This window comes from Kitasatospora sp. NPDC047058 (assembly GCF_040643935.1).
Lineage (GTDB): Bacteria > Actinomycetota > Actinomycetes > Streptomycetales > Streptomycetaceae > Kitasatospora.
Genome location: NZ_JBEYVJ010000012.1, coordinates 1 through 53801, shown reverse-complemented (window position 1 = coordinate 53801; position 53801 = coordinate 1). Strand labels below are relative to the sequence as shown.

Here is a 53801-nt window from a genome sequence, read left to right as displayed (position 1 = left end):
GCCCCGCTGATCGCCACCACCCCGGGCCTGCGGCTGGACGCGGTGGTCACTGCCAACCCCGACCGCCGCGCCCAGCTGCTCCGGGAGCACCCCGGCACCCGCGCCGTCGACACCCCCCAGCAGCTGCTCGCCGACCCGGACGCGCTCGACCTGGTCGTCATCGCCTCCCCCAACAAGACGCACGTCCCGCTCGCCCGGGCCGCGCTGGACGCCGGGCTGGCGACCGTCGTCGACAAGCCGCTGGCCGCCACGGCCGCCGAGGCGCTGGAGCTCTGCAAGCTGGCCGAGTCCCGCGGCGTGCTGCTCTCCGTCTTCCAGAACCGCCGCTGGGACGGCGACTTCCTCACCGCCGCCCGGCTGGTCCGCGAGGGCGCGCTCGGCCGGGTGCACCGATTCGAGTCCCGGTTCGAGCGGTTCCGGCCCAAGCCCAAGGCCGGCTGGCGCGAGCTGGCGGACCCGGCCGAGGTCGGCGGCACGCTGTACGACCTGGGCAGCCACCTGGTCGACCAGGCGCTCGCCCTGTTCGGGCCGGTCGAGACGGTGTACGCGGAGATCGACGCCCGCCGCGACGGCGCGGTGGTCGACGACGACGCCTTCCTCGCCCTCACCCACGCCTCCGGCACCCGCTCGCACCTGTGGACCAGCGCCATCACCCCGCTGACCGGCCCCCGGCTCCGGGTGCTCGGCGACGCCGCGGGCTACGTGAAGACCGGCATGGACCCGCAGGAGGCCGACCTGCGGGCCGGCCACCGCCCGGGCGACGGACGGCCGTGGGGCGCCGACGAGCCCGGCCGCTACGGCACCCTCGGCACCGACGGGTCCACCGTCCCGGTCCCCACCGACCCGGGCGACTACCCCGCGTTCTACGCCGGCATCGCCGCCGCGCTGGCCACCCCGGGCACCCCGCCCCCGGTCGACCCGCAGGACGCCGTCGCCACCCTCGCCGTCCTGGAGGCCGCCCGCGCCTCCGCCGCCACGGGAACGACCGTCCGGCTCGACTGACGGCCCGTCGCGCGGCTCGCCTTCCCACCTCCACACCCCATTCGTACGATGACCCGATGAGTACCTGGGGGGAACGACGAGCCGCGCGCGAGGCGCAGCTGGAGCTGGAGCGGGAGCAGGCCGCGGAGCTGGCACGCCGCACCGAGGTCTTCGAGGCGGCGCTCGGCCGGAAGACGATGGCGCTCCAGCGCAAGGCCTGGGCACGCGGCGACGGCATCAAGCACGCCGACTCCGTCGAGGTCACCGGGCCGGACGGCGAACCGGTCCGGATCCGGGTGCAGTGGGGGCTGGGCACCGGGGAGCCCGAGCCCGGCACCGGCAAGGGCGGCGGGAAGCGCGGCGGCCGGGGCACCGGAGCGATCGGCGACCCCGTGGGCGTCATCGCCGCCGTGGTCGTCGCCGTGCTGGCCCTGCTCGGGCTGGGGCTGGCGGTGAAGTACGCCACCCGCTGGCTGTACCTCGAACTGACCGGCCGGCCGCACTACGCCGTCGTGGCCGAGGACGGAGCCCGGCGCACCGTGACCACGCGGTCACGCCGCCGCAGGGAGTCCCTGCTGGCCGCCGCGGCCCTCGCCGACGAGATCGAACGGACCGGGACGGCGGCCGTCAGAGCCCGATGACCTCCACCGCCGAGCCGAGCCCGCGGAAGTCCGCGACGTTGCGCGTGTAGAGCGGCAGCCCGTGCGCGGAGGCGACCGCGGCGATCATCAGGTCGATCCGCCGCGGCCGCGGCTGACGCCCGGCTGCGATGGTGAGCGTGACCAGCGTGCCGTACCGCGCCGCGGCGGCCGCGTCGAACGGCAGCGGGTCGAAGTCGGCCATCGCCGCGCCCAGCACCTCCAGCCGGGCCGCCCGGCTGGCCGGGTCCCGCGCCATCGAGACGCCCTGCTGCAGCTCGGCGAAGGTGATCGCGGTCAGCTCGGGCACGGCCGGCAGGTCGGCCGGGCTGAGCAGCGCCAGGTCGATGTAGACGCAGGTGTCCAGCACCCCGGCCGGCCGCCGCCGGGGCGCCCTGCGCCGCTCAGCCACGCCGCCGCTCGAACGGGTCGTCGCCCTCGTCGCCGACCAGCTCCTCCGGGCCGAAGTACTCCTCGGCCTCCTTGCGCATCTGCTGGTAGTCGACCCGCGGCAGCTTCACGTGCCGGGCCACCAGTTCCTCGGCCGTGAGCCGCCGCCGCGCCGCCACCGGCCGCAGCTCCGCGACCTCGACCCCGTTCCTGGTGATGTGGAAGGTCTCGCCCGCCTCCACCGCGTCCATCACCGCGGCGGAGTTGTTCCGGAACTCCCGCTGGGTAATCGTCTTCATGCCTTCCACGGTAGCCCCGCGTAGCACGCTTGGCTACGCCGCGGACACCGCCGTTCCCCTGCACCCGGAAGGATCGTGCGTCGGCGTCCGATCACCGGCCCGCGTCCGCGGCGAACGTCACCCGGCAACCCTGCCGCGTCCGGACCCCGGAGGCCGTACGATCGTCGTCAACGCCCGGGAGCCGGGTGTCCGAAAGTCGGGCGTCCGGGAGCCGGGTGTCCGGGAGCGGGAGAGGAGCTGCGGCATGGGAATCGTCGCGATGCTGCTCGCGCTGCTCCGGGTGCTGACCGGGGAGGTGCTCGCCGAGGGCGGGACGCTGACCTCGGTGGCGGCCGCCGCGGCCGTGGTGCTGCTCGCCGGCGCGGTGGCGGGGACGCTGGTCGTCGCCCGGCTGCGCGGGGCACGGGCACCGGCCGCCATACGGGACGGGACGCTGCGACGGCATGCGTTCCGGACGGCCTTCCTCCCGCAACGTGATCCGGACGCCAGGGGCAGGCGACGCCCCAGGGCGCCGGGTGCGGCCCCGGCGGCCGCGTAACCTCGCCCCTTCCCCTTTCCCCGTTCGAGAGCCTCTGCTCCGCTCGGGAGCCGTCGTACGCGGCCGCCCTCCGTCTGGAACCTCACACGTCCGAGACCCCGGAGGGCTCGCTCCACCATGTCGCTTTTCGCATTCCTCGACCCGGCCGTCGGCCTGGCCCACGACGTCGTCTCCGCCCTCGCCGAGGTGCTGCCCACGGCGCTGGCGATCGTTCTGTTCACCGTCTGCGTCCGGCTCGCCCTGCACCCGCTGGCCCGGGCCGCGGCGCGCGGCGAGAAGGCGCGGGCGCGGCTCGCGCCGAAGGTCGCGGAGCTGAACCGCAAGCACAAGGGCCGGCCGGAGAAGCTGCAGGCCGCGCTCGCGGAGCTGTACAAGGAGGAGAAGGCCTCGCCGTTCGCGGGCTGCCTGCCGATGCTGGTGCAGATCCCGTTCTTCTCGGTGATGTACCGGCTGTTCACCACCCCGAACGACCTGCTCGGCCACACCCTGTTCGGCGTCCCGCTCGGCCTGCACGTGGGCAGCGCGCAGGGCGCGGCGCAGTGGGTGGTGTTCGGGGTGCTGTACGCGGGTCTGGCCGCGGTGGGCTACGCCGGCTTCCGGCGGGCCCGCCGGGCGCAGGCCGCGCAGGCGGCCCAGCCCACTGCACAGCCCGGGCAGCCCGGGCTGGCGTTCCTGCCCTACCTGTCGTTCGGCACGGTGCTGTTCGCCGCGCTGGTGCCGCTGGCCGCCGGGGTCTACCTGCTGACCACCACCGCCTGGTCTGCCGCCGAGCGCGCCTGGCTGCACCGGGGCAGCGTGCCGGTGCCGGGCGTGGCCCTGGTCTGAGCCGGCGCCCGGCCCGCCCTTCCGCGGGCCCGAACCGTAGCCGGGACCCGGGCCCGGAGCACGGTCACGGCGGGTCGTAGCCTGTGCTGATCGTTTCGGAGTCCGGCAGGACAGGTGGAGGAATTCGTGATGGTGGCTGCTCCGGCCCTGGCCGAGTTGCGGGAGGTCTGCCAGCCGCAGGCCAAGCTGCAGAGCCGCAACGGCGAGCACTGGGCGGGCCGCCTGTACATGCGCCGGATCTCGCTGCGGACGACCCGGCAGCTGGTCCGGACGTCCGTCTCGCCGAACACCCTGACCTGGCTGATGGTGGTGTGCGGCGTGGGCGCCGGGGCGGCGCTGCTGATCCCCGGGCTGACGGGTGCCGTGCTCGCCGCCGTCCTGTTCCAGGGCTTCCTGCTGTTCGACTGCGTCGACGGCGAGGTGGCCCGGTGGAAGCGGCAGTTCAGCACGGCCGGCGTCTACGTGGACCGGCTCGGCGCGTACCTGGCCGACGCGGCGCTGATGATCGGGGCGGGTGTGCGGGCCGCCCACGGCGGGTCCGAGCTGTGGGTCTCGGTCGGGCTTGCGACGGCGCTCGGCGTGGTGCTGCTGAAGGCGTCGACCGACCTGGTGGACGTCGCCCGGGCCCGCAGCGGGCTGGCGCCGGCCGACGAGGAGTCCACCCAGCCGCGTTCGCAGGGCATCGCCACGGCGCGCCGGCTGGCCTCGGTGTTCAAGATCCACCGGGTCACCAACGGCATCGAGGCCTCGCTGGTCCTGCTCGCCACGGCGGTGGCGGACGCGGCGGTCGGCACCATCGCCCCGACCCGGTACGCCCTCGCGGCGATCGCGGTGATCACCTGGGGCATGGTCGTCGCGCACCTCGCGTCGATCCTGTCCTCGTCGCGCCTGCGCTGAGCCGGTCCGGCCTCCCGCTGCCCTCCGGAAGCACGCTTCCGGAGGGCAGAGTCGTTCCGGGGGTCAGACCTTCTTGAAGCACATCGTGTAGTCGACGCCCTTGCTGCGCGAGACCTTGATGCCGTAGTCGTACGCCGAGCCGCAGCTCTTGTCCGGGCCGTACAGCCGGTCGGCCATCTTGTACTGGGCCTCCGCGGACTTGCAGTCGACGATGGTCGGCACCGGCGCCCCCTGCGGGTCCTGGATCTTGACGCAGTCCCCGATGTTCGGGTCGTGCGACAGCCTGTCCCTGGCCTCCGCGGCCTGCGAGGCGTTGGCCTTGGCCTTGCCGCCGTTGGGGTCGGTGTTGTACTTCCACACGTACCAGCCGACGCCGCCGAAGACCGCCAGGACGACCACGATCGAGATGACCGACTGCAGCGGGTTCCTGCGCCGGGCCGGCTGCTGCGGCTGCGGCGCCGGCGGCTGCTGGGCGTAGGCGGGCTGCGGCTGGGCACCGTACGGGGGCTGGGCGTACGGCGGCTGCGGCTGCGGCTGCGCGTACGGGGGCTGCTGGCCGTACGGCGGCGGGGGCGGCGCGTAGCCGTACGGCTGCTGCGGCGGGTGGTTCTGGTAGGGCGGCGGCGGTGCGGACATGGTGGTGGCTGGTCCCCGTGGTAGGTGGCATGAACAGCTGTCAACGTGCCGTTGACCGGTGCAGGTTACCCGTCGGCCGATCGCCGATCACACCGGCCCCGATTGCGCACGGACGCACTGTCCGAGCAGGCCGCCGGCGGTAAGTTGTGCACGGCGAGGCGCTGTTGGCGGACGAGGGGGCGGGAATGCAGGCGGGCGATGTCCTGGACGACCGGTACGAGCTGATCGAGACGATCGGCGAAGGCGCGTTCGGCGTGGTCTGGAAGGCCCGCGACGCCCGGATCCAGCGCCACGTCGCGGTGAAGGTCATGCAGCAGGGCGGGAACACGGCCAAGGACGTGGCCCGCTTCGTCCGTGAGGTGGCGACCGCCGGGGCGCTCAACCACGCGCACATCGTCACGGTGCACGACTTCGGCGAGCACCGGAGCGCCGGCCGGCCGGTGTTCTACCTGGTCATGGAGCTGCTCGACGGCGTCCAGCTGAACGCGAGCCTGGCCGACGAGGTCCCGCCGCTGGCCCGTGCGCTCACCTGGGCCGCGCAGATCGCCGACGCGCTCGCCGTGGCCCACCGCGCCGGCGTCGTCCACCGGGACATCAAGCCCGCCAACGTGATGGTGCTGTCCTCCGGTTCGGTGAAGGTGGTGGACTTCGGCATCGCCCGGACCGAGACCGCCGACGACGGCGTGACCAGCACGCACGCCATCATCGGCACTCCGGCCTACATGGCGCCGGAGCGGTTCGAGGGCAAGGGGCTCGACGCCCGCTCCGACCTGTACGCCTTCGGCTGCCTGCTCTACGAGCTGTGCACCGGCCAACCCCCTTTCCGCGGTGGCGTCTTCCAGTTGATGCACCTGCACGGCACGGTCGTCCCGGAACCGCCGAGCACGGTCCGGACCGGGATCCCGCCGGAGGTCGACCGGCTCGTGCTGGACCTGCTGGCCAAGGACCCCGCGCAGCGGCCGCCGGGCGCGGACCAGGTCGCGGGCCGGCTGCGCGCCGCCACCTGGTCGCTGGAGAACCCGCCGCCCGCGTACACCCCGACCGTGCGCGACACCTCCGTCTCCGACGACGCGTACGCGCGGAGCCGGCGGGAGGAGGCGGACGCGCTGTTCGAGGAGACCCGTGCCAGGGCGGCGCAGGCCGCGACGGAGTTCGAACTCAACCTCGCCAAGCGGCGCGAGCAGACCGAGCGCGAGATCGCCGCCCTCCGGCTGCGGGCGGAGGAGGACGTCCGGACGGTCCTGCGGGAGGCCGAGGCGGCCAAGGCCCAGGCCAACCGGGACGCCCAGAGCAAGCGCGATGAAGCGGACGCCCTCTTCGAGGAGACGCGCTCCATGGCGGCCAACGCGGCGGCGGAGTTCGAGAGCATGCTCGGCCTGCGGCGTGAGCAGTCCGAGCGTGACCTGGCGGCCCGGCAGGCCAAGGCCGAGAACCGGCTGGCCGAGATCGAGAGCCGGTCCGAGCAACTGCGCCTGGAGGCTGAGAAGCTGGCCACGGACGCCGAGCGCCGCGCCCGCCGGACCGTCGAGACGGCCCAGCGCCAGGCCGAGGACATCGTGGCCGATGCCAACGCCAAGGCCGACCTCATCCGCAGCGAATCCGAACGCGAGCTGGCGGCACTGACGCTTCGCCGGGACAGCCTCACCGCCCAGCTGACCAACGTCCGCGAGATGCTGGCGACGCTGACCGGCTCGGCCGTGGCCGCTGCCTCGGAGGTCCCGCCGCAACAGCAGCGGTAGGCAGGGACCGGTCAGGCAGCGTTCGGCCGCTCGTCGGCTTCCGGGTCGGGCAGGTGCAGGGAATCGGTCCGGGCCTGGCAGACGCCGCCGACGACGGCGGACAGCAGGATGAGGATCAGGAGTCCGAGCGCGGCGCGGGAGGCGTTCACGCGGCGGCGTCCAGCTCGAACCAGACGGTCTTGCCGCGCTTCTGCGGTTCGGCGCCCCAGCGGTGGGTGAGGCCGGCGATCAGCTGGAGTCCGCGCCCGGACTCGGCGAGCGCGCAGGGGTCGCGCTGCTCGGGGAAGTCGGAGCTGTCGTCGCAGACGGAGACGCGGAGCGTGCCGTCGAGGATGAGGAAGAGGACGACGGGGGAGGTCGTCCGGCCGTGCCGCCAGGCGTTCACGATCAGTTCGGCGAGGGCGAGTTCGGCGTCCGCGATGGCGTCGGGGCGCCAGCCGCTGCGGGCCATGGCGTCCCGGAGGGCTCCGCGGGCGATGGTGAGGGAGGGGGAGTTGAGGTTGCGGTTACACACGGGGATTCTCCCTGCGGTGTAGGTGGGGTGCCGGAATGGATGTCGCCGTGAGCCAGCCCCGAGGGTGCTCTGCGGCGCCTGGGCAGCCGGTACCAACTACCAGCAGAACAGGCATTACTGACGCTCCATCCGGTTAGCGTTGCATCACTGACTGTAGGGCACGTGATGGCACATTTGCTAGCTGATCAATGGAAGATGTGCCAGTCCGTGGTTGAACTGCCACGGGCCGGAGGTGGATGCTTGGCGGATGCCACCTACCCCAACCGCACGCCGCAAGCGGGTCGGCGTCGAGCTGCGAAAGATGCGAGATGCCGCCGGCCACAAGGCAGGAGAGGCCGCTGCCGTTCTCGGAGTCGACCGGAGCAAGATCACACTGATCGAGCAGGGCGCCTACCCGATCAGCGCCGACCGTGTGATCGCTCTTGCCGGTGAGTACGAGGAGGGCGACGTCGCGTACGTCGACGCACTCGCCGCCATGGCCGCCGACAGAACCAAGGGATGGTGGGAGGAGCACAGAGGGCTCGTTCCAGCGGGCATCCTCGACATCTCCGAGGTCGAGCACTATGCCCACGGTCTCTCGACCTACCAGATCTGCCACGCCCCGGGCCTGATGCAGACCGAGGACACGGCCCGGGAGATATTCCGAGAGGTCTATCCGCCACTCCGGCCGCTGAACATCGAAGCGCGGGTCGAGAACCGGTTGCGCCGATCGCAAGTCCTCTCGCGGAGCAGCCCATTCGAGTACGAGGCGATCGTGCACGAGGCCGCGCTGCGAATGGAGTTCGGCGGGCCGAGCGTTGCCCGAGCGCAGCTGAAGCACATGCTCGCGCTGGCCGAACGGCCCAACATCACGCTACGGGTGATCGAGTTCCGGGCCGGTGGATTCAAGGGAGCAGGCCAGGCCGTCATGTATGCGCGCGGCCCGGTAGCCCGCTTGGATACCGTGCAGCTGGACTCCGTAGGATCACCCGCGTTTCTGACCGAGATGAACCAGCTTGAGAACTACCGGAACATCATCGGTTCGATGCGAGACCGCGCACTCGGCCCGTCGGAGTCCTGCGATCTCATCTCCCGCATCCTGAAGGACCTATGAGGACTCCATGGACAAGCTCGCATGGCACAGGCCCAGCATCTGTGGCGACGGCAACAACTGCCCGGAGGTAGCCATAACCGCCGATGCGGTGTTCCTCCGGAGCAGCCTCCAACCCGACGCTATCGCCCGGCTGACCAGGACCGAATGGCACGACCTCCTCGCCGGCATCCGGAACGGCGAGTTCGACGCCTGAAACCAGCACAGCCGGGGTACCCACACATCGTCGAGAGGTTCGCCAGAAAGGGGATCCAGGCATGGAAGCGCTTCAGTGGAAACGCCCAGAAGCCTGCGCCAACGCCAACAACTGCCCCGAGGTAGCCATAACCCCGGGTGCGGTGTTCCTCCGCAGCAGCCTCCAGCCCGACGCTATCGCCCGGCTGACCAAGACCGAATGGCACAACCTGCTCGCCGGCATCCGGAACGGCGAGTTCGACGCCTGAGACCAGCACACCTTGGGTAGCCCCACATCATCGAGCCGAGCAACCTCATCACGTTCGCCAGAAGGGTGACCGCACATGGAAGCGCTTGAGTGGAAACGCCCGGAGGCCTGCTCGGATGGTGCGAGCTGTCCTGAGGTAGCCATCACCGCCGATGTCGTCTACCTCCGCAGCAGCCTCCAGCCCGACGCTGTTGCCCGGTTGACCACTGCCGAATGGCGCGACCTCCTCGCCGGCATCCTCAACGGGGAGTTCGACGTCTGAGCACGCACAAGCTCCACCAGGGAAGGCAGCCAATGCGAGAAGCTCTCAACTGGCAGAAGTCGTCCTTCAGCGGCAACCAGGCCAACTGCGTCGAGCTCGCCCAGGACGGCGAGCTCATCCACATTCGCGAATCGGATGAGCCGTCCAAGGTTGTTACTACGACCAGGGTCAAGCTCGATGCCTGGATTCGCGGTGCGAAGGCCGGTGAGTTCGACCACCTGGTGCAGTGACTGCGCCGAACGTCGATGCCAGCAATGGCCGAAGGCCGGCACCCCTTCCGGGGTGCCGGCCTTCGGCCTTCCTCTTCTCCCCGCCTCATCCTCATGCGGCGAGCTGGGGCTCCTCCGTCTTCTCCTCCACCGCCTTCTTCTTGTCCCGCATCACCACGGCCGCCACCAGGGCCGCCGCAACCACACCCACCGCGCTCACCGTGACCGTCGTGCTCATCGCCGAGGTGAACGCCTCGCGGGCCGCGTGGACCAGGCCCGCATCACCGTTCGCCTCCGCCAGTGCCCCGACGATCGACTGCTTCGCCTGCTCCGACGCGCCCGCCGGCATCTCGTCCGCATACCCGCTCGCCAGCAGCGAGCCGAGGATCGCGATGCCGAGCGCCGTCCCCGCCTGCTGGATGGTGTCGTTGAGGGCCGAGCCGACGCCCGCCTTCTCCGGCGGGATCTCCCCCATCAGCGCGCCGACCGCGGCCGGCATCGCGAACCCGGCACCGAGGCCCAGCAGGCCGAGCGCCACCGCCGGGACGGCGAACCCGGTCTCCGCATCGACCGTGCTGAGCAGCGCGAACGCACCCGCCATCAGCGCCATCCCGACCAGCACCAGCGGCCGGTTGCCGATCTTCGCGGTCAGGCCGGCGCCGGCGCCGTTGCCGATCAGTGCGGCCACCGCCAGCGGCACGAAGGCCAGGCCCGCCTTGACCGGCGAGTAGTCCAGCACGAACTGCAGGTACTGGGTCAGGACCAGCAGCAGACCGCCGTTGCCGATCTGCACCAGGGTCAGCGAGAGCGAACCACCGCTGAAGTTGCGCTTCTTGAACAGGGCCAGCGGGACCATCGGCTCGGCCGTCACGTTCTCCCAGATCACGAACCCGCCGAGCGCGACGACCGCGACCGCGAGGGTGACCAGCGAGTCGCCCCCGAAGGCGCCGTGCTTCGGGATCTCGATGATCCACCAGATCAGGGCGGTCATCCCGACCACCGACAGCACCGCGCCCAGCGGGTCCGGCTTCTGCCACTGGCCCTTGGACTCCGGCATCAGGACCAACGCGGCGACGATCGCCAGCACCGCGACCGGCACGTTCAGATAGAAGATCGAGTGCCAGGAGAAGTGGTCGATCAGCACACCGCCGAGCACCGGGCTGCCGACCAGGCCGAGCATGGACACCGAGCCCCAGGCCGCCATCGCCTTTCCGCGCTCGTCCTCGTCGAAGACGACGATCAGGATCGACAGCGTGGAGGGCATGATCAGCGCGCCGCCGATCCCCATCGCGACCCGGGAGGCGATGACCTCGCCGGGGTTGGTGCAGTAGGTCGCGGCCAGTGACGCCGCCCCGAAGAGCAACAGACCGATGATCATGATCTTCCGGCGGCCGAACCGGTCACCGAGACTGCCCGAGGTCAGCAGCAGCCCGGCGAACACCAGGATGTAGGAGTCGAGGATCCACTGCGTGTCCTGCGCGGTCGCCTTCAGATCCGCCGTCATCGACGGCACCGCCACGGTCAGCGCCATGCTGTCGATCACCAGGACCATCGAGCTGAGGCACAGCACGATGAGGATCCACCAGCGGCGTGGGTTGCGGGCTTCCATGAGTCTTTCCCCTCCGACTTGCGAACGATGCTCCGTCGATGCGCACACTGTACGCAGCACGGAACAGTGTGCGCAAGAGTCGCGTTATGTACGCTGGGCGCGCACGGTGTACGCACCCCAAAATGATGGGTGATTCAGTCAGTGACCGAGGGAGTTCCGATGGCCAGCAAGGCGCACCCGATCCCGTCCGTCTGGGCCCGCCGCCAGCGCGAACCCGAGCAGCCCGCGCTCAGCCGCGAGGCGATCGTCCGCGAGGCGATCGCGATGCTCGACGCCGACGGCGTCGACGCGCTCTCCATGCGCAAGCTCGGCGCCCGCCTCAATGCCGGCGCCACTTCCCTCTACCGGCACGTGGCCACCAAGGACGAGCTGATGGAGCTCGCCGTGGACGAGGTCTTCGGCGAGATCGACCTCCCGGCCGCCGACAGCGCCGACTGGCGCGCCGCCACCACCCGGGCCGCGCAGTCCTTCCGCACCACCACGCTCAACCACCCGTGGCTGGCCTCGGTCCTCGGCACGGCGGGCCTCGCCTACCTCGGCCCCAACCTGATGTCCTTCTCGGAGCGGCTCGCCGCCCTCTTCACGTCCTTCGGCTTCCCCGAGCCGAGCCGGGCGATCGACACCGTGCTGACCTTCGTGATCGGCATTAGCACCAGCGAGGCGGCCTGGCTCACCACCGTCGCCCGCTCCGGCGAGACCGAAGCCGCCTTCATCGCCCGGCTGATGCCCGCCGCCCAGGAGGCCGCGGCCGGCCATGCCGTGCTGGCCGAGTCCTACGCCGCGGCGGCCGCCACGGCCGCGGCCACCGACCCCGCCGAGATCCGCGATTCCAAGTTCTTCTACGGCCTGGAGGTCGTCCTCGACGGCCTCGCACTGCGACTGCCGCACTGACCGGCCCACGAGGAGCTGGAGCCAGGCGGGCAACGGGCTGCTCACCGGGCCGCCCGCCCGCTCCGGGCAGGGGAGGCTCCGTCCTCGTCGGCCGCGTGCACGGTCAGCGACTCGGCCCGGACACCGGCGTTCTCCAGGACGTCCAGCACGATCTTGACCGTGATGACCGCACTGTCGCCGGGGATGGAGAGGGTGAGCGCTCCCTCGTCGGGGGTGGCGTAGGTGAAGAGACCGGCCGCTGCGGCGAGTTCGGCCGGGCCGGCGAAGTGCAGCCGGAGCTGCGCCTCGGGGGCCCGCCTGCCACCACCGGATCGCGGCGGCGGGCGGTCGGGTACGGCAAGCGGGTCCCGCCCGGCAGGACGCGGGGGCACCGCGCCCGGCTCCAGGGCGCCGGCCACCGCGCGGACCAGCCAGCCGTTGGCCGAGAGGCCCTCGTGCCCGGCGGCCTCCTCCACCCTCGTCTTGAGCTGGGCGGGGAGCCGGAAGTTGATCCGGGCGGTATTGCCGTCCTCGGAATCCGGCGCCACGACCGGCGCCACCCCTGGCACCATCGATGACACCACTAAGCCATCAGGCGGCCCCGAGGACGGCGCCGTCACCACGAACTCCGGATCGAGGCCGCGGAGCCGGACGTCCACCGAACCCGGCGCCAGCTCCCGGGTGACCTCGTCCATGGCGGCGGAGAGCGCATCGAGCAGGGCGAGCCGGGCGGCCGACTCCAGCGGGCGGGTCAGGCGCCCGGCCAGGGCGCGGGCTTCCTCTCCGCCCGCGCCCGCCGCCACCGCGAGCTCGTTCCGGAGGCTGTCGACGTACGGCGTGAGGTCCATGCCCTCAGCATGGCACACGCCATGGCGCCATGTGAAGCCAATTTGGCACCACCCTCCAGCGGGCTGGCGCCGCACACGACGCCGCCCCCGCCGGTCGGACCGGCGGGGCGGGTGGCCGGCACTCGTCCGGCGGGTGGAAGGCGCAGGTCAGCCGCGGTCCGCGTGCCATCCGGCGAGGTAGGAGTTGATCTCGCCGACGATCCGGGCCTTGCCGGCCGGGTCCAGGAAGGACGCCTCCACGGCGTTGCGGGCCAGCGCGGCGACGCCCGTCTCGTCGAGGCCGAGCAGCCGGGCCGCCACCGCGTACTCGGTGTTGAGGTCGGTGCCGAACATCGGCGGGTCGTCGCTGTTGACGGTGACCAGCAGCCCGGCGTCCACCATCTGCTTGATCGGGTGGTCCTCGATCCGCGCCACCGCCCGGGTGGCGATGTTCGAGGTCGGGCAGACCTCCAGCGCGATCCGGTGCTCGCCGAGGTGGTCCAGCAGGGCCGGGTCCTTCACCGCCTGGGTGCCGTGGCCGATCCGCTCGGCGCCGAGCACCCGCAGGGCGTCCCAGACCGTCTCCGGGCCGGTGGTCTCGCCGGCGTGCGGGACGCTGCGCAGGCCGACCGCGCGCGCCCGGTCGAAGTACGGCTTGAACTGCGGGCGCGGCACGCCGATCTCCGGACCGCCGAGGCCGAAGCTGACCAGGCCCTCGGGGGCCAGGTCGACGGCGAGCCGGGCGGTCTCCTCGGCGGCGGCCAGGCCGGCCTCGCCCGGGATGTCGAAGCACCAGCGGAGCACCACGCCAAGGTCCTTCTCGGCGCTCAGCCGGGCGTCCTCGATGGCCTCCATGAAGGCGACGTCGGGGATGCCCCGGCTGACCGAGGAGTACGGGGTGACGGTCAGCTCGGCGTAGCGGATGTTCTGCCGGGCCATGTCCTCGGCGACGCCGTAGGTGAGGGCGCGGACGTCCTCGGCGTCGCGGATCAGGTCGACGACGCTGAGGTAGACCTCGATGAAGTGGGCGAAGTCCGTGAAGGTGAAGTACTCGGCGAGGGCCGCCGGGTCGACCGGCACCTTGGACTTGCCGCGGTGGCGGGCGGCGAGCTCGGCGACCACGCGCGGCGAGGCCGATCCGACGTGGTGGACGTGCAGCTCGGCCTTGGGCATCCCGGCGATGAACGCCTCGATGCCACGGCCGGCGGCCTGGCTGCTGGGGTTTCCGATCCGACTTCCGTCCGGCTGGACCACGGTGGTGCCCTTCTTCTCTGTCTTCGCTCTTCGCCGCGCCGCGCTTCGCTGCGCAGCGCTCTAGCGCCGCCCGCTTCTACGCGCGTATCGAGCAGTCTCCGCCAGGATAAGCACACCCGGCTAACCTCCGAGTGCGACCGCCACGCTGTGGATCAGCAGGCCCGCCATGGCGCCGACGACGGTGCCGTTGATCCGGATGAACTGGAGGTCGCGGCCCACGTTGGCCTCGATCTTGCGGGAGGCGTCGTCGGCGTCCCAGCCGGCCACCGTCTCGGAGATCAGCGAGGTGATCTCCGCCCGGTAGGTGTCGACCAGGTACTGGGCGGCGTCCTGGAGCCAGCCGTCCACCTTGGCCTGCAGCTTCCGGTCGGTCGCCAGGCGCGTGCCGAAGTCCCGCACGCCCTCGCGGATGCGCCGGCGCAGCTCGCTGTCCTCGTCCTCGGCGGCGTTCAGCACCAGGGTGCGGACCGCGGCCCAGGTGGAGGCGATCAGGTCCTGCACCTCGTGCCGGGCGAGCAGCTCGACCTTGGCCCGCTCGACCCGGGCGATGGTCTCCGGATCGGTCTGCAGCTCGGTGGCGAAGTCGGCGAGGAAGTTGTCGACGGCGCCGCGGGCCGGGTGCTCGGGGTCGTCGCGGATGTCGGTGACGAACCGCATCAGCTCCTTGTAGACCCGCTCGCCGACCTGGTGGTCGATGAACTTGGGCGTCCAGCCGGGGGTCTTCTGGGTGACCTTCCGGACCACGTCCTCGTGGTTCTCGGCCAGCCAGTCGTGCGCCCGGACGGCGACCAGGTCGACCACGCCGTGGTGACCGCCGTCGGCGACCACCTTGCCGAGCATCCGGCCCATCGGCTCGGCCACCGAGGTGGCGGCGGCCCGCCGGGTCACCGCCTCGCCGACGACCGCCTGCACGTCGTCGTCGCGCAGCACGGCGAGGACTCCGCGCAGCGCGGCCGAGGCCTCCCTGGTGACCCGCTCGGCGCTGCCGGGGGCGGCCAGCCACTCGCCCAGCCGGCGGGCGATGCCGAGCGCGGCGAGCCGGCTGCGCACCACGTGGCCGGAGAGGAAGTTGTCGCCGACGAAGTCGCCGAGCGACCGGCCGAAGACGTCCTTCTTGGTCGGAATGATCGCGGTGTGCGGGATCGGCAGGCCGAACGGGCGCCGGAACAGCGCGGTCACCGCGAACCAGTCGGCGAGGGCGCCGACCATGCCCGCCTCCGCGGCGGCCGCCACGTAGCCCGCCCAGGCGCCGGCGCCGGCCGCCTTCGCCCAGGTGGCCAGGGCGAAGACCAGCGTCGCGAAGGCCAGCAGGCCGGTCGCGATGGTCTTCATCCGGCGGACGCCGCGTCGCTTCTCCTCGTCGGCCGCGGTGAACCGGACTCCGGGGCCGGTCCCGCTGAAGGCTTCGTCGCTCACTCCGCCAGTCTGCCCGTTGCCCGGCGCGAGCGGACGGCGCGCCCCTCAACACGCGCCGCCCGTCCGCCCTGCGCGCGCCTACCGGCGGGTGCCCGCCGCGCGCAACGCCCCGACCAACGGGGACAGCCGGCGGCGCGCCCGGGCGGGCACCGCGCCGCGCCACAGCCGCCGGACGCGGGCGGGCGGCGCGGCCGCCGGGGGCTCGGGTGCCTCGTCGAGCAGGAACAGGTCGTCGGCGAGGCCGAGGCCGGGGTCCCGGAAGGCCGGGTAGCGCGCGTAGCGGCGGCGGCCTTCCGCATGCACCGGCGGGCCGCCGTGCGCGGCCTCGTAGCGGATCAGGTCGCGCAGGGCGTCCGTCCGGCCGGTGGCGGCGAGTTCGAGCCGCAGCCGGTCGGGCACCGGCAGCCGGTGGTATACCTCGCGGGCGCCGAACCGCCCGACCAGGCCCGCCACCCCGGCGAGGAGCTCGTGCTGCAGCCTGGCGGGGCGGTGCAGGAAGTCGCGCCGGAGCAGCCGGGACACCTCCCGGCCGAAGTACCGGGCCCGGATGGCGTCCAGCCCGCCGCCCTCGGGGGCCAGTTCGGCGGCCACGGAGAGCGCCGCCGCGGCCCCGCGCAGCCGGTCCAGGGCGGCGGCCGGGCGGGCGGCGCCGTCGTCGTCCCCGCGCAGCACCAGGTGGTGGTCGTGGCCGGCGAGGACGGAGACCCGGCGCGCGTGCAGGCAGGCGGCCAGGGCGAACAGCTGGGCCGAGCAGGCCTGCAGCTCCTCGTCCCGCGCCAGCCCGTGCCGTCGGACGAGGTCGAGGCGGAACAGCTCGTGACCGGTGAGCGCTTCGGCCAGCGCGGAGTCCGCGAAGCCGGCCGCGGCGGCCGACGCGCCGAAGCCGCCGGACGGCACCGGCCGGCCGTTCACGTCGATCCGCCGGGGGACGAGGACGTCGGACCCCCAGTCGTCGGCCGCCGTGACCATCCGGGCGAGCGCGTCGGCGCCCAGCCAGTCGCGGGCGCCGAGGAAGAGCACGTACCGGCCCCGGGCGAGGGCCAGGCCCCGGTTGGCGGGGGCGGCCGCGCCGCCGGAGGCGGGCTGGTGCAGGACGGTGAACAGGCCCGGGTGCCGGGCGGCGTAGCCGTCGAGGACGACGCCCCCGCCGTCGACCGAGCCGTCGTCGACCGCGATCACCTCCGGGCGGACCGGCCCGGCGGCCTGCCGGACCAGCGAGTCCAGGCAGGCGATCAGGTAGGGCATGGCGTTGTGGACCGCGATCACCACGGTCACATCGGGTGCGGTCATCGGGCGCTGTCCCTCCGGTACGCGGTCCGCCGAACGTGCGCCGGGCGGGCGGGACCCGCCGGGCGACGCAGGGTCAACTCGGCGGCGCTCCGCGGGTTACGCCCGCCACCCGCGCGGACGGCGGCCAGGGGGCGTGCACGAGCGTCGCGCGCCCGTGCCCGCCCCCTGTCGCCGTGATCCGCGCCCCCTGCGGTCACCGCAGGGTCAGCCGATCGCGACCTCCGCGTACATCCGGGCGATCACGTCCTCGATCGCGGGCTCGCGTACCGAGAGGTCGACCATCGGGTACCGGTCGGCGACGGCGGCCACGATCGGGGCGGCGCTCTGCTGGGCCGGGAAGGCCAGCCACTGCCGCGGGCCCTCGACCTTCACCACCCGCGCACCGGCCACCTCGATCGGCGGCCGGGCCTCGGCGAGGTCCACCACCAGGGTCCGCTCGCTCTCCCCGGCCGCGTGCAGCCCGTCCAGCCCGCCGTCGTAGACGACCCGCCCGTGGTCGATCACCATGACCCGGTCGCAGAGCTGCTCGATGTCGGTGAGGTCGTGCGTGGTGAGCAGCACGGTGGTGCCCTGCTCGCGGTTGACCTCGCGCAGGAAGTCGCGCACCCGGCCCTTGCTCACCACGTCCAGCCCGATGGTGGGCTCGTCCAGGTAGAGCACCTGCGGGTCGTGCAGCAGCGCCGCGGCGAGGTCCCCGCGCATCCGCTGGCCGAGCGAGAGCTGCCGCACCGGCGTGTCCAGCAGGCCGCCGAGGTCCAGCAGTTCGACGCAGCGTGAGAGGTTCTCCCGATATCGCCGGTCGGGGATGCGGTACAGCCGGCGGGCGAGTTCGTAGGAGTCGCGCAGCGGGAGGTCCCACCAGAGGGTGGTGCGCTGGCCGAAGACGACGCCGATCCGGCGGGCCAGCGCGACGCGTTCCCGGGCCGGGTCGACGCCGGCGACGCGCAGCCGCCCGCCGGTGGGCACCAGGATTCCGGTGAGCATCTTGATGGTGGTGGACTTGCCGGCGCCGTTCGGGCCGATGTAGCCGACGCATTCGCCGGACGCCACCGTGAAGGTCAGGCCGTCGACCGCGCGCACCTCGCGCTTCTCGCGCTTGAACCGGCCGGCCTTGGCGCGGACGGTGAAGGTGCGGCGGACGTCGTCGAGTTCGATCAGTGCCATGGGGGTTTCCGTTTCCCGAGGGGGTGGGGGTCAGCTGCCGGTGCCGCGGTAGGCCCGCAGCCCGGCGCGCCAGGCGAGGCCGGCCGCGGCGCAGCAGAGCACGGCGGCGACGGGCGAGGCGTACTGGAAGGCGGTGGGCAGGCCGAGCGGGTCGGGCCGGCCGAGGATGTGCAGGGCGGGCAGCCAGTTGACGAAGGCCAGCGGGACGCCGAAGACGACGCCGGCCACGAGTTCCTTGGCGAAGATGGTCGGCGGGTACTGCAGCAGGGTGGCCCCGCCGTAGGTGAGCGCGTTCTGCAGCTCACCGGCCTCGCCCCACCAGAACTGCACGGTGGCGCCGCCGATGAAGGCCGCCGAGAAGATGACGACGCCGCAGACCAGCAGGACGGGCACCAGCAGCACCCGGTCCGCGGTCCAGTGCACGTCGACGGCGGTGAGCGACCACACCAGGACCGCGGCGCCCTGCAGCGGCCGCCCGAGCCGGCGCAGGGTGAAGCGCTCGGCGCACAGCTGGGCCAGCGCCGGGGCGGGCCGGATCAGCATGGTGTCCAGGCTTCCGGTGCGGATCCGCTCGCCGAGCGCGTCGGCGGTGCCGACCAGCAGGTTGGCGCTGCCCAGCGCGAACGCCGACGTCCCGTACAGGAAGCCGAGTTCGGGCAGGGTCCAGCCGCCGAGGGCCCGGGTGTGCCGGAACATCACCAGGATGACGACGAAGTCGAGGAAGGTGATGACGGTGCTGGCCAGGGCCATCATCGCGAAGGAGAGCCGGTAGGACATGGTGGACCGGTTCCACATCGCGGCCACCAGCCACCAGGACCGGACCGCCCACCACGCCCTCGCGGGCAGCGTCGCGGGGCGGACGGCGATGCCGGTGTCGGTGTCGGTGTCGGTGCGGACGCCGGCGGTGGCGGCGGCGGTCGTGGCGGTCGTGGTGCGGACGGTGTCAGCCACCCTGGACCACCACCTTGCGGGTCGCCAGCAGCTGGACGCCGCGCCCGGCCGCGAGCAGCAGGACCGCCCAGAGCACCTGGAGGCCGAGCACGCCGACCAGCCCCGCGCCGGTGCGCCGCTCCAGCAGCACGTCCGTGGGGATCTGGATCAGCGCGGCCCAGGGCAGCACCGGGGCGACCTCGCCGAGCCACCCCGGGAAGAGGCCGAGCGGCAGCAGCATCCCGGAGAGGAACATCGACACCACCACCATGACCGAGCGGATCCCCTCCGCGTCCTGCAGCCAGAAGCCGGTGAGCGAGACCAGGAAGCGCAGCCCGAAGCTGACCACCACGGCGAGCAGGGCCGAGAGCAGGAACGCGGCCCAGACGGACGGGTCGTGCGGCAGCCGGATGTCGAAGACGAGGCTGCCGGCCACCAGCGGCAGCACGCCGCGGGAGAGCAGTTGGAAGGCGGCCCGGCCGAGGTCGGTGGCCAGCCACCAGCCCTGGAAGTCGACCGGCCGGTAGAGGTCGACCACGATGTCGCCCTTGCGGAACCGCTCCTGGAGGTCGTCCTGGAAGCCGCCGCCGAAGACCGCGACGGCGACCAGCAGGCCCTGGCTGATCCAGATGTAGGTGACGGCCTGGGCGGTGTCGTAGCCGCCGAGGCCGGGCCTGGCCTGCCAGAGGGCGAGGAAGGTGTAGGCCAGGATGAAGCCGAACACGGTGTTGGTGAAGACGCCGGCCAGGGTGGCGGCCCGGTAGGTGGAGTACCGGCGGAACGCGCCGCGGGCGACCGCGAGGTAGAGGCGGGCGGCGCCGCCGGGATCCGGAGGGGGCCCGAGCTGCGGCTCGGCCTGGACAGTGATCGGCATATTGTCTCCTTGTCGACAAATACGAGCAGACAGGTGCGCACGGCAGCACACGCGCACGCCGGACCGGCTCCGACCGTCCCCACCCCGGGGGTACCGGGCCGGGCGGGCGGAGCTGCTCACCTGAGTGCGCTATGTGGTTTGCACCTTTCACCGTACCGCCGACGATCAGCAGCCGCACGCGGTTTTCCCACCACCTGATCGCGGATCAAATAGCACATAATCGCGGCATGACCTTGAGCGCAGACCACCGCACCCGACGCCAGGCCAAGCGGGCCGCCCGTCGCGAAGCGCGCCGCGCCAAGTCGTTCTGGCGCCGGCTGCTGCCCACCTGGCGGGTCACCCTCGGCGCACTCACCGCCGTCCTGCTCCTGGCCGTCGGCTCCTTCGCCGTGCTCTACCTCATCGTCCCGGTCCCCGACCCCAACGCCCACGCGGTCGCCCAGAACAACATCTACCTCTACGCCGACGGCACCACCGAGATCGCCCGCACCGGCGCCGTCAACCGCACCGACGTGACGATCACCCAGATCCCCCCGGACCTCCAGCACGCCGTCGTCTCCGCCGAGGACCGCACCTTCTACCAGAACCGCGGCATCGACCTGAAGGGCATGGTCCGGGCCGGCTGGAACACCCTCCTCGGCAAGGGCATGCAGGGCGGTTCCACCATCACCCAGCAGTACGTCAAGAACTACTACCTGACCCAGGACCAGACCATCGAGCGCAAGGGCCGCGAACTCTTCATCGCCCTCAAGGTCGACCAGCAGCGCGGCAAGGACGAGATCCTCTCCGGCTACCTCAACAGCAGCTACTTCGGCCGCGGCGCCTACGGCATCCAGAGCGCCGCCCACGCCTACTACGGCGTCGACGTCTCCCAGCTCACCCTCCCCCAGGGCGCCTACCTCGCCGCCCTGCTCCAGGCCCCCAGCCTCTACGACGTCAAGACCGCCACCCCCGCCAACCGCGAGAAGGCCGTCGCCCGCTGGAACTACGCCCTCGACGGCATGGTCCAGCTCGGCTTCCTCACCACCGCCGACCGCGCCGCCATCACCTTCCCCGAACCCGTCGACCCCCAGCCCGCCACCGGCCTCAGCGGCCAGGCCGGCTACCTGGTCGGCGTCGCCGACGACTACCTCGTCTCCTCCGGCATCATCGACACCCCCACCCTCAAGGCCGGCGGCTGGCGCATCACCACCACCTTCGACAAGGCCAAGCAGGACGCCTTCACCCGCGCCGTCCAGCAGGAACTCACCGAGGAACTCGACCCCGCCAAGCGCCCCGCCACCGACACCGACGTCCGCGTCGCCGGCGCCTCCGTCGAACCCGGCACCGGCCGCGTCGTCGCCGTCTACGGCGGCCCCGACTACGCCAAGCAGCCCTACAACGACGCCCTCCGCCAGGACAACCAGATCGGCTCCACCTTCAAGCCCATCGACCTCGCCGCCGGCCTCAACTCCGGCCGCAGCAGCGGCGACGGCCTGCCGATCACCACCGAGACCCGCTACGACGGCACCAGCGAACGCCCCGTCACCGGCGGCCCCACCCCCTACGCACCGCCCAACGAGGACGACACCGACTACGGCAACATCACCCTGCGCTACGCCATGACGAAGTCCGTCAACTCGGTGTACGCCCAGGAGGGCGTCGACGCCGGACTCGCCCACGTCCGCGAGACCGCCATCCGGCTCGGCATCCCCGACAACGTCAAGGGCATGGACCCGGCCAACACCTCGATGACCCTCGGCACCGCCACCCCGAGCGCGCTCAACCTCGCCGGAGCCTATGCCGCCTTCGCCAACCACGGCCAGGCGTACACCCCGTGGTCCGTCACCAAGCTCGAACGCGTCCACAGCGGCGGCGCCATCGACGTCCCCAAGATGCCCGACCACGTCCCCACCAGCGCCGTCGACCGCGGCACCGCCGACGCCGTCACCGACGTCCTGCGCGACGTCGTCAGCCCGCGCGGCACCGGCGCCGCCGCCCTCGAACTCGGCCGCCCCGCCGCCGGCAAGACCGGCACCACCGACTCCAACCTGTCCGCCTGGTTCGCCGGTTACACCCCCGAACTCACCACCACCGTCGGACTCTTCCGGGAGAACCCGAAGACCCACGCCAAGGAACCGCTCTCCGGCACCGCCGGCTACACCCGGATCAACGGCGGCGCCTTCCCCACCCAGATCTGGACCGCCTACATGGCCGACGTCCTGGAAGGCACCGACGTCCACCAGTTCGACCTCCAGCCCAGCCGCGGCAACACCCAGCCGAGCACCCCCACCACCACCGCCCCGGCCACGCCCGCCACCACACCGCCGACGACGGCCGGCACCCCCACCACGCGCCCCAGCGCCCCGGCCCCCGTCACCCCCGCACCGCAGCAGCCCGCCACCCCGAGCAGCCGGCCCACCGAGACCCAGCCGCCCGCCCCCAACCCGCAGCCGACCCTCCCGCCCCTGCCGACCCCCACCCCCGAACCGCCGGCCACCCCCACCAGCCGGCCCACCACCGCCCGGCCCACCGCACCGGCCGCCACGACGCCCCCGCCGCCCGTCGGCGACCAGGCCACCCCGCCCGCCCGCTGAGCGGGAGCGGGCGGCTCACCTGGACGGCTGGAACCGGCGGCTCAGGCCACCAACTCGCGCTCCAACGGCGTCCGGAACCGCGGCGTCACCCGCACCTCCCCCAACCAGCCCGACAACCGCGCCGCCTCCACCGCGACCGCCGCCTCCGCCTCCGCCTGAGCACCGACGTCCGCGAACAACCGCCAGACCACCTCACCGTCCGCCCGCTGCGCCCAGCCGCCCACCACCCGGCCGCACCACCACACCGTCGGCCCCGCGTTCCCCGCCCGGTCGAACAGCGCCGGAACGTCCTCCGGCCGCAGGTACCAGTCCCGCCCGCGCCAGCCCATCACCGTCGGATCCAACGCAGGCAGCAACGCCGCCCACGGCTCCGGCTCCGCCACCGGCTCCTCGTCCCCCGGCAGCACCAGACCCGCCGCACCCCCGGCCAGCACCACGTCCACCGCGCCCACGTCCGCCAGCGCCCTGCGGGTGTCCCCCAGCGTCCAGCCGGTCCACCACTTCACGTCCTCGACCGTGGCCGGCCCGTACGCCGCCAGCCAGCGCCGCACCACCTCCGCCTTGGCCTCCCGCACCGGCACGTCCGGCCACTGCGGCACCGGCGCCCACGGATAGCTGCTGCTCAGCCACGACCCGCGCGGCCGGCACCGGCGCACGTGCCCGTCCGAGGCCAGCAGCCGCAGCAGCCGGCTGCCCACGCTCTGCTTCGCCTCGTACGGCTTCCCCGCCGACATCAGCATCGTCTCGCGCAGGGCCGGCACGTCCGCACCGAGCTCGCTCGTCGTCGCCTCCCCGCGCCGCTCCAGCGCGGCCAGCACCGCCCGCTCCGTCTCGGCGAGCCGCGGCTCGTCCCACCCCTCGGCGAACTCGCGCAGGTGCTTCAGCAGCGTCGCCCGCTCCTTGACCGCGATCGCCCGCGCGGTGGACGCGCTCACGAACGGCGCGAACTCCTCCGTCACGGCGAAGATCGTCCGCCGCATCGACAGCAGCTTCACCAGCGAGACGTCCTCGTACAGCGCCCGCTCGACCTCCGCCGCCGACGGCCCGGCCAGCCGCGCACAGGCCGACAGGTAGACCGTCGCGGCATCCGTGGCGTGCAGCCCGGCCACCGCGTCCGCCACCTGCTCGACGCGCTCCGCCCGGGCCGACGGCGCCAGCAGGTGCCGCCGGCCGGCCCGGGCCCGCCGCTGTTCGTCACCGATCGAAGGCACACGGCTGCTCATGCCGGGACCATAACCCCCGCCACCGACAATCCGGGGCAGCAGACGGGTCAGAGGTACCCGGGTCAGAGGTACAGCCCGGTCGAGCCCTCCGTGTCGCCGAAGCGCATCGCCGCGACGGCGTGCAGGTCGCGCTCGCGAAGCAGCACGTAGCTGGCGCCGCGGACCTCGACCTCCAGCTTGTCCTCCGGGTCGTACAGCACGCGGTCGCCCGGCTCCACCGAGCGGACGCTCTGGCCCACCGCGACGGCCTCCGCCCAGGCGCAGCGCTTGGACAGCTCGGCGGTCGCCGGGATGAGGATGCCGCCGGTCGAGCGGCGCTCGCCCTCGCCGCCCTCGGTCTTCACCAGCACGCGGTCGTGCAGCATCTTGATCGGCAGCTTCTCGCCCAGCCGGTCGTGACGCGGCGAGTCGTGCTCGGTCGACAAGGTCTGCGGGGTCGGTTCGTCGTTCGTACTCACGACCCCGAAGGTACCGCCCCCGGGCCCGCGGCGTGACGCTGGCCCGGTCCGCGGCAGGCGGGGGCCGGGCGGCGGGGCGTCCGGGCCGACCGGGCGCGACGGGCGCGGGCACGAGAAGGGACCGCGCACGAGAACGGGCCGGACATGCGAAGGGGCCGGGCGCCCACCGGCGCCCGGCCCCACGGGAACCCGCCCGCTCAGTCCTTGCGGCGCTTGCGGCTCGACGCGACCAGCAGCACCAGGCCGACGCCGACCAGCGCCACCGGGACGACCCGCTCCTTGCGCGGCTGCCCCTTCTCGTCCACGAACTTCTCCACCAGCCCGCTGGCCGCCACGTACGCCCGGCCGGCCCGCTCCTCCATGGCGGCCACGGCCTTCGCCTTGACCTGGGCGGAGACGGTGCTCGGGTGCACGCGCATGGCCAGCTCGTCCAGGGTCGCCGCCAGCTGGGTGCGGGTCCGCGCGATGTCCGCCTCGATCTGGGCGGTCGTCCGCGCCGACTGGTCCTTCGTGCTCGCCTCGCCCACTCGGGCCACCCCAATTCACTGATGTTGTCCTGTTGCGACTGACCCAGTTTGTCAGTTGCCAAGAGCGGCCGCGCGGCCCCACCCACCATCGGAGGTAAGTTTGCCGTGGTACGACCACCCCGCCCACGCACCAGGAGAGTCCCCCGTGACTGAGCGCCTCCAGCCCGGCGACACCGCGCCCGCCTTCACCCTGTCCGACGCGGACGGCAACCAGGTCTCGCTGGCCGACCACCTCGGCCGCAAGGTGATCGTCTACTTCTACCCCGCCGCGCTCACCCCGGGCTGCACCAAGCAGGCCTGCGACTTCACCGACAACCTGGAGGTCTTCGCCGGCGCCGGGTACGACGTCATCGGCATCTCCCCGGACAAGCCGGAGAAGCTCGGCAGGTTCCGCGAGGCCGAGGACCTCAAGGTCACCCTGCTCTCCGACCCGGACCACGCCGTGCTGGAGGCCTACGCCGCCTACGGCGAGAAGCAGAACTACGGCCGCACCTACCAGGGCGTGATCCGCTCCACCGTGATCGTGGACGAGCAGGGCAAGGTCGAGCGCGCCCTCTACAACGTCAAGGCCACCGGCCACGTCGCCAAGCTGCTGCGCGACCTCAAGGTCGAGGCGGCCTGAGCCTGCGAGCGCCGCGCCCACCCCGGGTGCGGCGCTCTTCGCCGCGCTGCGGGCGGACGTCGGGCAGCAGCCCCGCGCGCTCCGCGAAAACGCAGCGGTGACGGCGCACCCCCCGACCGGGTGCACCGCCACCGCCGTCCTTCACCTCGGTGGACCGCCGTCGTCAGCAGGCCCCGAGGTCACTCCAGACGCCCCACGCACCGCTCGCGGAGGGGTCGTCGCCCTTGGTCCACCACTTGTTCTGGTAGTAGTGGTCCTTCCACGACACCTTGATGGTGGTCGCGTAGGTGGTGCCCGCGTCCCAGACCGGAGCGCCCGTGCAGCCGGCCGGGGTGGTCGGCGGGGTCGTGGGGGGAGTCGTGGGCGGCGTCGTCGGGGGCGTCGTGGGCGGCGTGGTCGGAGGCGTCGTGCCGCCGTCCACCGCGCCACGGCTCAGGTCGCCCTTCAGGCCGTACAGCGTGCCACCGACGTTCACCGTCCAGTTCGACGGCGTCGACACCGGCAGGTAGTAGACGAAGTCCAGGTCGACCGACGCGCCCGGCGCCAGCGACTGCCAGCCCGGCAGCTTCACCGACACCCGGTTGTAGGTGCCCTTGAGACCGCCCACGTTGCCCGGACCGGGATTGTCCTGCCTGATGACGGTCAGCCCGAAGCCGGACTGGTCCTTCGCGTTGCCCGGAGCCGAGTTGCTGTAGTCGAACTGGAACTCGGTGCCGCCCGGCAGGGTCACCGTCGAGTTGTTGACGATGTGGATCTTCGGGTTGATCGGGTAGTTCGAGTCGCCCAGCGCGAAGTTGGTGAACGACACGTCGACCGGCAGGGTCTGCTGCGGCAGCGCGGTCGTCGAACGGACCGCACCGTACGGCGAGGCCGCCTTGAACTTGTCGTACATCAGCGAGGTCAGCGTCGAGCCCGGCACGTACTGGCCCTTGCCGCCGTTGGCGGCCGCGTCCCACTTGTAGTCGCCCGCGAGCTCCCAGATCATCGCGCCGCCGGCACCCTGGTTGACGATGTAGTCCGCCTTGGCGCCCACCGACTGCTCGTCCTCGGTGGAGAGGAAGACCTTCTTGGTGTCGTTCCACAGCCACGGCGCCACCAGGGCGGAGCTGTAGTTGCGGGTGTACGTGCCCTGCAGCGCGGTGTCGGTCACGCCGTACGCGGAGAGGTAGTCGGGCACGATGCCCTTCTCCAGGTTCTTCGCGTGCCACATCGGGTTCGAGCCGGCCGGGGACTCCTTGCCCGCGTCGTCCTTGTCGTTCCAGATGTTGTCGATGCCGACCGCGCCGTCACCGCACGCCGTCAGACCCGAGCCCACCGGGCAGGTGGTCGCCGACGCGGTGCCCCAGAGGCCGTTGGTGCCGCCCGTCACGTTCTTGAACCCGCGGGTGTAGTACGGCAGGCCGACGTTGATCCGGCCGCCCGGCATCGCCCCGCGGAAGTAGTGGTACGACCAGTCCGCGTTCAGGTACCCGATCCCGCCGTACTGGCCGGTGCCGTACACGTTGGCCGCCGCCAGCTCGCCGTCCTTGCCGTCGTCGAACAGCGAGGCGTTCGGGCCGACGTACTTGTTCCAGGCGCCGTGCAGGTCGTACGACATGATGTTGACGTAGTCCAGGTACTGCGCCACCTGGAAGGTCTCCATGCCGCGCAGCAGGTAGCCGGACGACGGGGCCGCGACCGAGAGCAGGTAGTGCCTGCCGTCGGCGGCGCCCGCCCGGTCCAGCTTCTCCCGCAGCGTCTTCATCAGCGCCGCGTACCCCTTGGCCAGCGAACCGCGCTTGGCGTTGGCCAGCTGCCAGTCCAGCGGGTTGCCCGCGTCCTTCATCGAGGTCGGGTACTCGTAGTCGATGTCGACGCCGTTGAAGCCGTACTTCTTGACGAAGTCGACCGCCGAGGCGGCGAAGGTGTCGATGCCCGCCTGGTTGACGCTGCCGTCCGGGTTGACGGTCATCGAGTAGAAGCCGCCGGAGTCGACCCGCTTGCCGTCGTCACCGAAGTACCCGCCGGTCTCGGTCCAACCGCCCACCGAGATCATGGTCTTGACGTTCGGGTACTGCTTCTTGAACTTCGTCAGCAGGTTGAAGTGCCCCTTGTAGGGCAGCGACGGGTCCAGCTCGGCACCGGGCACACCCGGGAAGGAGATCCCGGTGGCCTCGTTCTTGTCGCCGTCGGTGCCGACGGAGATCTTGTTGTCGCCGCCGACGTGCCCGAACGCGTAGTTCAGGTGGGTGACCTTGTCCCAGGGGACGTCGCTCACCAGGTACGGCCGGGTGCCGTCCTTGCCGGTGCGCCAGCCGGTGAAGTAGCCGATGATGCGGCGCTGGTGGTCCGCGCCCATCTTCTCGCGGCCCGCGGTGTCGTAGACGCTGCAGTACGGGACGTCCACCCCGGGAGTCTGGTACATGCCGTCCGGGCGGCAGGCCGCGTTGTCGACGGTCGCGGACGCCTGCGAGGGCGCCGCGCCCAGCGTCGCCACCAGCAGGCCGGCCAGACCGGCCGCCGCCAGCGAGGCCAGACCCGCCCGTGCGGCCGGGCTCTTGGAGTGACGGGCGGCGGTGGGACGCCGCTCCGCCGTGGATCGGATCAACACTCGGTCCTCCGGGAGAGAGTGTCGGCGCGTGCCTGTGGGGGAGCACGCACGTGGGGAAGCAGATTGGCGCCGAAGCTATGTGGTCTGAACCACATAGGTCAATAGGTCTGTACCAATCGGCCATCAATTCCCCGAGCCCGGCGACCGAACGGCCGATTCCGGCAGCCACTCCCCCGGCTGCCGGCGACCTCCTCCTCACCACCACCGCCGCGAGAACCCGAAGTACTGGCAGTGAGGCCGTAACCGACCGGCATGACGGTCGTTCGCATCCACGGGGGACGGGCGCACACCAGCCCGAAGGGGGACGACCATGACGGTCACCAAGTACACGCGCGAGCTGCTCGGCAACGCTGCACCGGCAGCCACCTCGCTCGACGAGATGTTGCTCTCACTCAACCGAGAGCCAAACCAAGAGAGCCGGACGTACCTGCGGCGCAAGCTGACGGAGTACGCAATCGACACGTCGCACTTCCGCCCGGCCGGAATCGTCTACACGCGCGAGCTCTTGGAGGAGGCGGTTTCGGCCTCGTACAGCGTGGCTGGAGTGGTCCGCTACCTCGGCCTACGCCCAGCTGGTGGCACCCAGACCCACATCGGCCGCCGGATCAAGGAGTTCGGCATCGACACATCACATTTCACCGGGCAGGCCCACAATCGAGGCAAGCGGGTCCCCAGCAAGTTTCCGCCAGAGCAGCTTCTCGTCCAGCGGCCCTCGAACGCCAAGCGACTGCCGGGCGCGCGAATCCGCCGGGCCCTAACCGAGCTCGGGCGGCCCGAGCTGTGTGAGGGCTGCGGTACCGGGCCCGAGTGGCAGGGCCTCCCACTCACCCTTGAGGTCGACCATATCAGCGGCGACTGGTTGGACAACCGGCCGAGCAACCTGCGGCTGCTCTGTCCGAACTGCCATGCCGTCACCCCCACCTACTGCGGACGCAACAAGAACAAGCGCACAGGGTCCATCGCGGATTGCATCCAGGGGGGCACCACGCCCGGAAATGGCGGTGTCCCCACCCCGGGTAACCCCCTAGACTAGAGGCCATGCGGCCTTGGCGGAGCTGGCAGTCGCGCTGGACTTAGGATCCAGTGGGAGAAATCCCGTGAGGGTTCGAGTCCCTCAGGCCGCACTAGCCTTTAAATCGAAGGCCCGCCCGGAGATGATCTCCGGGCGGGCCTTCGCCGTTTCCACGGCCCGTCAGCCGAGCAGCTCCCGGACCACCGGCGCGAGGGCGCGGAAGGCCTGGCCGCGGTGGCTGATGGCGTTCTTCTCGTCCGCCGTCATCTCGGCGCAGGTGCGGGTCTCGCCCAGCGGCTCCAGGATCGGGTCGTAGCCGAAGCCGCCGTCGCCGGCCGGGGTGGTGCGGAGGGTGCCGGGGAGGCGGCCCTCGACGACGCGCTCGGTGCCGTCGGGGAGGGCGAGGGCGGCGGCGCAGGCGAAGTGGGCGCCGCGGTGCTCGGGGCCGATGTCGGAGAGCTGGGCGAGGAGCAGGTCGAGGTTGGCGCGGTCGTCGCCGTGCTTGCCGGCCCAGCGGGCGGAGAAGATGCCGGGGGCGCCGTTGAGGACGTCGACGCAGAGGCCGGAGTCGTCGGCGACGGCGGGCAGGCCGGTGGCCCCGGCGAGGGCGTGGGCCTTGAGGAGGGCGTTCTCGGCGAAGGTGACGCCGGTCTCGGGGACGTCCGGGATCTCGGGGTAGGCGTCGGCGCCGACCAGTTCGACGTCCAGGCCGGCGTCGCCGAGGATGGCGCGGAGTTCGGCGACCTTGTGCCGGTTGCGGGTGGCGAGGATGAGTCGGGTGGTCATGAACCCACCCTAACCGGACGTCAGCCGGTGCAGACCTTGGCGAGGTTGCCGGCGGCGTCGCCGAGCGGCTTGAGGTCGGGGGCCTGCTTGTTGTTGACCGCCTGCTGGATGTTCTGGACCTGGGTGTTGAGGTCGGTGACGGCCTTGGCGACGTCGGTGTTGGAGGAGTTCTTGCCGAGCTGGTCGAGGTCGTTCTTGAGCTTCTGGAGGGCCTGCCCGGCGGCCGTGGCGTCGTTGCTCGCGTTGTTGAAGGTGGTGACGACGTCGTTGACGTCGTTGGAGACGGTGATGGCGGTGTTGCCGCAGTCGATGGCCTTCTGGACGGCGGAGCAGCTGACGACGCTGAGCGGGAGGACGGCGATGAGTGCGGCCACGGCGAGGGTGGCGGGACGGGTGATGCCGGCGCGGGTGATGCTGTCGGGCATCAAGTCCTCCTCGGGGCGCGGGTTCCGATGGGGAGTGACGCGCGTGGGGGTGCCCGCGGTTCCCGCAACGGGGTGCTGCGGGAACCGTACGGGCTGCGGGCCCGGCCTGTAAACGGCCCCAGGTGGGGCGGGTTGGCGGGCCGGCCGCGGGGGTAGAGGGGGTGTCAGCCTTCGAGGGCCTTGCGCTGGATCTCGTCGAGTTCGGCGCAGCCGAGGGTGCCGAGGTCGAGGAGGCGGTCGAGGAGGGCGCGGTCGAAGGGGGCGCCTTCGGCGGTGCCCTGGACCTCGACGAAGCGGCCGTCGGAGGTGCAGACGATGTTCATGTCGGTCTCGGCGCGGACGTCCTCCTCGTACTGGAGGTCGAGCATGGGGGTGCCGTCGATGATGCCGACGCTGACGGCGCTGACGCCGCCGGTGATGGGCTGGCCCTTGGCGCGGAGGATCTTCTTGTCGCGGGCCCAGGAGACGGCGTCGACGAGGGCGACGTAGGCGCCGGTGATGGCGGCGGTGCGGGTGCCGCCGTCGGCCTGGAGGACGTCGCAGTCGAGGACGATGGTGTTCTCGGCGAGGGCGCGGTGGTCGATGACGGCGCGGAGGGAGCGGCCGATGAGGCGGCTGATCTCGTGGGTGCGTCCGCCGATGCGGCCCTTGACGGCTTCGCGGTCGCCGCGGGTGTTGGTGGCGCGGGGGAGCATGGAGTATTCGGCGGTGACCCAGCCTTCGCCGCTGCCCTTGCGCCAGCGCGGGACGCCTTCGGTGACGCTGGCGGTGCACAGCACCTTGGTGTCGCCGTAGGAGATGAGGACGGAGCCTTCGGCGTGCTTGCTCCAGCCCCGTTCGATGGTGATGGGGCGGAGCTGTTCGGGGGTGCGGCCGTCGATGCGTGACATAGGCACCGAGCGTAGTCGCTTGGTGGGGGTGGCCGGTCGAACGGCCCGGCCCGCCGTCCTGGTGGGTCGGCGGGCCGGGGGGTGAGCCTGGTGGGCTCAGTTCACATCATGTCCTCGATGTCGGCGGCGATCGGGTCGGCGTCGGTGCCGATGACGACCTGGATCGCGGTGCCCATCTTGACGACGCCGTGGGCGCCGGCGGCCTTCAGCGCGGCCTCGTCGACGAGGGAGGCGTCCTTGACCTCGGTGCGCAGGCGGGTGATGCAGCCTTCGACCTCTTCGATGTTGTCGATGCCGCCGAGACCGGCGACGATCTTCTCAGCCTTGCTGGCCATCTGTTGTTTCTCCCTCTGTTTCGGCCCGCCGGCTGCTCTGCCGGGCGCCGTCCTGCGTGGTGCTGGGGGTTCCCGGCCGGGGCCGGGGGGCGGGTGCCGGTGCTGACGTGGGTTCAGCGGCCGTCGTGCTGTGGGGCAGCGCGACAAGCATGACCCGGGCAGGACCGGTTTGCCAGGTTAGTCCACGTTTGGCCCATTCCGGCGGGCAGGGTCTGGATCTTCGCCCGAGGATGACGATCAGCGGGGCTTGCGTCCCGGCGCTCGCGGCCTGCGTCCCAAGGTGGTCTACACCAATATATGGGTACTCCGGTGAACGCAGGAAGGGGCCCGGGTGTTCCTGAGTCCCGTCCGACGGCCCTGGAGGGGGCCACCGGCCGGCGACCGCCCCCGGAGGGCCCAGGATGAGTGCGGCAGACGCCAAAGCCCCGGAGACGCAGTGGTGGCACGCCTTCTACGGCGGACTCCAGAAGATGGGCCGTTCGCTGCAGTTGCCGGTCGCGGTGCTGCCGGCGGCCGGTCTGCTGAACCGGCTGGGCCAGCCCGACGTCTTCGGCGCGGAGGGCCTGGGGTGGGACGACGTCGCCAAGGTGTTCGCGGCGGCGGGCGGTGCGCTGCTGGACTCCTCGCTCGGCCTGCCGATGCTGTTCTGCATCGGCGTCGCCATCGGCATGGCGAAGAAGGCGGACGGTTCGACCGCGCTGGCCGCCGTGGTCGGCTTCCTCGTCTTCTACCAGGTGCTGCACGCCTTCCCCCAGGACTGCAAGCCGCCCACCGTGCTGGTCGGCGGTCAGTGCGTGGACTTCACCTCGCGGAAGGCGGCGGCCGCCACGTACCAGAACCCGGGGGTGCTGGGCGGCATCCTGATCGGCCTGATCTCGGCCCGGCTCTGGGTCCGCTACCACCGCAAGAAGCTCGTCGACTGGCTGGGCTTCTTCAACGGCCGCCGCCTGGTGCCGATGATCACCGCGCTGGCGGGGCTGGCGCTGGCCTGCCTGGCGGTGTGGGTCTGGCCGCCGATCGGCCGGGCGCTCAACGACTTCAGCCAGGACCTGGCCGATCTCGGCGCGGCCGGCGCGGGCATCTTCGGCGTCGCCAACCGTGCGCTGCTGCTGATCGGCATGCACCAGCTGATCAACACGTTCGTCTGGTTCCAGTTCGGCGAGTTCACCAAGCCGGACGGCAGCGTCGTCCACGGTGACATCCCGCGGTTCCTGGCCGGTGACCCGACGGCGGGGCAGTTCACCTCGGGGTTCTTCCCGATCATGATGTTCGCGTTGCCCGCCGCGGCGCTGGCGATCGCGCACTCGGCCAAGCTGCACCGGCGCAAGGAGATCTACGGCCTGATGCTCTCGGTGGGCCTCACCTCCTTCGTGACCGGTGTCACCGAGCCGATCGAGTACTCCTTCGCCTATGTCGCCCCCGCGCTGTTCGCGGTGCACGCGCTGCTGACCGGGGCGTCCATGGCGGTCACCTGGGGGCTCGGGGTGCACGACGGCTTCAGCTTCTCGGCCGGTCTGATCGACTACGGCCTCAACTACAGCCTGGCCACCAAGCCCTGGATGATCATCCCGATCGGGCTCGGCTTCGCGCTGGTGTACTACGTGCTGTTCCGCTTCATCATCGTGAAATTCAATCTGAAAACGCCCGGGCGCGAGGAGGAGGGCCAGGTCGAGGACGTGACCAAGGCATAAACCGAGCGTCACCGCGCGCCATTCCCCAAGGCCCCCGGAGCCCCGCCCCGGGGGCCTTCGGCATATCGGGAACAGGCCGATGGTCCCGGTACGGAACTCCGGAGAATTCCCGGGCGGGAAATCCGGCGGCCCGCCCGGCCGGCGGCCTGCGGGGCCGGGCAGGCCACCGGCGGCGGACGGTGTCCGGCGCGGACGATCCGGCGCCGGAACCGGGTGGGGGAAAGATCGCCGCCACTCCCCGGTATACCGCCGGGCATTCCGGTACCGCCGCTCCCCCGGCCGCCGCCACCTGTTTCCCCCGGAAAAGGGATGGTCCGCGCGGACCCGGCGTCCACGGGATGCCGATGTCGCGCCGCCGGACGGGGGGCCGGAACACCGTACTCCGGCCCGGCCACCCGCCGACCCGCCCCGGTCCGCCCTCGCAGCGCCCCGGCCGCCCGTGCCCCCGCTCCGCCGGCACCCGCCGCCCGGCACGCGCGGCCGGGCCTCTCCGCACGGGCCCCGCCGGCGCCGGCTCTTTTTGTTGCGCAAATAGCCAAAATCCCAATCACGGCGGGTAATCATGATCGTCGTTCGCAACGTAGGTTTCGATTTCATAGCGCTTCCCGGCCGCACCGCTTTCAGGGGTTCCCCCCCTTCTCCGCCCGTGCTACAAAACTGGTCTACACCACGTGTGGTGTAGACCAGTTCGCGGTTCGGCCTCCTGTGCTCCTACTCCCCCGACCGACCCGCCCTGCCGTTAGGAACCCACCCCCATGAGTCAGTCTGCGCAGGCACCGGCGCCCGCCGCGGCTCCGGCCACGCCAAGCCCCACCAAGAAGTTCGGGCAGAACCTCCTCCAGGGGCTGCAGAAGATCGGCCGCAGCCTCCAGCTGCCCATCGCCGTTCTCCCTGCCGCCGGTCTGCTGCTGCGCCTCGGCCAGGACGACGTGTTCGGCAAGGACGGCCTCGGCTGGAACAAGGTCGCCGCGGTGTTCGCCACCGCCGGTGACGCCGTCTTCTCCAACCTGCCGCTGCTGTTCGCGGTGGGCATCGCGATCGGCTTCGCCAAGAAGGCCGACGGCTCCACCGCCCTCGCCGCCCTGGTCGGCTTCCTGGTGTACAAGAACGTGCTGACCGCGTTCCCGGTCACCGAGGCTCAGGTCCTGCCGGGCAAGGACGCCGCCGCCACCTACCAGAACCCGGGTGTGCTCGGCGGCATCGTGATCGGCCTGCTCTCCGCCGTGCTGTGGCAGAAGTACCACCGCACCAGGCTGGTCGACTGGCTGGGCTTCTTCAACGGCCGCCGCCTCGTCCCGATCATCATGGCCTTCGTCGGCACCGCCGTCGGTGTGGTCTTCGCCCTGACCTGGGGCCCGATCGGCGACGCGATCAAGAGCCTGAACGACACCCTGATCGGCGCCGGCGCGTTCGGTGCGGGTGCGTTCGGCCTGGTCAACCGCGGTCTGCTGCCGGTCGGCATGCACCAGTTCGTGAACTCCTACGCCTGGTTCCAGACCGGCGACTTCACCAAGCCCGACGGCACCGTCGTCCACGGTGACCTGACCCGCTTCTTCGCCGGCGACCCGACCGCCGGACAGTTCATGTCGGGCTTCTTCCCGATCATGATGTTCGCGCTGCCCGCCGCCGCGTTCGCCATCGCCCACACCGCCAAGCCGCACCGCCGCAAGGCCGTCACCGGCATGATGCTGTCGCTGGCCCTGACCTCGTTCGTCACCGGTGTCACCGAGCCGATCGAGTTCGCCTTCGTCTTCATCGCGCCGGCCCTGTACGTCATCCACGCGCTGCTGACCGCCGTCTCGATGGCCGTCACCTGGGCGCTCGGCGTGCACGACGGCTTCACCTTCTCCGGCGGCCTGATCGACTACGCGCTGGCCTGGAACAAGGCCACCGACCCGTGGATGATCATCCCGATCGGTCTCGTGTTCGCCGCGCTGTACTACTTCCTCTTCCGCTTCGCGATCACCAAGTTCAACCTCAAGACCCCCGGTCGCGAGGACGACGAGGAGATCGAGGACGTCACCAAGGCCTGACGCCGCGGTACGGCCCGAAGCACCCCCGGCCCCGCCCCGCCCCCGCTCCCCCGGGCGGCGGGGCGGGGCCGTCGCACGTCCGGGACCGGTCCGGATGCCGGGGCCCCGCGACGGAACGGGACGAGACGGCGGTGCGGCCGGCGCCGGGGCCCGGCGGCCCGTCGGGCCGGGCGGCGTCAGATCCGGTAGACCGCGCCCGCCCGGGCGATCTCGACCGGGCCGGCGAAGGCGGCCTCCGCGTCGCGGCGGTTGTGCTCGGCGTCCGTCCACGGCGGGATGTGGGTGAGGACGAGCTTGCGGGCGCCGGCGGCGGTGGCGTGCTCGCCGGCCTCGCGGCCGTTGAGGTGCACGGCGCGGTAGGTGTCCCGGCCGTCGATGTACGCGGCCTCGCAGAGGAAGAGGTCGGTGTCGCGGGCGAGCTCGACGAGTTCGGCGCTCTCGCCGGTGTCGCCGGAGTAGACGAGGCTGCGGCCGTCGTGTTCGAGCCGGAAGGCGAAGGCGTCGACGGGGTGGTTGACCTGGGCGACGCCGATCCGGAACGGGCCGAGGTCGAAGCCGCCCGGGGTGAGGGTGCGGAAGTCGAAGACCTCCTTCATCCCGGGGTTCTCCGGCATGTCGTAGGCGCGGGCGAGCCGCTCGGCGGTGCCGGCCGGGCCGTAGACGGGCATCGGGTCGGGGCAGCCCTCGGCGCGGTAGTTGCGGGCGACCCAGTAGGCGCAGAGGTCGACGCAGTGGTCCGCGTGCAGGTGGCTGAGCAGCACGGCGTCGACGGCGTAGAGGTCGACGTACTTCTGCAGCGCGCCGAGTGCACCGTTGCCGAGGTCGAGCACGACGCGGTAGCCGTCGGCCTCCACGAGGTAGCTGGAGCACGGCGAGTCGGCGGACGGGAAGCTCCCTGAGCACCCCACCACGGTCAGTTTCATCCGAGCCCCTCCGCCCCGACACTCCTGGCTGCCGCTGGTCATGACAGTGCGGGCCGGGTGTACCGGCCGGTGGCGCTGCCCTCGCGTGTGTCGAGGGTAAGGGCGGAGGGGCACTTTGCCCCCGTCTCCGTGCCGCGCTGTGGCTGGAATCACCAGAACGCGGGGGGCCGGTCCGGGGGCGCCGGTTCAGCGGTGGCCGGGGCGCCGGAGGGCCCAGGCCCGGATCGTGTCGGGGTGCCAGCGGGGGTGGCCGCCGGCGTCGACGGTGTCGGGGTCGGGCAGCAGGCCGTGCCGGCGGTAGCTGCGGACGGTCTCGGGCCGGACGCGGATGTGGCGGGCGATCTCGGCGTAGGACCACAGGTCGGTGCTGCGGCTCACGGGGTCACCTCCGGGGCGTGGGGGGCGTTCGGGAGCAGCCTTCCGAGCCCCGGGGGCGGGTTCACCGCAGAACGGACGTTGTGGCCGTACCGTGACGAACCGGGAGCAAGGTGCGGACATATGCCCGGATGTCACCCGGGGACGGTGGTGGCGGCGGGTGGGCGCCCGGTACGGTTCGCCGCATGACCAACTACTGGTGGCTCGCGCTCGGGACGGTCGCCGCGGCGGTGGCCGCCCTGGTGGTGGCCCGGGTCCGGGCCCGCCGGCGGGTGCGCCGGGCCCCGGTTCCGACGGCGCCGCGGCCGCGTCCGGACCGGGGGCGGGCCGGCGGGCCGGCGCCGCAGGAGATCTGGTGGGCGGAGGTGCCGTTCGAGGACGGCCCGGGGGCGAAGGACCGCCCGTGCCTGGTGCTGCGGGTGAACGGCCGCAGCGCGACCGTCGCGAAGATCACCAGCAAGCACCACGCGGACCGCCCGGGTGTGCTGCCGCTGCCGCCGGGGTCGGTGGGTGACCGGCAGGGCCGGACCAGCTGGCTGGAGACCGACGAGCTGCGCGAGGTGCCGCTGCGGGACTTCCGCCGCCGGGCCGGCGTGGTGGACCGGCAGATCTGGGCCCGCGCGCAGCGGGCCCTCACGTCCTGAGGCTCAGGCCCAGAGCTGGCCCTGCAGGGCCTCGACCGCGGCCTCGGTCGACTCGGCGGTGTAGATGCCGGTGGAGAGGTACTTCCAGCCGCCGTCGGCGACGACGAAGACGATGTCGGCGCGCTGCCCGGCCGCGGCGGCCTTGCGGCCGGCGCCGGTGGCGGCGTGCAGGATGGCGCCGGTGGAGACGCCGGCGAAGATGCCCTCCTGCTGGAGGAGTTCGCGGGTGCGGCGGACGGCGTCGGCGGAGCCGACGGAGAACCGGGTGGTGAGCACCTCGGCGTCGTACAGCTCGGGGACGAAGCCCTCGTCGAGGTTGCGCAGGCCGTAGACCAGGTCGTCGTAGCGCGGCTCGGCGGCGACGATCTGCACGCCGGGGACCTTCTCGCGCAGGTAGCGGCCGACGCCCATGAGGGTGCCGGTGGTGCCGAGGCCGGCCACGAAGTGGGTGACGGTGGGCAGGTCGGCGAGGATCTCGGGGCCGGTGGTGGCGTAGTGGGCGCCCGCGTTGTCGGGGTTGCCGTACTGGTAGAGCATGACCCAGTCGGGGTGCTCGGCGGCGGTCTCCTTGGCGATCCGCACGGCGGTGTTGGATCCGCCGGCGGCCGGGGAGGAGATGATCTCGGCGCCCCACATGCGGAGCAGCTCGCGGCGTTCCTCGCTGGTGTTCTCGGGCATCACGCAGACCATCCGGTAGCCCTTGAGCTTGGCGGCCATGGCGAGCGAGATGCCGGTGTTGCCGCTGGTGGGTTCGAGGATGGTGCAGCCCGGGGTGAGCCGGCCGTCGGCCTCGGCGCGCTCGATCATGTGCAGCGCGGGGCGGTCCTTGATGGAGCCGGTGGGGTTGCGGTCCTCCAGCTTGGCCCAGAGGGTGACCAGCCCGTCGGTGTTGCCGGGGACGGCGGCGGAGAGCCGGGGCAGGCGGACCAGCGGGGTGTTGCCGACGGCTTCGAGCGGGCTGTCGTATCGCAAGGGGTGCCTCCGGCAACGGCGGTGGTGGTGGGGTGGAGCGGCTCTCCCGCCCGGGGTCCGGCGGGCGGTGGGGCGGGAGAGCGGGAGGTCAGCGGGCGCCGCCGGCCACGGCGGGCAGGATGGTGATGCTGTCGCCGTCGGCGACGGCGGTGGAGATGCCCTCCAGGAAGCGGACGTCCTCGTCGTTGAGGTAGACGTTGACGAAGCGGCGCAGTTCGCCGTTCTCCAGGAGGCGGGCGGCGATGCCCGGGTGGCGGGCGTCGAGGTCGTGGAAGAGTTCCCCGAGGTTGCTGCCGGTGCCCTCGACGGCCTTGGCGCCGTCGGTGTAGGTGCGGAGGATGGTCGGGATGCGGACCTCGATGGCCATGGGTGTGCGCTCCTGTGCGAGTCGTGAGGTGGGTGGGCCGCGGCGGATGGGCGGCAGGGCGGGACGGCCCGGGGCGCAGGGCCTGCGGCGGGCCTGGGCGGGCGGCTCAGCGAGAGCGCGCCGGCGTGCCGGGACAGATCGCACTGGCGAGCCGGCACAGGTCGATGTGCAGGCGCGCCACGAGGCGGGTGCCCGGGGCCTGGGTGCTCACATCGACGGAACGCATGGGCTCATCGTATAGATTCCCGGCTGCGCTCCGACATGCCCGTCTCGCGATCCGGATGTTTTCGTTTCCCTTGCTGAGATGACGTCGGCCCGCCGACCGTTCGCGGACGGTCGGCGGGCCGCGCCCAGGTGGGTGCTGGTCAGGGCTGGTAGGCCTCGACGACCTGGACGTCTTCCTCTGTGATCTCGCCGTCCACGATGCGGAACGAGCGGAACTGGTACGGGTCGTCCGGGCCGTTGCCGTCGGCGGTGGAGACCAGGACGTAGTGGGCGAACGGTTCGGAGGCGTAGCTCACGTCGGTGCGCGAGGGGTAGGCCTCGGTGGCGGTGTGCGAGTGGTAGACGATCACGGGTTCCTCGTCCCGGTCGTCCATCTCGCGGTAGAGCTTGAGCAGGTCGCCCGAGTCGAACTCGTAGAAGGTGGGCGAGCGGGCGGCGTTGAGCATCGGGATGAACCGCTCGGGCCGTCCGGTGCCGGCCGGTCCGGCCACCACGCCACAGGCCTCGTCCGGGTGGTCGGCGCGGGCGTGGGCGACGATCCGGTCGCACAGTTCTCGGGTGATGGTCAGCATGCGGTCAGGATAGCCACGCCCCGGCGGGGGTCCGCCGGGGCGTCCACTGCCTGGTCCGACGGCGGGTCAGCCGTCGTTGCGGGCGGGGGTGTGGTCGTCGGCGCCGTCGCGGTGGTGGTCTTCGGCGCGGCCGTGGGTGAGGGCCTGGACGGCGGCGGGGTTGCGGCGCTTGAGGACCTGGTAGCCGATCACCAGCAGGACGGCCCAGCCGGGGAAGACGTAGAGCGAGATCCGGTTGTCCTCGTCGAGGCCGATCAGGACGACGACCAGGACGAGGAAGCCGAGGGCGGCCCAGCTGCTCCAGATGCCGCCGGGGGCCTTGAAGGTGGGGGCCGGCAGGCGGCCTTCCTTCCAGGCCTTGCGGTAGCGGATCTGGCAGATGAGGATCATCGCCCAGGTCCAGAGGCCGCAGACGGTGGCGACCGAGGTGATGTACTCGAAGGCCTTGGCGGGGACGACGCGGTTGAGCACCACGCCGACGCCCATCAGGGCGCAGGAGAGGGTGATCGCGGCGGCGGGGGTGCGGCGGGCGTTGAGCTTGGTCAGCCGTCGGGGGGCCTGGCCGCTGAGGGCGAGGTCGCGCAGCATGCGGCCGGTGGAGTACATGCCGGAGTTGCAGGAGGACAGGGCGGCGGTGAGGACCACGAAGTTGATGATGCCGGCGGCCGCCGGGATGCCGATCTTGCCGAAGGCGGCGACGAACGGGCTGACGCCGGGCTGGAATTCGGTCCACGGGACGAGCGAGAGGATGACCACGAGGGCGCCGATGTAGAACAGCGCGATGCGCCAGGGCAGGGTGTTGATGGCGCGCGGCAGGGTCTTCTCGGGGTTCTCGCTCTCGCCGGCGGTGACGCCGACGAGTTCGACGCCGAGGTAGGCGAACATGACGATCTGCAGGGTCATCACGGTGGCGCCGATGCCCTTGGGGAAGAAGCCGCCGTCGGCCCAGAGGTGGGTGACCGACGCGGTGTCACCGGCGTCGCTGAAGCCGAGGGTGAGGACGCCGACGCCGATCAGGATCATGCCGATGATGGCGGTGACCTTGACCATGGAGAACCAGAACTCGATCTCGCCGAACAGCTTCACCGAGATCAGGTTGGCGCCGTAGAGGACGACCAGGAAGGTCAGTGCGCTGAGCCACTGCGGGATGCCGGGTGCCCAGAACTTCACGTAGACGGCGGCGGCGGTGGTCTCGGCCATGCCGGTGACGACCCAGAACAGCCAGTACGTCCAGCCGGTCACGTAGCCGGCGAAGGGGCCGAGGAACTCCCGGGCGTACTCGGCGAAGCTGCCGGACACCGGGCGGTAGGTGAGCAGTTCGCCGAGGGCGCGCATGATCGCGAAGATCGCCACGCCGGCCACCGCGTAGGAGAGGATCAGGCTCGGGCCGGACTTGGAGATCGCGGTGCCGGCGCCGAGGAAGAGTCCGGTGCCGATGGCGCCGCCGATGGCGATCATCTGGATCTGGCGGCTGCCCAGGCCCCGTTCGTAGCCCTCCTCCCCCGGTGGGGTGTCGACCACGTGGTCGTGGAGCTGCTCGGCCATGGGTGCACCGTCCTGGATGGTCTCGTGGGGTGGAGAAGTCGTACCACGCACTATCCGGATACCGGTGTCCATCTGAGCGATATTTGAGCATGGAGTGGCATGGTTCCGCCCGGTTTGGACGGAAAAGCCCCGGCCTCCTGTCCAGCATGCGGACAGGGGGCCGGGGTGCCCGGGAACCGGGGCAGGATCGGGGTGCGGACTCAGTCCGCGACCGCCTCCAGCAGCGACTCCTGGAGGGCGCCCAGCCACAGGTACGCCATGACCAGCGGCTTGCGCTCGTCGGTGCCCGACAGGCCGTAGAGGCCCTGCTCGTCCTCCTCGGTGACCTCCAGTCGCACGCCGAGGGTCAGCCGCAGGTCGTTGAGCGCGCCGAGCCAGCGCAGGCAGTCGGCGGCGGGCAGCTTGAGCACCCCGCCCTCGCCGCCGAGCCCGTCGAGGGCCCGGACCACCTGCAGTGCGTCCTCGCGCTTGCGGGCCCGCAGGTCCAGCTCGGTGTAGCGGCGGAACTCGCCGGAGGCCGCCCGGCTCTCGTCGTCGTCCGGCTTCTCCGGATCGCCATAGGCGTCCGGGAAGAGCCGGGCCAGCGCCGGGTCGGCGGGCGCCTCGGTGGGCCCCTCGGCGAACAGCGCCGCGAGCGGGTCACCCCCCTCGCCGCCCGGGCCCGGGCCGATCAGCTCCAGCATCTGCACTTCGAGGGAGCGCAGGATGGAGGCCTCCACCTCGTCCAGCGCGATCGCCGCGCTCCCGCCGCCGGCACTCTCGAACAACCCAGCCATCTGTATCGGTCAGCCCGTCTTCGTCGTCTTCGGTGGTGGCGCCCGCGGTGCGGCCCGCGGCTCAGTCGTGCTGGAGCGTCGCCCAGAGGCCGTAGCCGTGCATCGCCTGCACGTCGCGCTCCATCTCCTCGCGGGACCCGCTGGAGACCACCGCCCGACCCTTGGTGTGCACCTCCATCATCAGCTTCCGGGCCTTGTCCTTCGGGTAGCCGAAGTAGGCCTGGAAGACGTACTGGACGTAGCTCATCAGATTGACCGGGTCGTTGTGCACGATGGTCACCCAGGGGGTGTCCGGCTCGGCCACCGGGAGTCCTTCGACCTCCGGGCGCTCGATCTCCGCGGGCGCGACACTCACCGCCGGGTCCTCCTCGACATTCCTCGGCCACCTGCCCCTTCAGCCCCCATGCTGCCATCCGGGGGACGTCCGGGCGATTCCGACCCCGGGCGTGCGCACCCCCGCACACCTCCGCCACGAGAAATCGTCAATCTGACGCTAAGTGGTAGTAGCATCATCTCCATGGACGCCACTTCAGTGCGCGCGGCCGGTTCGACCGCGCTGCTCACCGACCGCTACGAGCTCACCATGCTGCAGGCCGCCCTGCAGAGCGGGGCCGCGCACCGCCGATCCGTCTTCGAGGTGTTCACCCGCCGCCTGCCGGCCGGCCGCCGCTACGGCGTGATGGCCGGCACCGGACGGGTGCTGGACGCCGTCGAGAACTTCCGCTTCACCGCGGCCCAGCTCGACTGGCTGGCCGGACAGGACGTGGTCGACGCCGACACGCTGCGCTACCTCGCCGACTACCGGTTCACCGGAGACATCCACGGCTACCCCGAGGGCGAGGTCTACTTCCCCGGCTCGCCGCTGCTCACCGTCGAGGGCACCTTCGCCGAGGCGGTGATCCTGGAGACGGTGATCCTGTCGATCCTCAACTTCGACTCGGCGATCGCCGCCGCCGCCTCCCGGATGACCGCCGCCGCCGGCGGGCGCCCGGTGATCGAGATGGGCGCCCGGCGCGCCCACGAGCAGGCCGCGGTCTCGGCCGCCCGGGCCGCGTACGTGGCCGGCTTCGCCGCCACCTCCGACCTGGAGGCCGGCTTCACCCACGGCATCCCGACGACCGGCACCGCCGCCCACGCCTTCACCCTGGTCCACGACAGCGAGCGGGACGCGTTCCGCGCGCAGATCGCCTCGATGGGCCGGGGCACCACGCTGCTGGTCGACACCTTCGACCTGCGCGAGGCGGTCCGCACCGCCGTCGAGGTGGCCGGCCCCGAGCTCGGCGCCGTCCGGATCGACTCCGGCGACCTCACCCTGCTGGCCCACCGGGTCCGCCGCCAGCTGGACGAGCTCGGCGCCCACAAAACGAAGATCATCGTCACCTCCGACCTGGACGAGTACGCGATCGCCGCGCTGGCCGCCGCCCCGGTGGACGGCTACGGCGTCGGCACCAGCCTGGTCACCGGCAGCGGCCACCCGACCTGCGCGATGGTCTACAAGCTGGTCGCCCGCGCCGAGTCGGCCGACGGGCCGCTGGTCGCGGTCGCCAAGCGCGCGGCCGGCGGCAAGACCAGCATCGGCGGGCGCAAGTGGGCGGCCCGGCGGCCCGACGCGGACGGCGTGGCCGAGGCCGAGGTGGTCGGCACCGGACCGGTCCCGGCCGGACTGGAAGCGCACCTGATGCAGGTGCCGCTGGTGCTGGCCGGCGAGGTGGTCGGCCGGGAACCGCTCGCCGTGGCCCGCGACCGGCACGTCCGGGCCCGGGCCGGGCTGCCGCTCTCCGCCACCCAGCTCTCCAAGGGCGACCCGGTCCTGCCCACCGAGCTGATCCTCTGACAGCCCGCCGCGGCCCCGGGCCGGCCGGGCCGGCGGGCCTGGCGGGCCCGGCCCGGGAGCCGGGCTCTCCCCGGGCCTTCCGCCCCCGGGTGCCACTGCCTACAGTCGACCGTAGAGTTCCCACCGCAAGCGCACAGAACCAGCGCACCACCCCCCACAACCGAGGATGCGAGCCATGCACCGGGCACTGATCGTCGTCGACGTGCAGAACGACTTCTGCGAGGGCGGCAGCCTGGCCGTCGCCGGCGGGGCCGAGGTGGCCGCCGCGATCACCGACCTGATCGCCGAGTCCAGCGCCGGGTACCAGCACGTCCTCGCCACCCGGGACAACCACATCGACCCGGGCGACCACTTCTCCGACCAGCCGGACTACGTCAACAGCTGGCCGGTGCACTGCGTCGCGGGCACCGAAGGGGTGGGCTTCCACCCCAACTTCGCGCCCTCCGTCACCTCCGGCGCGATCGAGGCCGTCTTCGACAAGGGCGCCTACGCGGCGGCGTACAGCGGCTTCGAGGGCTTCGACGAGAACAACCGCGGGCCGGTCGAGTGGCTGCGCGAACGCCAGGTCACCGAGGTGGACGTGGTCGGCCTGGCCACCGACCACTGCGTCCGGGCCACCGCCCTGGACGCGGCCCGGGCCGGCTTCACCACCCGCGTGCTGCTGGAGCTCACCGCCGGCGTCAAGCCGGAGACCACCGCCGCCGCACTGGAGGAGCTGCTGGCGGCCGGGGTCGAGCTGGTCGGCACGCCGGTGGTGCGGGACTGAGTGCCGGCGGCGGCGCGGGGCCGCGCGCCGGGGGCGATGCGGGGCTGAGCACCGGTGGTGCCGGGCCGGATGTCGGCGGTGGCGCGGGGCCGGGTGCCGGTGGTGCCGGGCCGAGTACCGGTCAGCCCTCGCCGGCCAGGAGCTCCACCACGTCGGTGCCGCCCTGCCGGAACGCCTCGCGCAGCTCCGCGCCGACCGCGTCCGGCTCGGCGGCCAGCCGGGCGCCGGAGAGGTAGACCACCCGGATCCCCAGGTACTCCATCCGGTGCTGGCCGCCGCGCACCCAGGCCGCCTCCCCCTCGCTGACGCAGCGCAGCTCCGAGTCGACCTCCACCGCCACGCCGGTCTGCGGCCAGTACAGGTCCGGCACGGCGATGTAGGTGCCGCCCCGCATCCGCAACTCCGGGGCGGACAGCGGTACGGGCAGCAGCCACTCGTCCACCAGCTCGCCCAGCCGCGTCAGCACGGCGTCCCGCTCGGCGGCCAGCAGCTCGTCCAGCGCGGCCCGCACCCGCAGGTCGGCGGCCAGCCCGGACTCGGTCAGCTCGGCGACCAACTCCCTTACGGTGCACCGGGCCTCGGAGCCGGCCAGCCGGCCGCCGGACCGGCCCACGGCCTCCCGCAGCACCTCGCGCACCGGCAGCGCGGCGGCCGCGCCGAAGGCCTGCCCCTCGCCCCCGGCCGTCCACTCGCCCAGCGCGTCGGCGACCGCCCGGGCGACCGGCGCACACGCCAGCCCGTGCACCGACCGGGCCACCAACTCCCGCTCGGTGCGCCGGATCCGCACCTCGCCGGCGTCCTTCAGGCGGCGCTGGCGGGGCACCAGGACGTCCACCCCGGTGACGGCCGGCAGCCGGGGCACGGCGGCGAAGCCGTACAGCGCCAGCGCCGCGGTTCCGGTGATCACCGCGCCCTCGCGGCAGCCCTCCTCCCGGCCGTTCTGCGCCGCGTACAGCAGCGCGGCCCACATCCGCTGCTCCGGCGTCGGCTCACCGGACTGCAGCAGGTAGACCCGGGGCAGCAGCCGCTGCCAGGGACCGCCGCGGCGGCAGTGCCCGGTGACCACCCGGGTCGGCACGCCCCGGGCGCGCAGCTGGCTGGCGGTGACGACGTTCTGCTGACGCTTCGCCAGTTCCTCCAGGGACGGCGGCGGCGAGGGAATGCGGTAGCTCATGCGGACACCATCCCCAACACCCCCGACCGCTCATCGGTCGCCTGACGCACTGTTACCCAACCGTCGCGAAACCGGGATCACCCCGCACTAAAGTCCCCATACCCTCACTCATTCGGAGTAATAGGCGGTCATCGGCTTGTCAGCAACGGTCGAAGACGATCAGCGACCAGCGGGTCTGACCGTGCGTGACCAAGGACATACGCGGAGGAGCCTCCGGGCGTCACCCGCGCTCTCCGGATTGCCTACCCTTGGTTCATGTCACGTGACGAGACCGCCGGCCTCCGCGCGGCCCAGCTCCGCCTCGGCCGCCTGCCCGGATACGTCCGCCGGCCGGACCCGGCCCGACGCAGCGGCGAACAGGGCCATACGTACAAGAAGGGCTGGGAGGTCCGCTTCACCGCCCGCAGCGAGGCGGAGATAGCCGAGATCCGGGACCTCGTGGTCGCCGCCGGATTCGCCCCGGCCAGACCCTTCTTCAAGGGCCATCAGCTGATCCAGCCGGTCTACGGGATGGCCGCCGTCCAGGCCTACCTCGCCGCGAGACAGGCGGCCGAGGAGCACGCCGCCCGCAGCGCGGTCGGCCGGGGCCGGCGCGACGCCGGCGAGCCCGACGGGGCCTCCGGAGCCGACGGGGCCGGCAGGGCCGGCCAGGAGCGCGAGGGGGCCGCGGCGGGCGGCCCAGCGGACAGCGTGGCGGGCGGCGCAGCGGCTGCGGCCGGGGCGGCGGCGGCAGCGGCCGAACGGGCCCGGCGGCGGGTCGTGGAGGCCTTCCCCGCGCAGCTCGGACGATGTACCGCGGCGGACGACCGGACCCCCGTCGCCGCGGACGGCCGGGTACCGGCCGCGGAGGCGCCCCACCGCAGCTGACCCACCGTCATACCGCCGGTGGCGCCTGCCCGCCGGCGGCCGGGCCGCAGGCCCGTGACCGGCGTGGACGAGGGCGGCCGGCCGATGCCGGACCGCCCGCCCGACCTCCCGGCCCCGCGCCTCCGCCACCCCAGGCCGGCCCTCCCGCCCTGGGCGCGCCACCCCGACGGGAGCGCATCACCCCACCGCACGCCCGCTCCGCGCCCACTTCCACCCGCCGCGCGCACGACCGGTGGCGCGGGCGCGGCTTCACGCCGCAGGTGTGGACGTGAGCCACCGGACCGCCTACGGTGGCCCATCAACCGCCCCGCGACCCCTCGCCGGCCACCCCGGCTGACCGGCCACGACGTCCTCACATCCGCGCTCTCATCCGCGCCCCGGCTAGCGCCGCGCACCACCCCTACCACCGGCCCCGCACCACCCCGCCGCCCGACCGACCGCACCCGGCCACCGCCGGAACCGGCCGAGCGCCGGTGCGTTCCGGGCATTCAATCCGATTGGTAACCCAGCGCACCGAGCGCCTACCGTAGAGTGAGCGCAGATGATCGACCGTCAGCCGCCCATCTCACTTGCCGAGAAGCCGAGATGACCAACCGTCACGACAGCACCGCCGAGCCGCCCCCGCGGACCGGCGAACCGCCCGCCGTACCCCTGGAGTTCGCGGCGTTCTGCGAGCTGCACCGGCCGCGGTACCTCAGCTATGCCCGGGTCTGGCTGCCGGACCAGACCGAGGCGGCCGGCGCGGTCCAACAGGCCTTTGCCGAAATCGCCGTCCACTGGCGCGAGTTGCTGGGCAGCTCCAACCCGACCGCACACGCCTGGCAGATCCTGCGCGGCACCGTCAATGAGGCCACCCGCCGCTGCGACCCCCCGGCCCGGCCCAGCCACCCCGCCGACGACGACCTGGCCATCCTGCACTACATCGTCGGCCTGGCCGCCCCCGAGATCGCCGACGTCATCGGCACCGACACCGCCAGCGTGGCCGGCCGGCTCCGCCGCACCATGCTGCGCGAGGCCTCCGGCTGGTGACCCCGGCCGGCCCGCGTGATCAGACCCGCACGCCCGTCACGTCGAACAGGTGGTGCACCGGGTCGTGGACCAGGTAGCGGGAGAACGACTCCACCGTGAAGCGCGCGCCGTCACTGCGGTTGCCGGTGCGCAGCCACTGCGCGTCCCCGAGCCGCTCGAACGCGTCCGCGAGGATCCGCGCCGCCTCGACCAGGTCCGCCGCGACGGCCGCCGGCTGCTGCTCCCCGTAGCGCCCGGCGACGGCCGTCTCGTCCTGGTCCCAGTTCGGGAAGTCCGGCCCGTCCTGGTCGAGCATCAGGTTCAGCCGGAAGTGGAACAGCCGGAAGACGTCCCGCACGTGGCAGGCGTACTCCAGGTCCGACCAGGTCTCCGGGCGGGGCCGGCGGCGCAGCGCCCCCTCGTCCCCGGCCAGCAGGGCCACCCAGGCCCCGGCGTTGGCCCGGATCATCCCGGGGACGGCCTCGCGGGGCACGGCCCCGGAGTCCAGGCCGCAGTCCGGGCAGGGGCGTTCCAGCACCCAGGTCCAGTCCTTGGTGTCCTGGAGGATGCCGTCGGCGGCGGTGGCGGAGTGCTCGGAAGAGGTCATGCGTCCAGGATGGCCCGGCCGGCGACAGCGCCACCAGCGGCGAAAACGCCATCGGGCGCCGAGATGCTGCCAGCCCGGCGCGTACGTCCTGCCGGCCGCTTCCCCGGCTGCCGGCGGACCGGCCTACTGGTACGGCCGCTGCGGCGGCGGTGGCGGGTACCCGGCGTACCCCTGCGGGTACGGGCCGGCCGCGGCAGCCGCCCGCCGCCTCCGCGCCCGCACCGCCAGACCACCCCCCACCCCGCCGGCCACCAGCACCGCCAGCACCCCGGCACCGACCAGCGTGTAGGTGATCCCCCGGTTCCCCCCGGCCCCGGCCCCCGGCGCCACGGGCGGTGCGGCGGTTTCGTCGGTCGGGTCGGCAGACGGAGCCCCCTGGGACTCCGCCCTGCTCAGCAGCGGGTTCTCCTTCGGTCCGCTGTCGACCGCGGGATTGGGCTCCAGCGCCTTGGCCGGAGCCAGGAGCCCGTAGCCGTACCGGTCGTTCGGTGCGGCGGAGCCGTCGGGTGGCGGAGTGGCGCTCTTGATGATCCGGTTGATGACCTGTCCGGCCGAGAGGCCGGGGTACTTGGAACGGATCAGCGCCGCGGTGGCGGAGACGTAGGCGACGGCGTCCGAGGTCCCCTTGCTGACCCCGTAGCCCGAGGTGGCCGTCGGCGACGCGTGGTAGATGTCGACGCCGGGTGCCACCAGGGTGGTCTCCGGTCCGGTGTTGGACTTCTCCCAGAGCTTTCCCTGCTCGTCGACCGCACCGACGGCCACGACCCCGGGAAGTGCAGCCGGATACTCCACCGGCTGCGACGTGTCGCCACTGTTTCCGGTGGCCGCCACCAGGACGACGTCCTTGGAGGCGGCGTACTCGATGGCGGCCCGTGCCTGCGAGTCGTGCCTCGAATACCCGCCCAGTGACAGGTTGACGACCTTGGCCCCGTGGTCGACCGCGTACCGGACCGCCAGCGCGACATCGGACTGTGCCAGCTCCGGCGACTCCCCGTTCGTCCTGACGCGGATGGGGAGGATCCTTGCCTTCGGAGCAAGTCCCATGACCCCGGCCTGCGTTCCGTGGCCGTGCCCCGCGATGAGGCTCGCGATGGCGGTGCCGTGGCCCTGGGCATCGACCCGGCCGTCGGTCTTGCCGCCCGAGAAGTCGGTGCCCGGCAGCACCTGCCCGGTCAGGTCCGGGTGATCGGGCATGACCCCGCTGTCCACGACGGCGACCGTGACGCCCTCACCCTGGCTGACGGACCAGACGGCCTTCTCCACGTCGAACTTGCGCAGTATCCACTGCGCGTCCCGGACCTGGTCGGCCATGGCCGGAGTGGTCGCGGTTCCCCAGATCAAGGCCCCGCCGGCAAGTACGGCCATCCCGCGTACCAGTCGCCTGCTCGTCAATGGTCACCCATTCAATGAGACGTCCCGCAGATCATCGATCTGCGGGACGGTCGGTCGGATCGCCCTGCCGCTGAGGGGGCCTATTCCACCACGTTCGGATTCGTCGGCTTGTCCGACGCCCAGGTCTCCTCGTCCTCGACCAGGTAGTCCGGGCGCTTTCCGTCCTTCTCCTCGTTCCTCTTCCGCCGCTGGGCATCGGCGAGGGGCATACCCGGTCCCACGGCGCCGGTGGCGTTCGCACTGTGCTCTGCCCGGAGCCTGCTGCGGGCCCCGAGCCCGGAACCGCCCTCGGTGAACGCCTGCTTCGCGCCGGGACCACTGCCCGGACGTCCGCCCTCTCCGACGATGCCTCCGGTGCGCCCCGGCAGGGTGCCGCCGGGGCGGGTTCCGGCAGCAGCCCGGGCGCCCGTGCCGAAGCCGCCCTGGAAGGCCTCTCCCGCGCCGAACGCCTTGCCGCCGCGGGTGGCGGCCTGGCCGGGAGCGACCGCCGTGCGGCCGGTGACGTCGCTACTCTGGATGCCTCCCTTGACCTGGCCGTTGCCCGGTCCGCCCGGCACGCCGACCACCGGGCCGGTGGCGATCGGTACGGGCCCTCCGCTGCTGCCGCCCGAGGTGAGAGCAGCGGGGGGCGTTCCCGGGTTGCCCGCCGGGCCGGCGGGGTTGGCGGACAGCGTGTTGGTCCCGGAGGTGCTGGGCGGGGTGACCGTCGTGGGGCCGTCGTTCCTGGCACCCGGGCCGACGTTCGTGACCGAGGGCTGCTTCGGCGGCGCCTGTGCCACGCCGCCCTTGATGCCCGAATCGGTCGCGGCTGCCGCCGCCGTCCGTCCGGAGGGTGCGGGCGCCGGTCGGTCGGCGGCGCTTCGCGCCGGTGGCGGGACGGACTTCGAAGAGGTCGGCACGGGACCGGTGGCAGCGCCTCCGGCCATCATCGCGCTGAACGACGCCGCCCCGGAAGGATCGCTCTGTGCCGCCACGTCCTGGTCGTCATGGCGGATCGGTGATCCCGGCGGCGGGGGCGGGGGCGGCGGCTTCAGGATCGGGGCGGCTACGCGGTAGTGCATCGCCAGGGTCTGCATCACCGCGGCGGCTTCGGCCTTCTTCTGGTCGGCGACCGCCGTCTTGGTGTCCTCGTCGTCGCCGCCGAAGAGGGCGGAGACGGTGTCGCCGACGCCGTCGCTGAACTGGTCCCAGCCGTTGGGCTCCTCGGGCATGTCGCGCTTGGCCTTGGAGATGGCCTCGGAGAGGGCCTTCAGGGTGTTGGCCGCGTCGTTGGCGTAGGAGGCCGTGTTGTTGATGGTGGCGGCGAGTTGGAGCATGCGGCTGTGGAAGGCGTCGCTGGTGCTGCCCTCCCAGGTGTCGGCGGCCTCGGTGCTGGCGCGGGTGAGGGTGGTGCGGATGGCCTTGAGGGTGTCGGCGGCGCGGCGCCAGGGGTCGCTGGCGGCCATCACCTCGCCGGGGTTGAGGGCCTGGGCCATCCTCCGGAGTTCGGCGTGGCTGTAGTCGGTGAACTTGGTGTAGCCCGACCCGCTCATCGGTGGCCCTCGCCGTTCTCCCGGGACTGCTGCTGTGGGGCGTTCATCGCTCGGACTTCCCCCCGCTGTGCTGGGCCGGGGCGGCGGTCCGGGCGTAGGCGGCGGTGCTGGTGGCGGAGGGGTCGGCGACCGACCAGCCGTCGTCGCCGAGCTTGAGCCTGCCCGCGGTGCGGCGTTCCTGCTCCTCGTAGTTGGTCGCGGTGAGTTCGGCCTTCTTCTGGGCCTCGTCGACGGCGTCCTGGAGCTGGTTGAGGACGTCGCGCAGGCCGTCCCGCATGGTCTGGTACCGAGTGTGGACCTCGGTGGCCTCGGCGAAGGTGCCGAGGGCGTTCTGGCCGACGGCGCTCTGGCCGTGCGTCTTCGTGCCGTCGGCGTGGTGCTGGAACTCGGCCAGCAGTCCGCGCACCTGGGCGGCGAAGGCCCGTAGTTGCTCGACCTCGACGCGGTAGCCGCCGCCTCCGCCGGCCGGTCCGGTCCCTGTCGTCCCCGTTGCCACTTTCCGGCGCCTCCCCCGTGCGTCCGTCACTGCGCCGTCCCGCAGACGGCTTCCGGAGACTCATGTCTAACACATGCCCAGGGCCCGGAGAACGGCGCGCGGGGCGAACCGCCGGTGGCCTGCCGGGCCGTCAGCCGGCGGGCGTTCCCCCCTGCAGGGCGGCGAGGGTGCGGCGGCAGAGCGAGTCGGCGTGCCGGGTGGTTTCGGGGAGGCGGTACGCGCGGGCGAGGGCCAGGGTGGTGTCGACGGCCTCGGCGAGGCCGATGCGGTGGCCGACGGAGACGAACACCGGTTTGACGCCGGCCCGGGTGCGGACGGCGCGTCCGACCTCCTCGCCGGTGGCGGGGTCGGTGAGCGGGGTCCAGGAGCCGCGGGGGGCGTCCGGCTCGCGGTGGTCGAAGGTGAACGGGGTCTTGGCGACGCCGATGGTCCGCAGGCCGGTGAGGACGCCGAGGTGGCTGGCGAGGCCGATGCGGCGCGGGTGGGCGAGGCCGTAGCCGTCGCAGACGACGGTGCCGGGGGTGTGGGCGAGCCGGTCGAGGGCGTGCAGGACGGTGGGGAGTTCGCGGAAGGCGAGCAGGCCGGGGACGTAGGGGAAGGCGATCCGGTCGACGGCGGTGGTCTGTTCGACGACGGCCAGGCTGTCGCGGTCGAGCACCACGGCGGCGGCGACCACGAGGTCACGCTCGTCGTCGTACGCGACGTCGACGCCGGCGATCAGGTGGTCGTGCGTGCCGCCGGCGGTGGCGGGGCCGGGCCCGTGCGGGTGGACGAGCGGGCGCAGCCGTTCCTGTTCGGCGATCGCCTCGGTCTCGGTGGTGGGCCAGTCGGCGACGGGCACGGCGTTCCCCCTGGTGCGTGGACGATTCGGGCGCGTTCACCGTACCGAGCGGGCCACGACCGGGCCGACCGGGCCGCGACCGGCCAGCCGGGGCGGCCGACCCTGCGGTGAGCCCGTGCGCCCCCCGTGCTCCGGAAGCGGCGGCTTAGGCTGCACTTACCGAACTGCCCCGCCGGGTAGGAACATTCGGAACGGCACCACCCGCCCGCCCGTTCCCCCCGACGTGCGAAGGACCGACGCCATGCCGCGCCCGACCGCCCCCCAGATATGCCTCGGCATCTTCACCGTCGTCGCCGCCACCGTGGCGCTGCTGGCCGTCTCGGGCGCCGCGGGCGTCCTGGAGGTCGCGGTGGTGGTGGGCTTCGCGCTCGCGCTCGGCACGCTGGTGACGCTCGTGGCGCTGCTGTCCCGGCCGGCCGCCGCCCGGCGCCGGGCGGCTTCGGCCCCGGCGGCTGCGTCCGCGCCCGCACCCGCGCCCGGGCCGGCGGCCGCGCCCGCCGCAGCACCGGCCGCCGTCTCCGTCCCGGCCGCCACTGCCACCGCGCAGGAGTACGCCCGGCAGCGCTGAGGCGCCACCGGGCGGGTACCGGGTCCGCGGTCGTCCATGGTCCGTCCTCCGCGGTCGTTCGTGGTCGTCCGCGAGCCGCTCAGGCCGTGGTGACCACCACCGTCTTCGCGGCCTTGTCGTGAATGCACTGGCGGTACGGCTTGTCGAAGACGCCGAACAGGCCGTCGATCACCCACCAGAGCGCGGCGCAGCAGATCACCGCGGGGAGGATGAAGACGGCCGACCTGGTCCAGGCGGCGGACGGGGTCGGCACGTTGCCGTCGACCAGCATGGCGACCCGGACCTTCATGGCCTTCTTGCCGAGGGTCCGGCCGTCCCGGCCGACCATCACGCCGTCGTAGATCAGCCACAGTGCGCAGGCGAGCCAGAACGCGCCGGCCGAGCCGGAGCGGTCGGTGAGGCTGGCGAAGGGCAGCACCACGATGAGCGCCACGACCTGCACCAGCACGTAGTCGATCAGCCGCGCGAGGATCCGGTTCGGCCAGCTGCCGAGGGGCGGCATGCCGGGCACGGGGCCGGCGGTCGGAGCGCCGTGGCCGGTGGGGCCGTAGCCGGGCGGCGGCTGGTCGTACGGCGACTGGCCGTAGGGGCTCTGCCCGTAGGGCGAACCGCCGGGGGTGCCGCCGTAGTTGCCGCCGTACGCGCCGGGGCGGTCGTAGGGGCTGCCGGAGGGCGGCGGGGTGGAGTCGGGCGGCGGGTTTCCGGACGGGTCCGACGGCGCACCTTCCGGCGTGCCGCCGCCCGGCTGCGGGGGCTGCTTGTCGAAGGAGGGCTGGCCGCCCCCCTCCGGCTCGGGGCCCGAGGGGTTGTAGGAGCTCATGCCCCGAGTAGAACATCACACATTCAATGAACTTCGGATATTTAGTCCGTTTTGCCCAGTTGCCTCGGCGGGATGGCGGTCAGGACCGGATCACCCGGGTACGGGCCGCGCGGTCGTGCCAGCCGCGCCGGGCGGGGCGGTCGAACAGCGGCCAGACCAGACCGAGCAGCAGGACCGCGGAAACGTTCCCGACCAGCCATCGGGCGAGCGAGCGGCCGAAGCCCAGCCGGGTCCGGGCGCTCCCGGGGGCCGCGGCGACCACCCGGATCCGGGCCAGCCGCTTGCCGAAGGTCTGGCCGGTGCGGGCGGTCGGGAGGACCTCGTAGAGCAGGCCGACGAAGGCGAGGATGCCGAGCAGGACGGCGGCCTTGCCCACGACCACGCCGTCGACCAGCCAGACGTCGACCTGGTGGCGGGTGAGCGAGCTGGCCATCCGGGCCTGGTCGAGCTTGAGCCGGATGTGCGTCTGCACGGAGTTGCCGAGCGGGACGGCGGCGGCGGTGGCGGCGACGACCAGTACGGCGGTGTCCACCAGCCGGGCGGCCAGCCGTCGCCCCAGGCCGGCCGGGACGGGGGCGGCGGCCGCTGCTGGAGGCGGTCGGCGCGGACGTCTCCCGGACCGGCACCGAGGCCCG

The 53801-nt window shown here is 72.6% G+C and carries 60 protein-coding genes, 1 tRNA gene and 1 pseudogene (1 of these 62 running past the window's edge); 24 read left to right on the top strand and 38 right to left on the bottom strand.

Features of this window, described 5'->3' with window-relative positions; all coding sequences use genetic code 11:
• Positions 1-1002 carry the 3' portion of a Gfo/Idh/MocA family oxidoreductase gene (locus ABZ885_RS03365; protein ID WP_360182859.1) on the top strand. The gene continues 90 nt to the left of window position 1, outside the view, so only the last 1002 of its 1092 coding nucleotides appear in the window; the start codon falls outside the window, past its left edge; the stop codon is at positions 1000-1002.
• 56 nt (positions 1003-1058) lie between these two features.
• On the top strand, positions 1059-1622 hold the full coding sequence (locus ABZ885_RS03360; RefSeq protein ID WP_360182857.1) for a hypothetical protein: 564 nt from the start codon (positions 1059-1061) through the stop codon (positions 1620-1622).
• Here the strand turns inward: ABZ885_RS03360 and ABZ885_RS03355 are convergent.
• Together ABZ885_RS03355 and ABZ885_RS03350 are read right to left on the bottom strand one after the other, a co-directional pair.
• Positions 1609-2031, bottom strand: coding sequence for a type II toxin-antitoxin system VapC family toxin (locus tag ABZ885_RS03355; protein WP_360182855.1), 423 nt, complete (start codon positions 2029-2031; stop codon positions 1609-1611). The two genes, ABZ885_RS03360 and ABZ885_RS03355, sit on opposite strands and share 14 nt — an antisense overlap.
• Positions 2024-2308, bottom strand: a complete 285-nt coding sequence (locus ABZ885_RS03350) for a type II toxin-antitoxin system prevent-host-death family antitoxin (RefSeq protein ID WP_360182853.1) — start codon at positions 2306-2308, stop codon at positions 2024-2026. Before ABZ885_RS03350 ends, ABZ885_RS03355 begins: the two co-directional genes overlap by 8 nt.
• 244 nt (positions 2309-2552) lie before the next feature.
• Between ABZ885_RS03350 and ABZ885_RS03345 the strand changes: the two genes are divergently transcribed.
• The 3 genes from ABZ885_RS03345 to ABZ885_RS03335 all read left to right on the top strand — a co-directional run bounded on the left by ABZ885_RS03345 (position 2553) and on the right by ABZ885_RS03335 (position 4568).
• Complete coding sequence (locus tag ABZ885_RS03345) at positions 2553-2846, top strand: DUF6412 domain-containing protein (protein WP_360182851.1); 294 nt, start codon at positions 2553-2555, stop codon at positions 2844-2846.
• 117 nt (positions 2847-2963) lie between these two features.
• The gene (locus tag ABZ885_RS03340; RefSeq protein ID WP_360182849.1) at positions 2964-3671 is read left to right on the top strand and encodes a YidC/Oxa1 family membrane protein insertase; all 708 of its coding nucleotides are present in this window, start codon (positions 2964-2966) and stop codon (positions 3669-3671) included.
• Positions 3672-3800: 129 nt separating this feature from the next.
• Positions 3801-4568: a CDP-alcohol phosphatidyltransferase family protein gene (locus tag ABZ885_RS03335; protein WP_360182847.1), complete on the top strand. Its 768-nt coding sequence runs from the start codon at positions 3801-3803 to the stop codon at positions 4566-4568.
• A gap of 63 nt (positions 4569-4631) precedes the next feature.
• On the opposite strand, the gene ABZ885_RS03330 is transcribed toward ABZ885_RS03335, so the two are convergent.
• Positions 4632-5204, bottom strand: a complete 573-nt coding sequence (locus tag ABZ885_RS03330; RefSeq protein ID WP_360182845.1) for a hypothetical protein — start codon at positions 5202-5204, stop codon at positions 4632-4634.
• Positions 5205-5389: 185 nt separating this feature from the next.
• Between ABZ885_RS03330 and ABZ885_RS03325 the strand changes: the two genes are divergently transcribed.
• Positions 5390-6943, top strand: coding sequence for a protein kinase (locus ABZ885_RS03325; RefSeq protein ID WP_360182843.1), 1554 nt, complete (start codon positions 5390-5392; stop codon positions 6941-6943).
• An 11-nt stretch (positions 6944-6954) separates the two neighbouring features.
• On the opposite strand, the gene ABZ885_RS03320 is transcribed toward ABZ885_RS03325, so the two are convergent.
• Both ABZ885_RS03320 and ABZ885_RS03315 read right to left on the bottom strand, forming a co-directional pair.
• Positions 6955-7092, bottom strand: coding sequence for a hypothetical protein (locus ABZ885_RS03320; RefSeq protein ID WP_360182841.1), 138 nt, complete (start codon positions 7090-7092; stop codon positions 6955-6957).
• Positions 7089-7457: an ATP-binding protein gene (locus ABZ885_RS03315; RefSeq protein ID WP_360182839.1), complete on the bottom strand. Its 369-nt coding sequence runs from the start codon at positions 7455-7457 to the stop codon at positions 7089-7091. The genes ABZ885_RS03320 and ABZ885_RS03315 overlap by 4 nt, the downstream gene beginning before the upstream one ends.
• 247 nt (positions 7458-7704) lie before the next feature.
• Here ABZ885_RS03315 and ABZ885_RS03310 point away from each other — a divergent pair, with 247 nt between their 5' ends.
• The 5 genes from ABZ885_RS03310 to ABZ885_RS03290 all read left to right on the top strand — a co-directional run bounded on the left by ABZ885_RS03310 (position 7705) and on the right by ABZ885_RS03290 (position 9481).
• Entirely contained in the window at positions 7705-8550 is an 846-nt protein-coding gene (locus ABZ885_RS03310) for a helix-turn-helix transcriptional regulator (protein ID WP_360182837.1), read from the top strand.
• 7 nt (positions 8551-8557) lie between these two features.
• Positions 8558-8743 (top strand): DUF397 domain-containing protein, encoded by a 186-nt coding sequence (locus ABZ885_RS03305; protein WP_360182836.1) that lies wholly within the window; start codon positions 8558-8560, stop codon positions 8741-8743.
• 61 nt (positions 8744-8804) lie between these two features.
• A complete protein-coding gene (locus ABZ885_RS03300; RefSeq protein ID WP_360182834.1) occupies positions 8805-8990 on the top strand; it encodes a DUF397 domain-containing protein in 186 nt (61 codons plus the stop codon).
• A 75-nt stretch (positions 8991-9065) separates the two neighbouring features.
• Positions 9066-9251, top strand: coding sequence for a DUF397 domain-containing protein (locus tag ABZ885_RS03295; protein ID WP_360182832.1), 186 nt, complete (start codon positions 9066-9068; stop codon positions 9249-9251).
• A gap of 32 nt (positions 9252-9283) precedes the next feature.
• Entirely contained in the window at positions 9284-9481 is a 198-nt protein-coding gene (locus ABZ885_RS03290; protein ID WP_360182830.1) for a DUF397 domain-containing protein, read from the top strand.
• Between the two features lie 91 nt (positions 9482-9572).
• Here ABZ885_RS03290 and ABZ885_RS03285 read toward each other — a convergent pair whose 3' ends face one another.
• The gene (locus ABZ885_RS03285) at positions 9573-11069 is read right to left on the bottom strand and encodes an MFS transporter (RefSeq protein WP_360182828.1); all 1497 of its coding nucleotides are present in this window, start codon (positions 11067-11069) and stop codon (positions 9573-9575) included.
• 159 nt (positions 11070-11228) lie between these two features.
• On the opposite strand from ABZ885_RS03285, the gene ABZ885_RS03280 reads away from it, so the two are divergent.
• Positions 11229-11960, top strand: coding sequence for a TetR/AcrR family transcriptional regulator C-terminal domain-containing protein (locus tag ABZ885_RS03280; protein ID WP_360182826.1), 732 nt, complete (start codon positions 11229-11231; stop codon positions 11958-11960).
• A gap of 359 nt (positions 11961-12319) precedes the next feature.
• Here ABZ885_RS03280 and ABZ885_RS03275 read toward each other — a convergent pair.
• The 7 genes and pseudogenes from ABZ885_RS03275 to ABZ885_RS03245 form a co-directional block, all read right to left on the bottom strand.
• Positions 12320-12787: pseudogene (locus ABZ885_RS03275) on the bottom strand (hypothetical protein); the annotation flags it as partial.
• Between the two features lie 147 nt (positions 12788-12934).
• Entirely contained in the window at positions 12935-13960 is a 1026-nt protein-coding gene (locus ABZ885_RS03270) for an adenosine deaminase (protein WP_360182868.1), read from the bottom strand.
• A 180-nt stretch (positions 13961-14140) separates the two neighbouring features.
• On the bottom strand, positions 14141-15436 hold the full coding sequence (locus ABZ885_RS03265) for a DUF445 domain-containing protein (RefSeq protein WP_360182824.1): 1296 nt from the start codon (positions 15434-15436) through the stop codon (positions 14141-14143).
• A 78-nt stretch (positions 15437-15514) separates the two neighbouring features.
• Positions 15515-16726 (bottom strand): glycosyltransferase family 2 protein, encoded by a 1212-nt coding sequence (locus ABZ885_RS03260; RefSeq protein ID WP_360182822.1) that lies wholly within the window; start codon positions 16724-16726, stop codon positions 15515-15517.
• A 204-nt stretch (positions 16727-16930) separates the two neighbouring features.
• Positions 16931-17890, bottom strand: coding sequence for an ATP-binding cassette domain-containing protein (locus tag ABZ885_RS03255; protein ID WP_360182820.1), 960 nt, complete (start codon positions 17888-17890; stop codon positions 16931-16933).
• 30 nt (positions 17891-17920) lie between these two features.
• A complete protein-coding gene (locus tag ABZ885_RS03250) occupies positions 17921-18685 on the bottom strand; it encodes an ABC-2 family transporter protein (RefSeq protein ID WP_360182866.1) in 765 nt (254 codons plus the stop codon).
• A gap of 148 nt (positions 18686-18833) precedes the next feature.
• On the bottom strand, positions 18834-19694 hold the full coding sequence (locus ABZ885_RS03245) for an ABC-2 family transporter protein (protein ID WP_360182818.1): 861 nt from the start codon (positions 19692-19694) through the stop codon (positions 18834-18836).
• A gap of 227 nt (positions 19695-19921) precedes the next feature.
• Here ABZ885_RS03245 and ABZ885_RS03240 point away from each other — a divergent pair, with 227 nt between their 5' ends.
• Positions 19922-22270: a transglycosylase domain-containing protein gene (locus ABZ885_RS03240; RefSeq protein WP_360182816.1), complete on the top strand. Its 2349-nt coding sequence runs from the start codon at positions 19922-19924 to the stop codon at positions 22268-22270.
• Positions 22271-22311: 41 nt separating this feature from the next.
• Here ABZ885_RS03240 and ABZ885_RS03235 read toward each other — a convergent pair whose 3' ends face one another.
• The 3 genes from ABZ885_RS03235 to ABZ885_RS03225 form a co-directional block, all read right to left on the bottom strand.
• Positions 22312-23493 (bottom strand): winged helix DNA-binding domain-containing protein, encoded by a 1182-nt coding sequence (locus ABZ885_RS03235; RefSeq protein ID WP_360182814.1) that lies wholly within the window; start codon positions 23491-23493, stop codon positions 22312-22314.
• A gap of 62 nt (positions 23494-23555) precedes the next feature.
• On the bottom strand, positions 23556-23858 hold the full coding sequence (locus tag ABZ885_RS03230; protein WP_360182864.1) for a co-chaperone GroES: 303 nt from the start codon (positions 23856-23858) through the stop codon (positions 23556-23558).
• Between the two features lie 290 nt (positions 23859-24148).
• Entirely contained in the window at positions 24149-24478 is a 330-nt protein-coding gene (locus ABZ885_RS03225; RefSeq protein ID WP_360182812.1) for a DUF3618 domain-containing protein, read from the bottom strand.
• A gap of 145 nt (positions 24479-24623) precedes the next feature.
• Here ABZ885_RS03225 and bcp point away from each other — a divergent pair, with 145 nt between their 5' ends.
• Positions 24624-25100 (top strand): thioredoxin-dependent thiol peroxidase, encoded by a 477-nt coding sequence (gene bcp / locus ABZ885_RS03220; RefSeq protein ID WP_360182810.1) that lies wholly within the window; start codon positions 24624-24626, stop codon positions 25098-25100.
• A gap of 163 nt (positions 25101-25263) precedes the next feature.
• Here the strand turns inward: bcp and ABZ885_RS03215 are convergent, their stop codons facing one another.
• Positions 25264-27690 (bottom strand): glycosyl hydrolase family 18 protein, encoded by a 2427-nt coding sequence (locus ABZ885_RS03215; protein WP_360182808.1) that lies wholly within the window; start codon positions 27688-27690, stop codon positions 25264-25266.
• Between the two features lie 310 nt (positions 27691-28000).
• Here ABZ885_RS03215 and ABZ885_RS03210 point away from each other — a divergent pair, with 310 nt between their 5' ends.
• Positions 28001-28723, top strand: a complete 723-nt coding sequence (locus ABZ885_RS03210) for an HNH endonuclease signature motif containing protein (RefSeq protein ID WP_360182806.1) — start codon at positions 28001-28003, stop codon at positions 28721-28723.
• A 7-nt stretch (positions 28724-28730) separates the two neighbouring features.
• Positions 28731-28814: transfer RNA gene (locus ABZ885_RS03205), tRNA-Leu, on the top strand.
• Between the two features lie 68 nt (positions 28815-28882).
• On the opposite strand, the gene rdgB is transcribed toward ABZ885_RS03205, so the two are convergent.
• From rdgB to ABZ885_RS03185, 4 genes are all read right to left on the bottom strand, one after another.
• Positions 28883-29488, bottom strand: coding sequence for an RdgB/HAM1 family non-canonical purine NTP pyrophosphatase (rdgB, locus tag ABZ885_RS03200; RefSeq protein WP_360182804.1), 606 nt, complete (start codon positions 29486-29488; stop codon positions 28883-28885).
• A gap of 20 nt (positions 29489-29508) precedes the next feature.
• Positions 29509-29913 carry a hypothetical protein gene (locus ABZ885_RS03195; protein ID WP_360182802.1) on the bottom strand — a complete coding sequence of 135 codons (405 nt, stop codon included), beginning with the start codon at positions 29911-29913 and terminating at the stop codon, positions 29509-29511.
• A gap of 164 nt (positions 29914-30077) precedes the next feature.
• The gene (rph, locus tag ABZ885_RS03190; RefSeq protein ID WP_360182800.1) at positions 30078-30803 is read right to left on the bottom strand and encodes a ribonuclease PH; all 726 of its coding nucleotides are present in this window, start codon (positions 30801-30803) and stop codon (positions 30078-30080) included.
• Between the two features lie 101 nt (positions 30804-30904).
• The gene (locus ABZ885_RS03185) at positions 30905-31285 is read right to left on the bottom strand and encodes a PTS glucose/sucrose transporter subunit IIB (RefSeq protein ID WP_360182798.1); all 381 of its coding nucleotides are present in this window, start codon (positions 31283-31285) and stop codon (positions 30905-30907) included.
• 254 nt (positions 31286-31539) lie between these two features.
• Here ABZ885_RS03185 and ABZ885_RS03180 point away from each other — a divergent pair, with 254 nt between their 5' ends.
• Complete coding sequence (locus ABZ885_RS03180) at positions 31540-32829, top strand: PTS transporter subunit EIIC (RefSeq protein WP_360182796.1); 1290 nt, start codon at positions 31540-31542, stop codon at positions 32827-32829.
• Between the two features lie 755 nt (positions 32830-33584).
• Complete coding sequence (locus tag ABZ885_RS03175; protein ID WP_360182791.1) at positions 33585-34862, top strand: PTS transporter subunit EIIC; 1278 nt, start codon at positions 33585-33587, stop codon at positions 34860-34862.
• Positions 34863-35038: 176 nt separating this feature from the next.
• On the opposite strand, the gene ABZ885_RS03170 is transcribed toward ABZ885_RS03175, so the two are convergent.
• Positions 35039-35785: an MBL fold metallo-hydrolase gene (locus ABZ885_RS03170; protein WP_360182789.1), complete on the bottom strand. Its 747-nt coding sequence runs from the start codon at positions 35783-35785 to the stop codon at positions 35039-35041.
• A gap of 186 nt (positions 35786-35971) precedes the next feature.
• Positions 35972-36163 (bottom strand): MarR family transcriptional regulator, encoded by a 192-nt coding sequence (locus ABZ885_RS03165; protein ID WP_360182787.1) that lies wholly within the window; start codon positions 36161-36163, stop codon positions 35972-35974.
• A 182-nt stretch (positions 36164-36345) separates the two neighbouring features.
• Between ABZ885_RS03165 and ABZ885_RS03160 the strand changes: the two genes are divergently transcribed.
• Positions 36346-36804, top strand: a complete 459-nt coding sequence (locus ABZ885_RS03160) for a type II toxin-antitoxin system PemK/MazF family toxin (RefSeq protein WP_360182785.1) — start codon at positions 36346-36348, stop codon at positions 36802-36804.
• Between the two features lie 3 nt (positions 36805-36807).
• On the opposite strand, the gene ABZ885_RS03155 is transcribed toward ABZ885_RS03160, so the two are convergent.
• The 7 genes from ABZ885_RS03155 to clpS all read right to left on the bottom strand — a co-directional run bounded on the left by ABZ885_RS03155 (position 36808) and on the right by clpS (position 41616).
• Entirely contained in the window at positions 36808-37776 is a 969-nt protein-coding gene (locus ABZ885_RS03155) for a cysteine synthase (protein WP_360182783.1), read from the bottom strand.
• Positions 37777-37864: 88 nt separating this feature from the next.
• Positions 37865-38143, bottom strand: coding sequence for a MoaD/ThiS family protein (locus ABZ885_RS03150; protein WP_360182781.1), 279 nt, complete (start codon positions 38141-38143; stop codon positions 37865-37867).
• 106 nt (positions 38144-38249) lie between these two features.
• Positions 38250-38369: a putative leader peptide gene (locus ABZ885_RS03145; RefSeq protein ID WP_326846449.1), complete on the bottom strand. Its 120-nt coding sequence runs from the start codon at positions 38367-38369 to the stop codon at positions 38250-38252.
• A 139-nt stretch (positions 38370-38508) separates the two neighbouring features.
• Positions 38509-38940 carry a M67 family metallopeptidase gene (locus ABZ885_RS03140; RefSeq protein ID WP_360182779.1) on the bottom strand — a complete coding sequence of 144 codons (432 nt, stop codon included), beginning with the start codon at positions 38938-38940 and terminating at the stop codon, positions 38509-38511.
• Positions 38941-39006: 66 nt separating this feature from the next.
• On the bottom strand, positions 39007-40485 hold the full coding sequence (locus ABZ885_RS03135; RefSeq protein ID WP_360182777.1) for an amino acid permease: 1479 nt from the start codon (positions 40483-40485) through the stop codon (positions 39007-39009).
• 200 nt (positions 40486-40685) lie between these two features.
• On the bottom strand, positions 40686-41261 hold the full coding sequence (locus ABZ885_RS03130) for a DUF2017 domain-containing protein (protein ID WP_360182775.1): 576 nt from the start codon (positions 41259-41261) through the stop codon (positions 40686-40688).
• A 61-nt stretch (positions 41262-41322) separates the two neighbouring features.
• The gene (gene clpS / locus ABZ885_RS03125; RefSeq protein WP_148644646.1) at positions 41323-41616 is read right to left on the bottom strand and encodes an ATP-dependent Clp protease adapter ClpS; all 294 of its coding nucleotides are present in this window, start codon (positions 41614-41616) and stop codon (positions 41323-41325) included.
• Positions 41617-41778: 162 nt separating this feature from the next.
• On the opposite strand from clpS, the gene ABZ885_RS03120 reads away from it, so the two are divergent.
• Positions 41779-43095 carry a nicotinate phosphoribosyltransferase gene (locus ABZ885_RS03120; RefSeq protein ID WP_360182772.1) on the top strand — a complete coding sequence of 439 codons (1317 nt, stop codon included), beginning with the start codon at positions 41779-41781 and terminating at the stop codon, positions 43093-43095.
• Positions 43096-43270: 175 nt separating this feature from the next.
• Positions 43271-43861, top strand: coding sequence for an isochorismatase family protein (locus tag ABZ885_RS03115; RefSeq protein ID WP_360182771.1), 591 nt, complete (start codon positions 43271-43273; stop codon positions 43859-43861).
• A 121-nt stretch (positions 43862-43982) separates the two neighbouring features.
• On the opposite strand, the gene ABZ885_RS03110 is transcribed toward ABZ885_RS03115, so the two are convergent.
• A complete protein-coding gene (locus ABZ885_RS03110) occupies positions 43983-45035 on the bottom strand; it encodes a hypothetical protein (RefSeq protein ID WP_360182769.1) in 1053 nt (350 codons plus the stop codon).
• 255 nt (positions 45036-45290) lie between these two features.
• On the opposite strand from ABZ885_RS03110, the gene ABZ885_RS03105 reads away from it, so the two are divergent.
• Both ABZ885_RS03105 and ABZ885_RS03100 read left to right on the top strand, forming a co-directional pair.
• The gene (locus tag ABZ885_RS03105; protein WP_360182767.1) at positions 45291-45902 is read left to right on the top strand and encodes a hypothetical protein; all 612 of its coding nucleotides are present in this window, start codon (positions 45291-45293) and stop codon (positions 45900-45902) included.
• A 585-nt stretch (positions 45903-46487) separates the two neighbouring features.
• Positions 46488-46931, top strand: coding sequence for a hypothetical protein (locus ABZ885_RS03100; RefSeq protein ID WP_360182765.1), 444 nt, complete (start codon positions 46488-46490; stop codon positions 46929-46931).
• A gap of 19 nt (positions 46932-46950) precedes the next feature.
• Here the strand turns inward: ABZ885_RS03100 and ABZ885_RS03095 are convergent, their stop codons facing one another.
• The 5 genes from ABZ885_RS03095 to ABZ885_RS03075 form a co-directional block, all read right to left on the bottom strand.
• A complete protein-coding gene (locus tag ABZ885_RS03095; RefSeq protein WP_360182763.1) occupies positions 46951-47517 on the bottom strand; it encodes a DinB family protein in 567 nt (188 codons plus the stop codon).
• Positions 47518-47640: 123 nt separating this feature from the next.
• Positions 47641-48828, bottom strand: a complete 1188-nt coding sequence (gene mycP / locus ABZ885_RS03090) for a type VII secretion-associated serine protease mycosin (RefSeq protein ID WP_360182761.1) — start codon at positions 48826-48828, stop codon at positions 47641-47643.
• Positions 48829-48989: 161 nt separating this feature from the next.
• Entirely contained in the window at positions 48990-50441 is a 1452-nt protein-coding gene (locus tag ABZ885_RS03085; RefSeq protein WP_360182759.1) for a WXG100 family type VII secretion target, read from the bottom strand.
• Positions 50442-50484: 43 nt separating this feature from the next.
• Positions 50485-50937 carry a hypothetical protein gene (locus ABZ885_RS03080; RefSeq protein WP_360182757.1) on the bottom strand — a complete coding sequence of 151 codons (453 nt, stop codon included), beginning with the start codon at positions 50935-50937 and terminating at the stop codon, positions 50485-50487.
• Between the two features lie 130 nt (positions 50938-51067).
• Entirely contained in the window at positions 51068-51778 is a 711-nt protein-coding gene (locus ABZ885_RS03075; RefSeq protein WP_360182755.1) for an endonuclease V, read from the bottom strand.
• A 241-nt stretch (positions 51779-52019) separates the two neighbouring features.
• Between ABZ885_RS03075 and ABZ885_RS03070 the strand changes: the two genes are divergently transcribed.
• Positions 52020-52346 carry a hypothetical protein gene (locus ABZ885_RS03070; RefSeq protein ID WP_360182753.1) on the top strand — a complete coding sequence of 109 codons (327 nt, stop codon included), beginning with the start codon at positions 52020-52022 and terminating at the stop codon, positions 52344-52346.
• A gap of 79 nt (positions 52347-52425) precedes the next feature.
• On the opposite strand, the gene ABZ885_RS03065 is transcribed toward ABZ885_RS03070, so the two are convergent.
• The gene (locus ABZ885_RS03065; RefSeq protein ID WP_360182751.1) at positions 52426-53166 is read right to left on the bottom strand and encodes an RDD family protein; all 741 of its coding nucleotides are present in this window, start codon (positions 53164-53166) and stop codon (positions 52426-52428) included.
• Between the two features lie 79 nt (positions 53167-53245).
• The coding region (locus tag ABZ885_RS03060) for an RDD family protein (protein WP_360182749.1) at positions 53246-53801 on the bottom strand (556 nt) is incomplete at its 5' end.

Coding starts and splice junctions, on each gene's coding strand:
- ABZ885_RS03340 (WP_360182849.1), top strand. CDS start 2,964: ATGTCGCTTTTCGCATTCCTCGACCCGGCCGTCGGCCTGGCCCACGAC.
- ABZ885_RS03105 (WP_360182767.1), top strand. CDS start 45,291: ATGTCACGTGACGAGACCGCCGGCCTCCGCGCGGCCCAGCTCCGCCTC.
- ABZ885_RS03115 (WP_360182771.1), top strand. CDS start 43,271: ATGCACCGGGCACTGATCGTCGTCGACGTGCAGAACGACTTCTGCGAG.
- ABZ885_RS03100 (WP_360182765.1), top strand. CDS start 46,488: ATGACCAACCGTCACGACAGCACCGCCGAGCCGCCCCCGCGGACCGGC.
- rdgB (WP_360182804.1), bottom strand. CDS start 29,488: ATGACCACCCGACTCATCCTCGCCACCCGCAACCGGCACAAGGTCGCC.
- ABZ885_RS03170 (WP_360182789.1), bottom strand. CDS start 35,785: ATGAAACTGACCGTGGTGGGGTGCTCAGGGAGCTTCCCGTCCGCCGAC.
- ABZ885_RS03280 (WP_360182826.1), top strand. CDS start 11,229: ATGGCCAGCAAGGCGCACCCGATCCCGTCCGTCTGGGCCCGCCGCCAG.
- ABZ885_RS03305 (WP_360182836.1), top strand. CDS start 8,558: ATGGACAAGCTCGCATGGCACAGGCCCAGCATCTGTGGCGACGGCAAC.
- ABZ885_RS03330 (WP_360182845.1), bottom strand. CDS start 5,204: ATGTCCGCACCGCCGCCGCCCTACCAGAACCACCCGCCGCAGCAGCCG.
- ABZ885_RS03175 (WP_360182791.1), top strand. CDS start 33,585: ATGAGTCAGTCTGCGCAGGCACCGGCGCCCGCCGCGGCTCCGGCCACG.
- ABZ885_RS03260 (WP_360182822.1), bottom strand. CDS start 16,726: ATGACCGCACCCGATGTGACCGTGGTGATCGCGGTCCACAACGCCATG.
- ABZ885_RS03180 (WP_360182796.1), top strand. CDS start 31,540: ATGAGTGCGGCAGACGCCAAAGCCCCGGAGACGCAGTGGTGGCACGCC.
- ABZ885_RS03230 (WP_360182864.1), bottom strand. CDS start 23,858: ATGCTGCACGACCGCGTGCTGGTGAAGACCGAGGGCGGCGAGGGCGAG.
- ABZ885_RS03150 (WP_360182781.1), bottom strand. CDS start 38,143: ATGGCCATCGAGGTCCGCATCCCGACCATCCTCCGCACCTACACCGAC.
- ABZ885_RS03065 (WP_360182751.1), bottom strand. CDS start 53,166: ATGAGCTCCTACAACCCCTCGGGCCCCGAGCCGGAGGGGGGCGGCCAG.
- ABZ885_RS03095 (WP_360182763.1), bottom strand. CDS start 47,517: ATGACCTCTTCCGAGCACTCCGCCACCGCCGCCGACGGCATCCTCCAG.
- ABZ885_RS03350 (WP_360182853.1), bottom strand. CDS start 2,308: ATGAAGACGATTACCCAGCGGGAGTTCCGGAACAACTCCGCCGCGGTG.
- ABZ885_RS03140 (WP_360182779.1), bottom strand. CDS start 38,940: ATGCTGACCATCACCCGAGAACTGTGCGACCGGATCGTCGCCCACGCC.
- ABZ885_RS03345 (WP_360182851.1), top strand. CDS start 2,553: ATGGGAATCGTCGCGATGCTGCTCGCGCTGCTCCGGGTGCTGACCGGG.
- ABZ885_RS03210 (WP_360182806.1), top strand. CDS start 28,001: ATGACGGTCACCAAGTACACGCGCGAGCTGCTCGGCAACGCTGCACCG.
- ABZ885_RS03285 (WP_360182828.1), bottom strand. CDS start 11,069: ATGGAAGCCCGCAACCCACGCCGCTGGTGGATCCTCATCGTGCTGTGC.
- ABZ885_RS03325 (WP_360182843.1), top strand. CDS start 5,390: ATGCAGGCGGGCGATGTCCTGGACGACCGGTACGAGCTGATCGAGACG.
- ABZ885_RS03110 (WP_360182769.1), bottom strand. CDS start 45,035: ATGAGCTACCGCATTCCCTCGCCGCCGCCGTCCCTGGAGGAACTGGCG.
- ABZ885_RS03310 (WP_360182837.1), top strand. CDS start 7,705: ATGCCACCTACCCCAACCGCACGCCGCAAGCGGGTCGGCGTCGAGCTG.
- mycP (WP_360182761.1), bottom strand. CDS start 48,828: ATGGCCGACCAGGTCCGGGACGCGCAGTGGATACTGCGCAAGTTCGAC.
- ABZ885_RS03335 (WP_360182847.1), top strand. CDS start 3,801: ATGGTGGCTGCTCCGGCCCTGGCCGAGTTGCGGGAGGTCTGCCAGCCG.
- ABZ885_RS03070 (WP_360182753.1), top strand. CDS start 52,020: ATGCCGCGCCCGACCGCCCCCCAGATATGCCTCGGCATCTTCACCGTC.
- ABZ885_RS03235 (WP_360182814.1), bottom strand. CDS start 23,493: ATGAGCAGCCGTGTGCCTTCGATCGGTGACGAACAGCGGCGGGCCCGG.
- ABZ885_RS03290 (WP_360182830.1), top strand. CDS start 9,284: ATGCGAGAAGCTCTCAACTGGCAGAAGTCGTCCTTCAGCGGCAACCAG.
- ABZ885_RS03135 (WP_360182777.1), bottom strand. CDS start 40,485: ATGGCCGAGCAGCTCCACGACCACGTGGTCGACACCCCACCGGGGGAG.
- ABZ885_RS03240 (WP_360182816.1), top strand. CDS start 19,922: ATGACCTTGAGCGCAGACCACCGCACCCGACGCCAGGCCAAGCGGGCC.
- ABZ885_RS03300 (WP_360182834.1), top strand. CDS start 8,805: ATGGAAGCGCTTCAGTGGAAACGCCCAGAAGCCTGCGCCAACGCCAAC.
- ABZ885_RS03195 (WP_360182802.1), bottom strand. CDS start 29,913: ATGCCCGACAGCATCACCCGCGCCGGCATCACCCGTCCCGCCACCCTC.
- ABZ885_RS03245 (WP_360182818.1), bottom strand. CDS start 19,694: ATGCCGATCACTGTCCAGGCCGAGCCGCAGCTCGGGCCCCCTCCGGAT.
- ABZ885_RS03085 (WP_360182759.1), bottom strand. CDS start 50,441: ATGAGCGGGTCGGGCTACACCAAGTTCACCGACTACAGCCACGCCGAA.
- ABZ885_RS03360 (WP_360182857.1), top strand. CDS start 1,059: ATGAGTACCTGGGGGGAACGACGAGCCGCGCGCGAGGCGCAGCTGGAG.
- ABZ885_RS03295 (WP_360182832.1), top strand. CDS start 9,066: ATGGAAGCGCTTGAGTGGAAACGCCCGGAGGCCTGCTCGGATGGTGCG.
- ABZ885_RS03255 (WP_360182820.1), bottom strand. CDS start 17,890: ATGGCACTGATCGAACTCGACGACGTCCGCCGCACCTTCACCGTCCGC.
- ABZ885_RS03130 (WP_360182775.1), bottom strand. CDS start 41,261: ATGGCTGGGTTGTTCGAGAGTGCCGGCGGCGGGAGCGCGGCGATCGCG.
- rph (WP_360182800.1), bottom strand. CDS start 30,803: ATGTCACGCATCGACGGCCGCACCCCCGAACAGCTCCGCCCCATCACC.
- ABZ885_RS03145 (WP_326846449.1), bottom strand. CDS start 38,369: ATGCGTTCCGTCGATGTGAGCACCCAGGCCCCGGGCACCCGCCTCGTG.
- ABZ885_RS03120 (WP_360182772.1), top strand. CDS start 41,779: ATGGACGCCACTTCAGTGCGCGCGGCCGGTTCGACCGCGCTGCTCACC.
- ABZ885_RS03160 (WP_360182785.1), top strand. CDS start 36,346: ATGACCAACTACTGGTGGCTCGCGCTCGGGACGGTCGCCGCGGCGGTG.
- ABZ885_RS03250 (WP_360182866.1), bottom strand. CDS start 18,685: ATGTGGAACCGGTCCACCATGTCCTACCGGCTCTCCTTCGCGATGATG.